Genomic DNA, 49,695 nt, shown 5'->3' with positions numbered 1-49,695 from the left:
CCCCAGCCACACCTGGGTAACAGGTGGGGGGGTTGCTTTTTTCGGGGGGGGTTGGGGGGGGTGTGGGGTTGGGTCCCCGGGGGGCACCCCCCCCCCCGGCGGGGCCGTCAGGAGAAGAGCCGGCGCCAGGTGTCGGGGCCCGGGTAGCCGTCGGCCTCGCCGCCGCGCCAGCCCTGGGCCTGCTGGAAGGCCTGGACGGCGCGGCGGTCGCTCTCCGTCCAGCGCGGGCCGGGGCCGACGCCGTACGAGCCGCCGAAGCCCTTGCGGACCAGCTGTTCGCCGAGCAGACGGACGTGGTCGTTGTTCTGGCCGGGGCCGAAGTACCGCGCACCGGGGAAGGCCGAGCCGCCGGTGGTGGGCGGCGGGGGCGGCAGCGGGGTGCCGCTCCCGCCGCCGATGTCGCGGCCCTTGCCGTTGACCAGGTAGTCCCAGGTGTCCTTGCCGGGGATGCCGTCGGCCTCGTTGCCGCGCCAGCCCTGGGCCTGCTGGAAGGCCTGGGTGGCCCTGCGGTCGGCCTCGCCCCAGCGCGGGCCGGGGCCCTCGGAGTAGAACGCGGCGCCGCCGCGCCGCACCAGCAGTTGGCCGAGCTCGGTGACGTACGCGTTGTTGGCGCCGGGGCCGAACTTGGCGGTGCCGGGGAAGGCGGTCGAGGAGGTGCCGCCGCCGCCGTTGCCGCCGGCGGACAGGCCGGTGTAGCGGTACGGGACGTAGCCGCCGGAGTTGTTCCAGTACGCGTACGGGGTGGAGCGCTTCTTGGTGGCGGGGCCGGTCTGCTCGTAGGCGACGTACTTGGTGCGGGAGGAGTCGGTCCAGCCGCCGAAGATCGTCACGTGCGAGCCGGCCTGGGGGTTGGCCGGGTTGTTGTAGATGAGGACGTCGCCGGGCTGGAGGTCGTTCTTGCCGATCCGCTCGGCGAAGTCGGGCAGTGTCCAGGTGGTCTGACTGCTGCCCAGGCCCCAGGCCATCGAGACGAAGCCGGAGCAGTCCTGGCGGTAGCCGTCCGACCAGTAGCGGCTCATGCTGTACGGCACGCCCTGGTCGACCCAGGTCTGGGCGCGCTGGATGATCTGGGCCCGGGTGAGCGGCGCCGCGGCGGTGCGCGGGGCGGCGAAGGCGCGGGCGCCGGGGGCCTGGCCGTAGAGGCCGCTGACCTCGCCCTGGGGGGTCTGTGACCGGGCGCTGCTGCTGCCGCCCGGGGTGGGGCCGGGCGCGGGGGCCGCGGTGGCGGAGCCGGCGGCGGCCGTTCCGCCGCCTATCGCGGTGCCCACGGCGGCCATCAGGACGGCGGCCCGGCGGCGGACGCTGCGGGCGGCGGCGTGGCCGCCCTCGTGGACCGGCGCGGCGTGCAGCCGTGCGCGTCGGCGGGCGTTGCAGCCCCCGCATATGCAGTCCTCCGCCGGTTCGACGTCGTCGAACTCGATGAGCGGGGACAGGGGGTCGGTCAGGGTCATGCTCCGCCTCTTTCCCGGACTATTCCGCGTGTTATCCGGACCAAAGTCCCAAAGCGGGCGGGATGAGTCACGGTGGGTTAGGCCGAACGGGTGAGACCCGTTCGGCTCCCGGGCGTGGCGTCGATCGGCGGGAGGGCCTAGGGGAGGTGAGGCGCGGTCAGCGCGGGATGGCGGCCGAGTACTCGGGGTCGCTCCAGGTCAGCGGGGTGGCGTCGGCCAGTTCGACGACGCCGGTGACGGTCAGTTCGACCATCCGTTCGGCGCCCGGGACGCCCTGCCGGGCCTCCTCGGACCAGTCGGCGCGGGCCTCGCCGGTCACCAGCAGCGCCCCGCCGGTCTCCCAGTCGGGCAGCAGCAGGCCGGCGCGCGGGTCCAGCTCCAGGTTCCCGAGCGTCAGGAACATGCTGTTGCCCGGGTACTCCGGCCAGCGCAGCCGGTCCGGTGCCACCGGTCGCAGGAAGCCGGGGAGGCCGCCGCGGTGGGAGGCGTCCACGCTGCCGTCCGGGCCGGTGCTGGCGATGAAGAAGGTGTCCGCGGTGGCCGCCGCCAGGCGCTGCGCGGTGGTCAGCGCCGGACCGGTGGCGACCGTGCGGGGCGGGCCGGCGGCCGGGCGGTCCGTCGGGGTGCGGCGCTGGATGTACTTCGGGCAGTTGGCGACCACCTCCTCGGCGTGCACCAGCAGCCCGCCCCGGCCGTCCGGGACGGAACGCCCGTTGAGCCGCATCCGGCGCCGGCCGGCCGGGTCCAGTGCGATGGTGCCGACCCGGGCCGGGCGGTCCAGGGCCCCGGCCAGCGGGTCGGCCCCGGCCGGGAGGGCGGCGACGGCCAGGGTGTGTTCGTCCGGGGCGGAGAGGAAGCCGGCCGGGCCGGCCAGCTGGGTGGCCCAGACCCGGCCGTCCCGGTCGGCGGCGCCGACGACCAGCATCCGGCGCTCGGTCAGGAAGCGGGCGGCGACCGTCGGGACGGTGCGGCGGATCGACCGGCCGGCGTGGTCGGCCCGTCCGGTCCGGTCGGCCCGGGCCTGGACGGTCCGCTCGCCGGGGTGGTACGGCGTGCTGGTGGTCATGGTCGGCTCCCTGGCGGTGGTCGGGGCGCGTTCTAGAAGAAGCCGCAGGTCGGGGCATCGGCGGTGGGGGCTTCGGCCTCGGTGCCGTCCACGCCGGTGCGGGTGTAGACCTCCAGCCGGATGCCGTCCGGGTCGGTGAAGAAGATGCCGCCGGAGGACGAGCCCTCGCTGTGCGGGACGACGCCGTCGTAGGCGAACTCCGCGCCGAGCCCGCGCAGCAGCCGTTCGGTGGCGCGGACCTCGTCGAGGCTCTCGACCTCGAAGGAGAGGTGGTGCAGGCCGGGGCCGGTGGTGGCGAAGGTGCCCGCGCTCTGCTGCCAGAGCGTCACCACCAGGCGGCCGTCGCGGCCGAGCAGGGCGTAGCGGCGTTCGGGGTCGGTGCCTTCGGCGGTGACCTCCAGGCCGAACACGGCGCGGTAGAAGTCGAGCGAGCGGGCCAGGTCGGTGACGTTCAGTCCCACGTGGCCGGTCTGCAGGGTGCGGAGCTGGGTGGTGGCGGACATGCCTGGTCACTCCCGGAGGCTTCGGGGTCCGGCGAGGCTGCTGCCTAACCGGTACTCATGAGAGTAGGAGTTAGGTGATGCAGTGTCAACCAGTGAACGGCGGTGGAACGGTTAGGTTTTGCGGCGGGCGCGCGAAAGCCCCGCCGGGCCTGACGGTCCCGACGGGGCTCGGAGGGAGGGAGGCCCGGCCCCTGGCTAGGCCCACTCCCAGCGGATGCCGATGTGGCCCGGCTGCTGGTCCGGGGCCAGGACGTGGGCGCTCGCCGAGGCACCGATCCACAGCTGTTCGCGGCGGTGGTCGACGTCGGCGCCGGGCTCGCGGTCGTAGCGCTCGCAGTGCGCGGGGACGGCCGCCGGGTCGAAGTGCACCTGGAGCACGTACTCGCGCACCGGGCTGGCGAAGCGGCGGCTGTACTCCATGGTCGGGCCGCCGGGCGGGATCTCCACCTCGTACTCGAAGACCGTGCTGTCGCCGAGGCCGAGCGGGCGGTCCAGCATCAGCTCGGCGACGATCAGCCCGGCCTCGGGGCGGCGGCGCACCCGGCCCAGCCGGCCGTGCCGCACCGAGGTGATCTCCGGACAGCCGGCCGCCTCCTCGTCGGCCATGTGCACCACCAGACAGCGGCCGACGCCGCCGACCGTGGCGCGCACCACCTGGCGCATCCGCAGCAGGTTGCCGCGCCGCTCGGCGTCCACGTAGTAGGAGTCGTGGATGCTCAGCCGCTCCAGCTCGCCGGCCGGCGGGGCGTTCAGCTCGGCGAAGATGTTGGCGATCTCCTGCTCGCCCGGCCAGACGTCCTCCAGTCCGAGGTGGCAGGTGTTGGCCGCGGCGGCCCAGCGGCCGCGCGGGCGCGGCGGGCCGAGCAGGGAGGAGAGCGCGCTGTGCGGCAGGCCGAGCAGTTCCTCCAGCAGGTGGACGGCGCGCAGCGAGCTGGCCCGTTCGGGCTGGCTGCGGCCGCGCCGCCAGTAACTCAGGGTTGTGACACTGACCCTGACACCCCGTCCGGCGAGGGCGGCGCGGATGCGGTCCAGGCTGAGGCCGCTGGCCTCGATGGCCAGGTGCAGGGTGTCCGCGAAGCCGCCGACCGGGGCGAGCCGGCCGGGCGTTGGTGCGGGGGCGCCGGCGGGAGCCGGTCCGGGGCGCTCCGTGTGCGACCCGACCAGCCGCAGTCGCGCGGCGTCCTGTGGTTGCTGTGCGGCCATGCGGTGACCCTCCCCACCAGGTGAGTTCGGCGGGACCGGGCCGGCGCCGGGGCGCGCCGCCAGCGGCTTCACCGAGCTTTGGGGAACCCTATGCACGGTCGAGAGGCTACGTCATCAGTCGTGCGTATGACAGTGGTCACGGCAGGTGGACCGAAGGGTTAGCGATCTTGAAACAGTCCGGAAACACGAGCCGCCGACCTGGGCCCGCACACCGCCGTGGGCGGGCCCGGACGGACACCGCCGGGGCGGGCCATGACGGCTCCGCCCCGGCGGGGGTTCGGTGGTGCTACCGGTCGGTGATCAGCTCACGTTCAGCGCGACGTCGTCGATCACGAAGCTGGTCTGCTGCGACGAGTCCTCGGTGCCGGTGAACTTGATGGTCACGGTCTGGCCGGCGAAGGAGGTCAGGTCCAGGGTGCGCTGGACGTAGCCCGCGGCGGCGTTCGCGTTGGAGTAGGTCGCCAGCGTGGTGCTGTTGGCCTGGACGGTCAGCTTGTCGTACGCGGTGGTGCCGGTCTCCGCGGTGTCGATGTGCAGCCAGAAGGTCAGCTTGGCGGAGGCGCAGCCGGCCGGGATCGAGACGGTCTGCGACATGGTGTCGGTGTGGGCCGAGCCGTAGCCGTTCATCCAGGCCTTCCAGCTGCCCGAGTGGGCCGCCTGGGAGGAGCTGTTGTCGACCACGCCGCTGGAGGTGGTCCAGGGGGAGGCGGTGCCGGTCTCGAAGCCGCCGTTGGTGACGAGCTGGGCGGCGGTGCAGCCGCCGGACGGCGGGGTGGTGCCGCCGCCGAGCAGGGCGGTGGTCAGCGCGTCGGCGACCGGGGAGCCCCAGCCGGTGACCTGGTCGTAGCCGGCCTTCGCGGAGAAGTCCTGGTTGGCGCCGGTGGTCACGTCGTGGAAGGTGCTGCCGTAGGCGCTGCTGTTCGCGACCGAGTACAGCCGCGGGCTCGCCTCGCCCAGGACCGGCTGCCCGGCGGTCTTGGCCTTCTGGTTGAACTGGGCCGCGTAGCCGGACCAGAGCGGCGCGGCGGCGCTGGTGCCGCCGTAGACCTGCCAGCCGCCGGCGGTGTAGATCGCGAAGCCGCTGGCCGGGTCGGCGTTGGAGGAGACGTCCGGGACGGTGCGCATGGTGCCGCTGACACCGGTGCCGGTCTGCCAGCTCGGCTTGGCGAACACGGTGGAGACGCCGCCGCCGGCGGTGCTCCAGGCGCTCTCCGAGGAGTAGGCGTTGCCGCTGGAGACCTTGAGGTTGGTGCCGCCGACGCCGGTCTGGTGCGGGCTGGAGGCCGGGAAGTCGACCGCCTTGACGGAGGAGCCGCTGGTGGAGCGGGTGCAGTCGCGGGAGCCGTCGTCGCCGGAGGCGGAGAAGATCGAGATGCCCTGGGCGGCGGCCTGCTTGAAGGCGTTGTCGACCGCGGTCATCGAGGCGGCGGTGGTGTCCGGCTCGCAGGAGCCCCAGGAGATCGAGACCACCGAGACCTTGTTGTCGGTCACGATCTTGTTGGCCATGTCGATCTCGCCCTGGTCGCTGTTGGGCGCCTCGTAGACCAGCTGGGTGGCCTTGGGCGCCGCGCCGCGGACGATCTCGCTGTCCAGCTCGACCTCGCCCTGGCCCTGGCCGGGGGCGGAGTCGTAGTTGGCGCCGTCCACCGAGACGGTGGAGACGGCCGGGCCGGACAGGCCGTACTGGGAGTCGTAGGTGGTCAGGTTGGTCTTGCTGTAGCCGTCGAACTCCCACAGCGCGACCGTGGTGCCGGTGCCGTCCGCGCCGGTCCTGTTGAGGTTGTACGCGCCGGTGTACTGGGCCGGGGCCATGCCGCTCGGGGTGGCGGTCGCCGCGTTCGGGGTGACCGCGTTCGGCGTGGCGATGCGGTTCTTGCGCACCGCGTGGTTGTCCAGGCCGCTGATGCCCTGGACCACGGCGGCCAGGTCGGAGGGGATCGAGGCCGCGGCGTCGTTGGCGAAGAAGGCGCGCTGCAGCTGCGGGTCCAGGTACGAGCTCTCGTGGGTGCCGAAGGCCTGGGAGACCTGGGCGGCGGTGCCGTGGGCGTTGACCACCTGGCGGTTGGCGCTCACCTCGCCGACGGTCAGGCCCTGCTGGGCCAGGTACGTCCTGACCTGGTCGACGGCGGCCTGGGTCGGGCCGAACCGCGCGGTGAACTGCTCCGGCGTCAGGTAGTGGCCGTACTCCGGGGTGCCCGGGGTGGCGACGGCGGTGAGGAAGCGGTCCAGGGCGTCGCTGTCGCGCAGCTTCAGGCTGACGGACACCGCGATCTGCTGCGCGGCCGGAACGTCACCCTTCTTCTCCGAGTGGGCCACCGCGGGGTTCACGGTGTTCGGCAGGGCGACGCGCGGGGTGGCGTTGGGCGTGGCGGCCTGCGCGGTGGAGACACCGAGCGAGACGGCGGTCAGCGGCAGCACGGCTATCGCCGCGGCGAGGGCAAGGGAGCGGGGACGCAACGGATCCTCCTCTGGCCGGCTGTGGGGGCCGGCAAGGGGCCAGGCGTTCAGGGGGTCGAGAACGCTGGCTCGAACATGACAGAACCCGTGTGCGAATTGGCTCATGGCCGGGCAATTCGTTGCTAAAAAACAGTCAACTGTGGAGAGTGGGAAACTCGGCGGTTCCATACAGTGAATGGATGGGATTCCGGGGCCGGTCCGGCCCGGTTCGGCCGAGGGGGGCGGACGTAGAATCGGACCGAGCCGAGGGAGAGCCATGACCGATGCGCAGCCCGACCCGAGGGACCCGCGACCGCTGATCGGCGAGCCGCTCGCGCTCGACCTGCTCAACACCCGCTGGGCCGGAACGCCCGTCAACGACCTGCTCACCGACGTCGAGGGGTACGCGATCTGGCTCTCCTCCGCCGGGCTGGGCGGACGCTGCGCGGCCGACGAGGCGGGCCTGGCGGCGATCCGGCAGACCCGCGAGGCGATCCTGTCGGCCGCCCGGGACGCCCGCGAGCAAGGCGAGTTGGGCGCCGCGGCGCGGGACGGACTGGACGCGGTGCTGGCGCGCGGACGGATCCGGCGCACGGCGGCACCGGGCGGGGCCGAGGACCGGATCGAGGCCGACGGGCCGCAGTGGCTGGCGCCCTGGCTGGCGGCGGACGGCTTCCTCGCGCTGCTCGGCGAGGGGGCCCACCGGATCAGGCAGTGCGCGCACGAGGCGTGCATCCTGCACTTCTTCGACGCCTCGCAGAACGGCCGCCGGCGGTGGTGCCGGATGGCGGTGTGCGGGAACCGGGCGAAGGCGGCGCGGCACTATGTGAAGGCCCGGGGCTGACGGGCCTGCGGGCTGACGGACTGACGGGCTGACCGGCGGGTCGGCGGGCGGGCCGGAGCAGTGCGGGCGGACGCGCGACTCGGCGCGCGCCCGCCCCCGGGACGGTCAGGCCGGGGTGCCCAGCCAGTCGGTGAGGGCGGTGCGGAGCTCGCCCTGGCCGGGGTCGACGGCGCCCCAGGCGACGTAGCCGTCCGGGCGGATCAGCAGGACGGTGTCGCGCAGCTTGCCGTGCGGGTCGGCGGGGGCGGCGCAGACCAGGCGGTCGGTCCAGGGCTCGGCGGCGGCCAGCTCGTCATTGCTGACCAGGACGAACTTCCCGGCGCGCAGCGCCTCGTAGAGCCGCTCCGGGGCGGCGGGGGCGCCCTCGACGGGCTTGCTCAGGGCGGTCAGCCGCAGGTCCGGGACGCGCTTGCCGACCTGCGGGTGGGCGTCCTTGGGGGCGGGGTAGGAGATGCCGATGCCGGAGACCAGCCTGGCGCCGCGCTCGGTGACCGGGTCGAGGTGGCCGCCCAGCGCGGTCAGCGCCCCGCGCAGGGCGCGGGTGGGGGCGGACTCGGCGAGCGCCAGCCGGATCAGCGCGCCGGAGGTGCGCAGCACCGTCCGGCCGACCGGGTGCCGCTCGGTCTGGTAGGTGTCCAGCAGGGCGTCGGTGGCGTGGCCCCGGAGCGCGGCGGCGAGCTTCCAGGACAGGTTGGCGGCGTCCTGGAGGCCGGTGTTCATGCCCTGGCCGCCGGCCGGGGAGTGGCAGTGCGCGGCGTCGCCGGCCAGGAAGACCCGGCCGGAGCGGTAGTTGGGGGCCTGTCGCTCGTCGCTGTGGAAGGTGGAGCTCCAGCGCACCTCGTGCAGGCCGTGGTCCTCGCCGAGGATGGCCCGGGTGAGGTCGGTGAGCTGCTCGGTGGTGGGGGTGGTGCCGTCCGGGTACCGCTCCTCGCGGTCCCAGGCGATGATCCGGAACCAGCCGTCGCCGAACGGGGCGATGAAGGCGAAGCCGGCCTGGTTGGCGCCGACGGTGATCGCCTGGGCGGGCTCGCGGTCCAGCCGGACGTCGGCCAGCACCACCGAGTCGACCACGGACTCCCCGGGGAACGGGATGCCCAGCAGGTCGCGGACGGTGGAGTGGACGCCGTCGGTGGCGACCGCGTACGCGGCGCGGTGGCTGTGCCCGTCCCGGGTCTCCAGCGTCACGCCCTCGGCGTCCTGGTGCAGCCCGGTGACCTCGGCGCCGCGCAGCACGGTCGCGCCGGCGTGCTCCGCGCGCTCCAGCAGCACCCGCTCGACGTTGTACTGCGGGGTGATCAGGACGAACGGGAAGCGGGTGGGCAGCGAGCCGAGGTCGACGCCGAAGCGGTCGAACATCCTCAGTTCGGCGAGCGGACGGCCGGTGGCGATCAGCTCCTCGGCCAGGCCCCGGGCGTCCAGCAGCTCCAGGCTGCGGGCGTGCACGGCGAAGGCCCGGGTGAGGTTGGACTCGGTGGCCCGCTTCTCCAGCACCGTGACGCCGACCCCGGCGGCGGCGAGGTCGCCGGCCAGCAGCAGTCCGGTCGGTCCGGCACCGACGATCAGGACGTCGGTTTCGGTCGTCGGCTTCACGGCCATGTATTCAGCTCCCGTTCCTCGGAGGGCGGTCGGACGCCGTTCCCGGCGTTCTCCCAGCCTCCATCATCGCGGGCGCCGTCGGGGCTGTGAACCGCCGGGTCCCGGCGGTGGGTGACCGCCGGGATCCGGGTACGGGTCGGACGGCTCAGGCGTGCCGGCGGATCTCCACCGTGCGGAACCGGTTGGCGACGAACGCGCCGTCGCAGTAGGCCGCGTTGGCGGCCGGGTTGGCGCCGGTGCCGTGCAGGTCGGAGAAGGCTGCGGTCTGGTTGGGGTAGACCCCGCCGGTGAGGTTGAGCGAGAGCGAGACGCCGGAGTCCAGCGCGGCCTCGACCAGCAGCGCCTCCACCGCGGGCGAGGTGGTGTAGCCGGAGGCGGTCATGGCGCCCTTCTCGCGGACCGTGGTGCGCAGCAACTCGACGGCGGCGGCGGTGGATTCGACGGCGACGGCGAAGGAGACCGGGCCGAAGCACTCGCTGCGGAAGACCGCGCGGTCGTCCGGCTTGTCGGCGTCCAGCTTGACCAGCGCGGGGGTGCGGACGGTCGCGCCGGGGAAGTCCGGCGAGGTCACCGCGCGCGGGGCGAGGGCGAGTTCGCCGTACTCGCCGCCGGCCGCGGCGGCCGAGCGCTGGAGCACCCCGGGGTTGACCACGGCGCCGAGGATCGCCGCGGCGCGGGCGTCGTCGGACAGCAGGCCCTCGATGGCGCCGGCCAGGTCGGAGACCACCTGGTCGTAGGACTTGTCGCCCTGGTCGGTGGCGATGCCGCCGCGCGGGATCAGCACGTTCTGCGGGGTGGTGCACATCTGGCCGCTGTAGAGCGAGAGCGCGAAGGCCAGGTTGCCCAGCATGCCCTTGTAGTCGTCGGTGGAGTCGATCACCACCGCGTTGACGCCGGCCTTCTCGGTGTACACCTGCGCCTGCTTGGCGTGCTCCTCCAGCCAGTCGCCGAAGGCGGTGGAGCCGGTGTAGTCGATCAGCTTGATCGCCGGGTGGACGGCGAGCGCCTGGGCGACGGTGCCGCCCTCGTGCTCGGCGGCCAGGCAGACCAGATCGGCGTCGAAGCCGGCCTCGGCGAGCACCTCGCGGGCGATCCGCACGGTCAGCGCGAGCGGCAGCACGGCCCGCGGGTGCGGCTTGACCAGCACCGGGTTGCCGGTGGCCAGCGAGGCGAACAGGCCCGGGTAGCCGTTCCAGGTGGGGAAGGTGTTGCAGCCGATCAGCAGCGCGAGGCCGCGCGGGACGACGGTGAACTCCTTGGTCATCACCAGCGGGTCGCGCTTGCCCTGCGGCTTGGTCCAGCCGGCCTGCCGGGGCAGCCGGGTCTGCTCGGCGTAGGCGTAGGCGACGGCCTCCAGGCCGCGGTCCTGGGCGTGCGGGCCGCCGGCCTGGAAGGCCATGCCGTAGGCCTGGCCGGTGGTGTGCATGACGGCCTGGGCGAACTCGTGGGAGCGGGCGTTGATCCGGTGCAGGATCTCCAGGCAGACGGCGGCGCGCTCCAGCGGGGTCGCGGCGGCCCAGCCGGGGCGGGCGGCGGTGAGCGCGGCGATCAGCGCGTCCGGGGCGGCGTGCGGGTAGGTGATGCCCAGCTCGACGCCGTACGGGGAGGCCTCGCCGCCGACCTGGTCGCCGTCGGTGGGGTGGCCGTCGAGGGCGAAGGGCTTGCCGAGCAGGGCGTCGAAGGCGGCCTTGCCGTCCGCCGGGCCGCTCTCGCCGTAGGCCTTCGGGAACTCGGGGTAGGGCGACCAGTAGTCGCGCTCGGTGGCGGCGGTGAGCGCGGCGTCCAGGGTGGCCTGGTGGCGCTCGACCAGCTCGCTGACGAGGGGGTGGGTGACCGCTGCGGACATCTGTGCGCTCCTCGGAGGGCCTCGAAAAGCAGGACGGGACACGTCACAGAGTAACCGAACGATCGGTCGGCTCAAGGGGGTGCAGCGGGGGAATCCGGCGGGAACGCACAGGGGGCGCGTCCATGGCGGACGCGCCCCCGTGGGCTCGGGTGGTCCGGGTCTACGGCACGCCGAGCTCGAAGAGGACGTACCCGGCGTACCAGCCGGAGGCGACCGCGCCGGTCCCCAGGACGGTGGCCAGCACCGGCAGGCTCAGCTTGCGCATCGCCACCGCCAGCGCGATGAACAGCGGGAACACGGGCATCAGGTAGCGCGAGACGTTGCCGAAGATGCCGAGGCTGCCGAGCACCGAGACGATCGTGGCCAGCGTGTAGGCGGTCAGCACCAGCGGCGGGCGCAGCCGGACCAGCAGCACGATCAGCACCGGCAGGCTGAACACGATCAGGGTGGCGAGGAGGTCCGGCACCGGGAAGCCGTAGGGGTAGTCGCTGCGGCCCAGCATCACCCCGCGGATCGCGTGCCAGGTGCCCTGGCCCCAGTCGAAGTAGTGCATCCAGGCGTCCTGCTGGATCCGGAAGTAGCCGCCCCACTCGCCCGTCCGCCAGCCCACCCAGCCGACGTAGCCGAGCAGGCCGACCGGGGCCAGCACCATCGCGGTCAGCGGGCGCAGGACGCCGCTCTCCCGGCGGTACAGCTCGACGATCGCGGCCAGGCCGACGGCACCGATCAGGGCCGCGGAGGTGGGCCGGTTGAGCCCGGCGACCAGGGTGATCACCCCGGCGGCGATCCACTGCTTGGTCATCACGCAGTAGCAGGCCCAGGCGGCCAGCGCGACGAACAGCGAGTCCGAGTAGACGGCCCACTCGGCTCCCGACCCCGGGACGATCGCCCAGATGCCGGCCGCGATCACGCCCGAGCGCGCGTCCGAGGTGAGCTTCTCCACGACGGCGTAGATGCCGGCCGCGGCGAACAGCGAGGACACCACCGAGACGAGCATCCCGGCGCCGTACAGGCCGAGGCCGGTGGTCTCCGAGACCATCCGCATCAGGCCCGGGTAGAGCGGGAAGAAGGCGGCCGAGTTCTGCTCGATGGTGTAGCCGATCGGACCGTTGGGGATCGGTACGAGCGCCGGGTGGTATCCGAACTGCGCCACCTGCTGGTACCACCAGCCGTCCCAGGTGGCCAGCACGTCCCAGGGGTAGGCGCCGCCGCCGAACCGGGCCGGCTTCTTGGCGTAGTCGCCGGCGAAGGAGAGCAGCTTCATGAAGACGGTGAAGCCGATCAGCTTCAGCACCGCGTAGCACCACACGGCCGGTCCGTAGCGGACCACCAGCCGGCGGCCGCGTTCCTGCCAGGTGCGCCCGGTGTCCGCCGGCTCCTCGCTGCGCTGCTCTGGCATGTCGGAGGCGACTGCCGGTATTGCGTTCATCAGCCGTGGACCCCAGTGCTCTGGACGTGGACGGATCGTCCGGAGATTCTAGGGCCTGCCTTTCCGGGCTGGTGTGGACCAGTCGGACCCGATCGCGTAACGCGGGGGGCGGCCGGGGATACTCGGAGGATGGCCGATCACACCACGCGCACCGCCTACACCGTGGAGTCACTGCTCGCGGTGACCGTCGACGTGTTCAACGAGCGCGGCTACGACGGCACCTCCATGGAGGACCTGTCCCGGGCGGCGGGGATCTCCAAGTCCTCCATCTACCACCACGTGCGCGGCAAGGAGGAACTGCTGCGGCTGGCGGTCGGGCGGGCGCTGGACGGGCTGTTCGCGATCCTGGTCGAGCCGGCCGCGGTCCGGGGCCCGGCGGTGGAGCGGCTGGAGCACGTGGTGCGGCGCACCGCCGAGGTGCTGCTGGAGGAACTGCCGTACGTGACGCTGCTGCTGCGGGTGCGCGGCAACACGGCCACCGAGCAGTGGGCGCTGGAGCGCCGGCGGGACTTCGACCACCAGGTGGCCGAGCTGCTGCGGGCGGCGGTCGCGGACGGCGCGCTGCGCGCGGACGTGGAGCCGAGGCTGGCCACCCGGCTGCTGTTCGGGATGATCAACTCGATCGTGGAGTGGTACCGGCCGGGGCTCAAGGCCGCCGACGGGGTCGCGGACGCGGTGGTCCACCTGGCCTTCGACGGGCTGCGGGCGCGCTGACCGGCCCGGCCCGCCGCGGTGGGCCGACCGGTGGGCCGGTCGGTGAGACCGGCGGGCCGACCGGTCGGATCGGCGGCCCGGCCGGTCAGATCGGCGGCACCTGGTCGGTCTCCTCGAAGATCAGCATGGTCCGGGTGCCGAGCACCTGGGGAATGGACTGGATGCTGCCCAGCACCAGCTCCCGCAGGGCCTGGTTGTCGGCGGTGTGCACCAGCAGCAGGACGTCGAAGTCCCCGCCGACCAGCGCGATGTGCGCCACCCCGGGCAGCTCCAGCAGCCGTTCGCGCACCGTCCGCCAGGAGTTCTGGACGATCTTCAGGGTGACGTACGCGGACGCGGTCTGACCTGCCCGTTCGTGGTCCACCCTGGCAGTGAAGCCGCGGATGATGCCGTCCTCGACCATTCTGGAGATCCGGGCGTACGCGTTGGCCCGGGACACGTGCACCCGCTCGGCCACCGAGCGGATGGAGGCGCGACCGTCCTGCTGCAGCAGCCGAAGGATCGACCGGTCGACCTGATCGAGTCTGGACATCTGTTCAGCAGACATGACCCCCCACCCCCACCGATTGGACACACTGCCACCAGTCGACCGCCGAACAGGCCGAATGTCCACCACCTTGTCACGCTTCTGGTCAAGATGAACAGACGACCGAACAATCGGTAGGGAGCCCCCGCCACCCCTGGAGGTGCCCCGAGATGACCGTTCTCGACCACAGACACCACACGAGCGTGCCCGGCTGGCTGCCCGGGGCCACCGCTCCGCGCACCGACCCGGCGCCCCTCCTCCCGGACCCGTCCCCCGTCCGGGCGCTCGGCACCCCGGCCCTGGAGAAGTACGACCCGGCCCTGCTGCGCGAGCTCTACCGCCGGCTGGTCGTCGGCCGCCGCTACAACCAGCAGGCCACCACCCTGACCAAGCAGGGCCGGCTCGCCGTCTACCCGGCGTCCACCGGCCAGGAGGCCTGCCAGGTCGCCGCCGCGCTGGTGCTCGGCGAGCACGACTGGCTCTTCCCCAGCTACCGCGACACCCTCGCGGTGGTCTCCCGGGGCGTCGACCCGCTGGAGGCGCTGACCCTGCTGCGCGGCAACGCCCACACCGGCTACGACCCGCGGGCCAGCCGCACCGCCCCGCTCTGCACCCCGCTCGCCACCCAGGCCCCGCACGCCGTCGGGCTGGCGCACGCCGCCCGGCTGCGCGGCGAGCCGGTGGTCGCGCTGGCGATGCTCGGCGACGGCGGCACCAGCGAGGGCGACTTCCACGAGGCGCTGAACTTCGCGGCCGTGCTCGGCGCCCCGGTGGTCTTCCTGGTGCAGAACAACGGCTACGCGATCTCCGTCCCGCTCAGCGCCCAGTCCGCCGCACCGAGCCTGGCCCACAAGGCCGTCGGCTACGGCATGGCGGGCCGGCTGGTGGACGGCAACGACGCGCCCGCCGTGCACTCGGTGCTGACCGAGGCGGTCGAGCGGGCCCGGGCCGGCGGCGGCCCGACCCTGGTCGAGGCGCTGACCTACCGGATCGACGCCCACACCAACGCCGACGACGCCACCCGCTACCGCACCGAGCCCGAGGTGGCCGCCTGGCGCGAGCACGACCCGATCCTGCTGATGGAGCGCGCGCTGCGCGGGCTCGGCGTGCTGGACGACCGGCTGGTGCGGGAGGCGGCCGACGAGGCCGAGGCGCTGGCGGCCCGGATGCGGGCCGAGTTCCACGCCGACCCGGCCCTGGACCCGATGGCGCTGTTCGCCCACGTCTACGCCGAACCGACCCCACAACTACGGGAGCAGGCAGCCCAGTTGGCCGAAGAGCTGGCCGCCGAGGCGGAGGTGGCGGACCGGTGAGCACCTCCCACCCGTCGCCCGCGCCCACCCTCGGCGGGGCCTCCCCCAGCCTCCGGCCGGGGGGACCCCCATCGCGGCGCCCCTCCGACGCCCGCCCGTCGAGCATGGCCCAGGCGCTCAACTCCGCGCTGCGGGACGCCATGCGCGAGGACCCGGCGGTGCACGTGCTCGGCGAGGACGTCGGCGCGCTCGGCGGCGTCTTCCGGATCACCGACGGGCTCACCGCCGAGTTCGGCCCGGAGCGCTGCCTGGACACCCCGCTGGCCGAGGCCGGCATCCTCGGCACCGCGATCGGCATGGCGATGTACGGGCTGCGCCCGGTCGTCGAGATGCAGTTCGACGCCTTCGCCTACCCGGCGCTGGAGCAGCTGTTCTCGCACGTCGCCAAGATGCGCAACCGCACGGCCGGCAGGATGCCGCTGCCGATCACCGTCCGCATCCCGTACGGCGGCGGCATCGGCGGCGTCGAGCACCACAGCGACGCCTCCGAGGCGTACTACACCAGCACCCCCGGCCTGCACGTGGTCACGCCGGGAACGGTGGCCGACGCGTACGGGCTGCTGCGCGCCTCGATCGCCTCCGACGACCCGGTGGTCTTCCTGGAGCCCAAGCGGCTCTACTGGGGCAGGGCCGACTTCGACCCGGCGACGCCGGTCGAACCGATCGGCCGGGCGGTGCTGCGGCGCACCGGCACCTCCGCCGTGCTGATCACCTACGGCCCCTCGCTGCCGGTCTGCCTGGAGGCGGCCGAGACGGCGAAGGCCGAGGGCTGGGACCTCGCGGTGCTGGACCTGCGCACCCTGGTGCCCTTCGACGACGAGACGGTCTGCCGGGTGGTGCGCTCGCTCGGCCGGGCCGTGGTGGTGCACGAGGCGAGCGGCTTCGGCGGCACCGGCGCGGAGATCGCCGCCCGGGTCACCGAGCGCTGCTTCCACCACCTGGCCGCGCCCGTGCTGCGGGTCACCGGCTTCGACATCCCGTACCCGCCGCCGATGCTGGAGCACCACCACCTGCCCGGGGTGGACCGGATCCTGGACGCGGTCGCCCGGCTCCAGTGGGAGGACCGAGGATGATGCCCGTCGTGCGCGAGTTCCGGCTGCCCGACCTCGGTGAGGGTCTCACCGGGGCGGAGGTGGTGCGCTGGATGGTCGAGGTCGGCGAGGTGATCGCCGTCGACCAGCCGGTGGTGGAGGTGGAGACCGCCAAGGCCGTGGTGGAGGTGCCCTGTCCGTACGGCGGGGTGGTCACCGCGCGGTACGGCGAGGTGGGCGAGGAGATCGCCGTGGGCGCGCCGCTGGTGACGGTCGCGGTGGGGCCGTCGTCGTCGGGGAGCGGTCCGCAGGCTCCGGACGAGCCGGGCGTCGTCGCCGCTCCCGCGGCCTCCGAGGTGGAGCGGCCGCTGGTCGGGTACGGCGTCGCCGAGCCGGGCCGGGGCGGGCGCCGGCGCCGGGTCGGGGGGCCGGCCGCGGTGCCGGCCCCGGTCGTGGCCGGTGGCGGTGCCGCTGCTGGTGCTGGTGCTGCGGCCGGTGCGCCGGCGGGTGCGGTGGCCGTGCGGGCTCCGGCGGTGCCGACCGGGCCCGCGGTGGTGCCGGTGATCTCGCCGCTGGTGCGGCGGCTGGCCCGGGAGCAGGGGGTCGACCTGACCGCGCTCGCCGGGAGCGGGCCGGACGGACTGATCATGCGTGCGGACGTCGAACGGGCGGTCGCGGCCAGGGTGGCCGCTCCGGCGCCCGCCGGGCCGGCCGTGCGGGACGGTGTGGTCCCGCTGCGCGGACTGCGCAAGGCGGTGGCCGAGAAGCTGAGCCGCAGCCACCGGGAGATCCCGGCGGCGACCTGCTGGGTGGATGCGGATGCCACCGAACTCATGGCGCTGCGAAGGCAGTTGAACGCCACGCCGGGGCCGAAGGTGAGCGTGCTGGCACTGCTGGCGCGGATCTGCACCGTCGCGCTGGCGCGCTTCCCGGAGCTCAACTCCTCGGTGACCGAGGATGGTTCGGGCATCGTCCGGCATTCGGCGGTGCACCTGGGCTTCGCCGCGCAGGGCGAGCGCGGGCTGGTCGTCCCGGTGGTCCGGGACGCGCAGAACCGCAGCACCGAACAACTCGGAGAGGAGCTGGCCCGGTTGACCGAGGCGGCGCGCGGCAGTGCGCTCACCCCGGCCGAACTGACCGGCGGGACCTTCACGTTGAACAACTACGGGGTGTTCGGCGTGGACGGTTCCACCCCGATCCTCAACCACCCGGAGGCGGCGATGCTCGGGGTCGGCCGGATCGTGGCCAAACCCTGGGTCCACCAGGGGGAGTTGGCGGTGCGCGAGGTGACCCAGCTGTCGTTCACCTTCGACCACCGGGTCTGCGACGGCGGGACGGCGGGCGGCTTCCTGCGGTTCGTCGCCGACTGCGTGGAGCAGCCGGGGATGCTGCTGCGACAGCTCTGATCCCGGCCGCCGAAAGTGGCGGGAATGGTCGCCCTGGGTGCGCGGAGGGGCACCCAGGGCGACCGTGGACCGGGGAGAGTAGCGCGTCCCCGGCCCGGATGTCCGGGCTTCGCGCGATTCGTCGGAGGAGCGCTCCGGCCGTGCCACGCTGCCCTGGCGCCAGTAGGGACAAGCCGAGTGGTGGCGCAGCCGGCCGGAGGCGAAACGATTCTCTTGGGTACTCGAAACGTAGCGGTGAAGTCCCGCGGGACAGTCCTGGTCCGCACCGGACACGGCTCGGCGGGGGCCGCCTCCGTCCCGGGCCTGCCGACGGGCGCGCCCGGGCGGGCCCCGGCGCGGGAGGTGGCGCGGGAGGTGGCCGTCCGGCCGTCGACGCCGCTGGACCTGCCGCCCCTGCCGCCCCTGGCGGCGGCGGAGGCGCCGACGGCGGTGCTGCCGCCGGTGTCGCTGCTGGAGCCCGTCCGGCCGGTGATCCCGGCCCGGCCGCCGCACCCGCCGGCCGTGCCCGCCGCCGCCACCGGCCCCGGCCCCGGCCCCGGCCCCGCTTCCGGTTCCGGCGCCGTCCTCGCTCCGGACCCCACCCCCTTCCGCCCGCTGTTCGCCGACGCGCCCGGCCTCAACTGGGCCGGGCCGGGCGACCGGTGGACCGAGGCCTGGGGCGTGCGGACCCCCGTCGGGCAGCTCCCGGCCGCACCGCCCGCCGTCGCGCTCCCCGCTGTCGGCCTTCCTGCCGTAGGCCTTCCCGCTGCCGGTCAGGACGGGACCGCCGGCCGACCGCCGCTCACCGGCCGGGAGGTCGCGCTGGTCCGGGCCGGCCTCGCCGCCGTCGGGCCGGACGCCGACCGGGCCACCGCGCACTTCTTCGCGCTGCTCTTCCTGCGCCACCCCGAGCTCCGCCCCTCCTTCCCCGCCGCCATGGACGTCCACCGCGATCGGCTGTTCCGCACCCTGCTGGCCGTCGTGCGCGAGATCGACCAGCCGGTGGCCCTGCGCGCCACGCTGACCGGGCTCGGCCGAGACCACCGTCGGTACGGCACGCTGACCGGGTACGACGCCGCGGTGGAGGAGTGCCTGGTGGCGACGCTGGCCCGGTACGCGGGCGGCCACTGGGACGCCGAGGCCGAATCGGCCTGGCGCCGCGCCTACCGGATGATCTCCTCGGCCGTGATCGAGGCCGCCGAGGAGGACGCCCGGACCTCGCCGCCCTGGTGGCAGGGCGAGATCGTCCGGCACGAGCGCCGCACCCGGGACGTCGCGGCGATCACCGTCCGCCCGGACCAGGCGTACCCGTTCCGGGCCGGGCAGTACGCCGCCCTGGAGACGCCCTGGTGGCCGAGGGTCTGGCGGCAGTACTCCTTCGCCGGGGCGCCCCGTCCGGACGGGCTGCTGACCTTCCACGTCAAGGCCGTCCAGGCGGGCTGGGTGAGCAACGCGCTGGTCCACCGGGCCGCGCCCGGGGACGTGCTGCGGCTCGGTCCGGCGGCCGGCTCGATGACCGTCGACCACGCGGCGGGACCGGACCTGCTCTGCCTCGGCGGGGGCACCGGCATCGCGCCGATCCGTGCCCTGGTCGAGGAGGCGGTCGAGCACGGCGTGCCCGGCCGCCGGGTCGAGGTGTTCTACGGCGCCCGCCGGGCCGAGGAGCTTTACGCGCTGGGCGAGCTGCGCGAACTGGCCGTGCGGAACCGGTGGCTGACGATCCGTCCGGTGCTGTCCGGTGGCGCCCCGGCGGGTGTCCTGCTGCCCGGGGGCCTGCTGCCCGGCGGGCCGCTGACCGGCGAACTGCCCGAGGTGGTGAGCCGGTTCGGCCCGTGGACCGGGCGCGAGGCGGTGCTCAGCGGGCCGGCCGCGATGGTGCGCACGGGCGTCGGGGCACTGCTGCGGGCCGGGGTGCCGGCCGAGCGGATCCGGCACGACCCGGTCGGCGACCCGACCGCGGGTTGATCACCCGAGGTCGGGTGCGAGGAGCGCGCGGATGCCCTCGATGTTGGCCGCCAGGTACGCCCGCAGCCGGGGCGGGACCACGTTGACCGAGGTGACGCCCTCGCGGGTGAACGGCAGCCGGACCACCTCGTACTCGCCGTTGGGGTCGGTCACTTCGGGCCCGTGCCGCCGGCTGAGGTCCATCGAGGCGAGCCGGCAGACGAAGAAGTGCTGCACCTTGACCCCGTGCGGGTGCGGCAGGGTGCCGTCGTCGACGGCGGCACCCCCGGCCGGTGGCTGGGGCATGGTGTGGCTGATGGTGTCGACGAAGGCGGGCACCACGTCCACGACCTTGCCGCCGAGTTCCTCGTCCACCTCGCGGTGCAGCGCCTCGACCACCGTCCGGTCCTCGCGCTCGACCCCGCCGCCGGGGGTGATCCAGTACGGGTGCGGCGAGTCCGGCCGGACCCGCCGGATCAGCACGATCGACGCCGGGCCGTACGGATCGTCCGGGTCGAGCTCCAGCAGGATCGCCCGCGCGGTGCGCTTCACGACGGGGCGCGGTGGCGGCGGAGTGCGGTTCTCGGGGCCCATGGCCACCTCCGGGACTGGCGCGTTGTGCGGGATTCTCCCGCGCCGGGGCGGGGGCGAAACCCGGGGAACAGGGCGAAACACACCGGGAACGGGTCGAAACGCCGACCCGGTCGGGTGCATCCGTTCGGGGCCCCGCTGTGCTGCAATGAGCAGCTATCGGGCAAATCGGAGGTTTCGCTCCGCATGCCCGTTCTGGGCACGGACCTGTACGAGGGACTCGGGCTGGGGGTTGGGTGGCATGGATCGGATCGCACGGCCTTCCGGGAAGACGCAGCCGCTCGGGAAGGCACAGTCCTGCGGGAAGTCGCAGCCGTCCGAGCGGACGCGGCCGTTCGGGACCGCCCGGGAGCCCAGGATCGCGCGGGAGTCCGGGGCGGCCGGGTCGCGGCGGGCGGCCGCGGACCGCGGGCCCACCCTGATCGGCTCCGTCCAGCGGGCGCTGCGGCTGCTGGAGGCGGTCGGCGGCTTCCGGCACGGCGCGACCGCCAAGCAGCTGGCCCGGGCCGCCGGACTGCCCCTCGGCACCGCCTACCACCTGCTGCGGACCCTGGCCCACGAGGGCTACCTGCGGCGCTCCGAGGGGCGCTTCTTCCACGGGGAGGCGCTCGACGGCATAGCCCGCCCCGGCGCGCGGCCCGGCGATCCCGACCTGCGGACGCGGATGCAGTCCCTGCGGGACGAACTCGGTGCCGCCGTCTACTTCGCGCTCTACCGGGACGGCGAGGTCCACGTGGTGGAGGTGGTCGAGGGCCCGAGCCGGCCCGCCGTCGAGCCCTGGGCGGACTTCCGGGCCACCGCCCACGCGCACGCCATCGGCCAGTGCCTGCTCGGCCAACTGCCCGAGGAGGAACGCCGTGACCACCTCGCCCGCCACCCGCCGGCCGGGCTCACCCCGTCCACCCTCACCGGTGAGAGCGCGGTGCTGCGCCGGCTCGCCTCGCTGCGGCCGACCATGCCCGTGCTGGAGCGGCAGGAGTACGTGCTCGGCACGGTCTGCGCGGCCGTCCCGATCACCATAGGCCCGGTGGTCGCCACCATGGCCCTGTCGCTCCCGGTCGACCAGGCCGACCGGCTGGGGCCCGCCGCCCGCCAACTGCGGCGCGGGGTGGGGGCGATGAGCCCGGCGTTCATCTCCTGACACCACTTGGTCTGGACCAGCTCCGGCTCGTTCACCATTTGAAAAAGCACACCTTGTCCGCTACATCCCCAAACGGGACGATGATGATCGAACGTGGATTGGTTGCATAAACCGTCACAAAAACCGTCGAAAACATGTCCGGCCGCCATCGGGCCAGCAGACCGACGGCGCGGGCAGAACGAGAGGTACTGGCGCCATGCAGCACAGCACAGTCCAGGGTCACCTGGTGATGAACCTCGTGGTCTCGCACGAGCTCTCCTTCCGCCTCCCGGTGGACCTGGCGTACGAGGCCGACGATCCGTACGCCGTCCGGCTCACCTTCCACCTCCCCGGAGACGCCCCGGTCACCTGGTACTTCGCGCGGGAGCTGCTGCTCGACGGGATCAGCGGGCCGGCGGGCGAGGGCGACGTGCACATCCGCCCGGTCGGCGACGAGCTCTCGGAGGTCCGCATCGTGCTGCGCTCCCCCGACGGCGACGCCCTGCTGTGCGCCTCGTCCGCGCCGCTGATCGCCTTCCTGGCGCGCACCGACCGGCTGGTGCCGATGGGACAGGAGTTCACCGGGCGGGACATCGACGCCCAGCTCGCCGACCTGCTCAAGGGGCGCGAGAACGCGGGGTGAGCGGTCCGGCGCCGACAGGCCGCGCGGCGAGAACGGCGAAGGGGCCCGTACCCGGTGGAACACCCGGGTGCGGGCCCCTTTCGGCTGTCCGCGCGGCGCCGGTCAGTCGTCGTCCAGGGCCAGGTGCAGGCCCCACGAGACCAGGCTGATGATCAGCGAACCGACCAGCGCGGAAACGAAGTTGGTCACGTGGAAGTCCAGGCTCAGCTTCCCGGAGGCCCAGGAGGTGAGCAGGAGCATCAGGGCGTTGATCACGAAGGTGATCAGACCCAGCGTGAGGATGAACAGGGGGAGCGAGAACAGCTTGACCACCGGCTTGATCAGCCAGTTCACCACGCCGAACACGACGGCGACGCCGAGCACCGTCAGCGCCTTGTGCTGCCAGTCCGCGTTGCCCTCGGCGAGTTGGATGCCGCTGACGATCCAGGCGGCGACCCAGATGGCCGCCGCGTTGATCAGTGTCTTGATGACGAAACCCTTCATGCCGCCCAAGCCTGACAGGTACCCCCGTCCCGGCGGAACCACCGGACGGCGGGGTGGTGTTGAATGCCCCTGGTCCGGGAGGTGGACGGACGGGCCCGAGAACGAGGGAGGACGGCGGCGGTGAAGCTCTTCCGGCTGGACGGACTGGACGCCGAACGGGCGGCCAACGACGGTGCGTACCTGCGGTTCCTGCGCGAACCGCGGATGTCCGCCGGGCTGTACGCGCTCGCCCCCGGCGACACCGACACCCAGACCGCGCACGACCAGGACGAGATCTACCAGGTGATCAGCGGCCGGGCCGAGCTGACCGTCGGCGCCGAGACCGCCACGGTCGGCCGCGGCACCGTGGTGTACGTGCCGGCCGGCACCCCGCACCGGTTCCACCACATCACCGAGGAGCTGCGCGTCCTGGTGGTGTTCTCCCCGCCGGAGGACTGAGCGCCCCGCCGGTTAGGGTCGGCGTCATGAGCACCAAGACGCTGACCGAAGAACTCTGGGCGGCCATCGAGCCGGTGTACGCCGAGATCCTCGCCCACCCCTTCCTGGCCGGGCTCACCGACGGCACCCTGCCGCGCGCGGCCTTCCGCCACTTCGTCGTCCAGGACTCGCACTACCTGCGCGACTACGCCCGCGCGCTCGCCGTCTGCGCCGCCAAGGCGCCCGGCGAGCAGGACGTCCGGGCCTTCGCCGACGACGCGGTCGGCGCGCTCGCCGCCGAGCAGGGCATGCACGCCGAGTTCCTGACCGCCTTCGGCGGCAGCGCCGAGGAGGCCGCCGCCGAGCCCGTGCTGCCCACCACCCGGGCCTACACCAGCTACCTGCTGGCCACCGTCTACGGCGGCTCCTTCGCCGAGGCGGTCGGCGCGGTGCTGCCCTGCTACTGGATCTACGCCCGGGTCGGCGAGGCGCTGCTCGCCCAGGGCTCGCCCGACCCGCTGTACAGCAAGTGGATCGCCACCTACGGCGACGAGGCCTTCCAGTCGGTGGTCCGCCGGGTGCTGGCGCTCACCGACCGTCTCGGTGAGGAGCTGTCCGCGGCCGAGCGCCGCAAGGTGGTCGAGCACTTCGTGACCACCTCGCGCTACGAGTGGATGTTCTGGGACGCGGCCTGGCGCGGAGAGCGCTGGCCGGTCTGAAGCCGCGCGGGTGCGTCCGCCGGTCGTCCGCCCGCCGTCCAGGTGCCGTACGGACGACGGGCGGGCGCCTGCCGGGACGACGGGCGGTGCCGGGTCAGCCGGTGACGAAGTAGCCGGTCAGGTCGGCGACGACGTTCACCGGGCCGCCGTGGTTGAAGACCGAGTAGGTGCCCCCGCCGGTGACCCCGGTGGTCACCGAGTTGGCGACGGTCTGCCCGGGTTCGACGTTCACGGTGGAGGTGTTCGGCGGCTGGCCCCCGCCCGGGAACACCGTGAGGTGGCCGGAGTCGGTCACGTCGGTGATCGTGACGTTGGCCTCGACACCCAGCACGTTCGGGACGGAGCCGTCCGCGGGCACGGCCTGGACGGCCGTGGTCGCCCCCTGCTGGAGCTTGCCGCCGGTGATCCGGGTGTCGAGGTTGCGGACCGGCGTCGTGAGCGCGCTGAACAGGCCCCTTCCGGACGGCCCGTAGTAGCCGACGACGTCGACGATCACGTGCACCCAGCCGGCGCGGTTGTAGACGTCGATCCGCCCGTCCGCGCCGACCGGCACCACGACCTGGTTCGCGACCGTCGATCCCACCGGGAAGTTGACGTTCGAGCCGTAGGCGGGCCGCTGCGTCCCGCTCGGGTACGCGGTCAGGAAGCTGTCCCAGGAGCCGTCCGTGGTGGTGACGTTGAGGACCACCGAGGTGGCGTCCGCGGTCCCCAGCTCGGGGCGGGCGACCTGGTAGCTGCGCACCGCGTCGCCGCCGAGCCGCCCGGTGCCGTCGCTGCGGCTGTCGGCGATCCGGGTCGGGGTCAGCGGGCCGTACTTGTCGGGCGCCGCGGTCCGGTAGTACCCGACCACGTCGAGCACGACATGGGCGGTGCCCGCGTTGTTGTAGACGTTGATCCACGGGGCGCCCCGGCCGACCGGACCGACCGCGATCGTGACCAGGTTGGAGATGGTCTGGCCGGCCTTGAAGTTGATGCTGGAGGTGGCGGGCTTGGTGCCGGCCGGGCCGGCCTTGGCGGCGAGCGTGACGAAGCCGTCGGCGGTCGGGTCGGTCACGGTGAGGTTGACCACCACGGCCGTGGCGTCGGTCGGCACGGCGGAGCCGCAGTACATCGGCGGGTGGCTGCCGCAGCGCTGCGACACCGGGGTGCTGTAGTACTCGCCTTCCTTGAGCGGTCCGAAGTGGTCGTGCGACGGGGTCTGGTCGTAGGAGCGGGTGTCCAGGATCCGGGTCGGGGACATCCCGACGAACCCGGCCGGTGCGGTCACGTCGGCGGCAGCGGTCACGGCCGCCGGTGCCGCGGTCGCCGGGACCGCGGCGAGCGCCGCCACGGTCAGGTTGAGCGCCGCGAGAGCGGCTGTGGACACGGCTGTTCTGGCCCGCATGATCAGGTTCCCCCCTGGTCGATGGCACCGGACGGGCGTTCTTCCGGCACTGGTTGGACGCTTGGGAACGCCGGGGGTTGTACGCCGCCGGACGAATTCTCGGGGGTCACCCGGGGGGTCGGGCTCGGGGTGATCTCGGGGTTCTCTCCGGGCCGTTGGGCCTCGTTCCGGCACTCGCGCCACCGTACGATCGAAGTACCGAAAGCAAGCGGGATGCGGCACCGGACGGCGGCCGACCCGAGGGGAGAAGAGGAACCGACATGGCTGAGCTCTGGAAGTCGCTGCCCTCCTGGGTGCGCAACATCGTCATCCCGGTGCTGGTCCTGGTGCTGGCCTGGAACATCGTCGCCTTCGTGTTCGGCGTCGTCGGCGCCCTGCTCTCGATCGTGATCAAGCTGCTGGTGGTGGTCGGCATCGCCGCCGCCGTGGTGGTCCTGGTGAAGAAGGCCGCCAAGAGCTGACCCACCACCCCGTAACGCCGCCCTGAGGCCCGGCCCCCCACGAGAGGGGGGACCGGGCCTCGGCCGTTCTCCGGTATCCGATCGGCTACTGGTTGCGGTAGTAGCCGAAGAGGTCGACGACGACATCGGTCGTGCCGGCGCGGCCGACCGGGCGGGGTGGGGCGCTCTGGACCTGCGGCGATCGGCTCGCTACGGTGTTGGGCGTCGTGTGCAGGCAACACCGCCTGCGACGCGGGAGCTCGGAGCACCGGGCTGAGAGGACGCTGACCGGGACGTCGACGGACGGACCGACGGCTGCGTCGACCGCAGGAACCTGACCGGGTAATGCCGGCGTAGGGAGTAGAGGTCAGATGACCACGTTCGAAGCACAGCCGCAGTCTGCCCAGGGCGCCCCCAGCAGCGAGCGCACCGGCTACCCGACCCCGGCCTGGCGCAAGTCCTACCGCGAGGGGTCGCGCCCCGACCTGCGCGTTCCGTACCGCGAGGTGCGGCTCACCAACGGCGGGTCCGTCCCGCTGTACGACACCTCCGGCCCATACACCGACCCGTCCTTCGAGCCCGACGTGCGGCGCGGCCTGCCCGCCCTGCGGGACGCCTGGATCCGCCAGCGCGGCGACGTCGAGGAGTACGACGGCCGCGAGCCGCGCCCCGAGGACGACGGGATCAAGCACACCTCGCCGCGCGGCGGGAACCTGCGCAACCTGGACGCGGTCTTCCCCGGCCGGCCGCGTCGCCCGCTGCGCGGTCGCGGTGGCGCCGCCGTCACCCAACTCGCCTACGCCAAGCGGGGCTTGGTGACGCCGGAGATGGAGTTCGTGGCGCTGCGCGAGGGCCTGGCGCCGGAGTACGTGCGCGCCGAGGTGGCCCGCGGCCGGGCCGTCATCCCGGTCAACGTGAACCACCCGGAGGTGGAGCCGGCCGTCATCGGCACCAACTTCCTGGTGAAGATCAACGCCAACATCGGCAACTCCGCCGTCACCTCCTCGATCGAGGAGGAGGTGGAGAAGATGACCTGGGCCACCCGCTGGGGCGCGGACACCGTCATGGACCTCTCCACCGGCCGCAACATCCACACCACCCGCGAGTGGATCCTGCGCAACTCCCCGGTGCCGATCGGCACCGTGCCGCTCTACCAGGCCCTGGAGAAGGTGGACGGCAGGGCCGAGGAGCTGAGCTGGGAGGTCTACCGGGACACGATCGTCGAGCAGTGCGAGCAGGGCGTCGACTACATGACCGTCCACGCCGGCGTGCTGCTGCGCTACGTCCCGCTCACCGCGCGCCGCAAGACCGGCATCGTCTCGCGCGGCGGCTCGATCATGGCGGCCTGGTGTCTGGCCCACCACCAGGAGAACTTCCTCTACACCAACTTCGAGGAACTCTGCTCCATCCTGGCCTCCTACGACGTCACCTTCTCGCTCGGCGACGGCCTGCGCCCGGGCTCGATCGCGGACGCCAACGACGAGGCGCAGTTCGCCGAGCTGAAGACCCTCGGCGAGCTCGGCCGGATCGCCCGCGAGCACGACGTCCAGGTGATGATCGAGGGCCCGGGCCACGTCCCGATGAACAAGATCAAGGAGAACATGGATCTCCAGAAGGAGATCTGCGACGAGGCGCCGTTCTACACCCTCGGCCCGCTGACCACGGACGTCGCCCCCGGCTACGACCACATCACCTCGGGCATCGGCGCCGCGATGATCGCCTGGTGGGGCACCGCGATGCTCTGCTACGTGACCCCCAAGGAGCACCTGGGCCTGCCCAACCGGGACGACGTCAAGACCGGTGTGATCACCTACAAGATCGCCGCCCACGCCGCCGACCTGGCCAAGGGCCACCCCGGCGCCCAGGCCTGGGACGACGCCCTCTCCGACGCCCGCTTCGAGTTCCGCTGGGAGGACCAGTTCAACCTGGCCCTCGACCCGGAGACCGCCCGCGCCTTCCACGACGAGACCCTCCCCGCCGAGCCCGCCAAGACCGCGCACTTCTGCTCGATGTGCGGCCCGAAGTTCTGCTCGATGAAGATCTCCCAGAAGATCCGCGACGAGCACGGCGACGGTTCCACCGCCGTGGACACCGAGTTCGACGCCGAGGCCCTGGCGGGCATGGCCGAGAAGTCCGCCGAGTTCGCGGCCCAGGGCAACAAGGTCTACCTGCCCCTGGTCGACTGACCCGGGACGCCTGAGCGCCGCCCCGATCACCTCGGGGCGGCGCTTCGCCGTCCTCGCCGTCCTCGGCTACATCTCGGCGTCGCCGAAGACCATGCGGTGTCCGCGCGCGGTGTCCATGTACTCACGGACGCGGTGGATCAGCCCGTCACGGAGTTCGAAGACCAGGCAGTAGTCATTGGCGTAGTGATTGCCGTTGGCGAGCGTCGCGGTCATGGTCTCCTCCACGATCACGCGCTCGCCGTCGGCGTGGAAACCGTGGAAGGTGACGTCGACGTCCCTGACGAACAGGCGGGAGAAGTCCTCGGCGAGGAAACGCGTGATCATTTCCCTGCCGACCATGTGACTGGGGCGGTCCAGCGCGGTGGCCGTCGCGTTTCCCGGAGGTGCCAGCCACTCGGCGTCCTCGGTGAAGACCGCGGAGATCTGGTCGGCGTCGTGGCCGGCGAACGCCTTCCAGGCGGCCCGGACGATGTCGTGGCTGCTCACCGGGGTTCGGTCGGGACGGGTGCCGGTCCGGGCGCGGCCGATGAAGCGGCCTCCAGCGTGCGGCGGATCACCGCCGAACCGTGCTCGACGGACTCGGCGATCGGTGCGGCCAGCGCGTCGGGCAGGACATCGGTGTGCCACACGAATCTCGTCCGGCCGCCGGCCTCCGGAAGGGCCTGCATGGACGCGTGGTGGTGGGACGGATGGAGGCTGCCGCCGACGACCGTGTAGGCGACCCGTATCGCCTCGTGGTCGAGGTCGACGAGCCGTTCGAACACGATCGTGCCGTCGGCGAAGGTGACGGTGCGCGTGTCCGAGCTCAGCCGGGTGTCGGTGACGAACCCGGGCGCCAGCCGCTCGTGCACCGCGCCGTAGTCGCTGAGCACCGACCACACCGCCTCGGGGCGGGCATCGATGACGATTTCCTTGTGGATCGAGGCCATGGGTGATCGACTCCTCGTCAGGCCGAAGCGATGCAGAACGGGTGGCCCTCGGGGTCGGCGAGAACGGTCCACTCGCCTTCGCCGGGCTGGAACTCCGGCTTGGTCGCCCCCGCCGAGAGCAGCTCCTTCACCGTGATCTCGGGATCGGCCACCGTGAAGTCGAGATGGGCGTGCTTCGCGGCGTCGGGCCAGCCGGGCCCCCGGTAGCCGGCGACCCGCTGGAAGGCCAACCGGACCGGCCCCCTGCCGAGTTGGACGAAGTCGTCGTCGCCCTGCCCGAGGTCCCAGCCGGTGACCTTGCGGTAGAACTCGGCGAGGGCCCGGGGATCGGCGCAGTCGATGGTGATCGCGGTGAGCTCCGCGTGAACGGCCATGGATGGCTCCCTTCGTGTCATCACGTGAGCCCCAGCATCCGGGGCAATGGCGCCGGAGGTCTTGAAGATCCTTGCGGGCCGTTCTGTCGTACCCGGCGGATACCGTTCGCGGCATGCTGTCCGCATCGACCCTCGCCGCCCGGCCGGAGTTCACCGTGGCCGTGGTGGGGTGCCGCTCCGACCACGCCCGGTGGTCGCAGCCGGAGACCCGCGACGACCACCGCCTGGTGCTGGTGCGACGCGGCAGGTTCCGACGGTCGGCCGACGGCGCCGACATCGATCTGGACCGGACCACGGCCTACTTGGGCGCGCCCGGCGAACAGGAGCGCTTCGCCCATCCGGCCGGCGGCGACGTCTGCACGTCGGTCAGCTTCGAGCCCTCCCTCCTCGGGCGCCCGCCCGCCGCGACGACGGTGTATGTCGACGCGCGCGTCGATCTCGCCCACCGCCGTCTGGTGGCCGCCGCGGCCACCGGCGACATCGACTACGCGCTGGCGGAGGAACTGCTCCGCCTCGTCGCGGCCGCGGCCGGTGAGCCGACCTTCCGCTCCCGGCCGGCCGACCGGGCGCTGGCCGCCGCGGCGCGCGGGGCGATCATCGAAGAGGCCCCGGAGGCCGGAGGGCTCTGCGCACTGGCCGCGCTGCTGGAGGTGTCGCCCTACCGACTGAGCCGGGTGTTCTCCAGGGAGACGGGCGTCTCGCTGACCCGCTACCGCAACCGCGTGCGCGTCACCCGGGCCATGGACCGGATCGCCGAGGGCGAACCCAGCCTCGCCGCCCTGGCAGCACAGCTCGGCTTCGCCGACCAGGCGCACCTGACCCGCATCGTCCGCGAGCACGTGGGACACACACCGACGGTGCTGCGTCGGCTGCTTGCCCCGGTTCGCGCCCGCCATGGGCCGACGGGCCGATGAACATGCCGCCGTGGGTCACGCGGGCTCGGCGGCGAGCAGGTCGGTGGTGCGGTCCGCGGTGAGCACGCCGAGGATGTAGCCGTCCTCGTCGACGACGGGCCAGACCGCCAGGTGCTTGATCCGCATGGCGATCGCGGCCAGGGTCAGGCCCATGGTCGGCCAGGCGAACGGGCCGCGCTGGTGGGTGGTGGCGCTGATGGCGGTCCGCTCGGTGTACCAGGAGCGGGTGAGGAACGGGTGGAGTCCGGTGCGGGTGACCAGCCCTTCGCACCGGCCGTCGTGGCCGCGGACGAGGAGGTAGTCCAGGTGGGCGCCGCGGAGGATGTCGTCGGCCCGGTCGACGGTGCTGTCGTCGGCTATCTGGTAGTCGCAGGGTTCCATGGCGTCGGCGACCGTGAGGCCGTGGCCGGGCCGGGCGGGCTGGGGCGAGTGAGTGGTCACGGGCGAGTGAGTGGTCACGGCGTTCACCGTTCCCGTCTCCGGCCGCCCGCCGGGGCGGGGTCTGCCGGGCTGTCCTGCACCCAGAACGAAGCCGGAACGGGGACCGGGATACGTGATGCCCTGGATGTCTCCGAGGCTACTCCTGCGGTGGTCGGCCCGGCGGAGGCTACGGCGGAGTAGCGTGGGGAGCAACCGAGGACATTTCGGACACCGGCATCAGCGTCGACGTCGCCCTGGGTCATGACGGGTCCCTCGTGGACCGGACGGGCGGCCTCAGATGATGCCGATCCCCCTTCCCATTCCTTCCTCCCCCGGGCCGTGGACGGTGCCCGGTGCCCCGCTGCTGCCGCGCTTGGAGCTGGAGCCGACGATGTCGCGGGAGGGTGTCTTCGACGGGGCCTGGTGGCCGCGTTCGAACGAGGTCCTCGCCGAACTGCCGGACCTGATCACCGCGCTCGGCGCCCACTTCGGGCGGATCCTGCGGGTCGGCCTCGACACCGAGGCCTGGGACGGTGTGCCCCGGTCCGTCGCCGCGAACGGCCTGATGGTCAGGATCAACTGGTTCGCCGGCAGCGACGGGACGATCAGCGTCACCCGGGGCCTCCAGGACCACTTCCTCCTGCTGGTGGTGCCGCCCGGCACCGACGCGACGACGGCCGCCTCGGCGATGGCCGGAGCCTCCGCGACGGGGAACCACACCCCGGCGGCGGAACTGCTGCTCGGCCGGCCGGTGGTCGTCGTCGCGCCCGGCCGGGTTCACGGCTGAAGCCGTTCTCCATCGATGGAGAACACCGGTGGGAGAAGTCGTCGATGGAGAACACCGGTGGGATGAAGTCGTCGAAGAATCTTCGCGGGGAGCGATGAGTTTCCGGGACGCCCGGGGTCTACCCCTGTGCAAGCGACGGACGTGACCACGGAGGAGATCCCGAGATGACCGAGAACCTGGGCGAGCTGACCATCACCCGCGAGCTGCCGGGCGCCCCGGCCGCCGCGTTCGAGGCGTACTTCGAGCCGGAGCAGTTCGTCCGCTTCTGGGGTCCGGTCGGCACCCACGTGCCGCTGGAGACCGTGACCGTCGAGGCGAAGGAGGGCGGTCGCTACGACAGCACCATGGTGATCGACGCGACCGGCGACCGGTACCCGCTGAAGGCCGAGATCACCGAGATCCGGGTCGGCGAGTCCTTCGCGATGGTGGAGGAGGGCTCGGGCATGCGCTCCACCCTCACCTTCACCGGGCTCGACGGGGGCGGCACCCGGGTGGTGCTGCACCAGACCGGGGTGCCGGAGATGTTCCGCGGCCCGGAGGCCGAGGCGGGGCTCAACTCCAGTTTCGACCGGCTGGTCGAGCACCTCGCCGGCCGGAACTGACGGGCGCGGCGCTTCCGGCGTGCCCGCCCCGGGCCACCCCCGTGGGCCCGGGGCGGGGGCGCGGTCCGTTGGCCGCGCTGGGGGTGGACGGTCAGTTGGCCGCGTCCTGGGGGTACCAGCGGAGCTCGACGGTGTTGCCGTCCGGGTCCTGGACGTAGACGGAGGTGGCGGTGCCGCGGGCGCCGTAGCGGGGGACGGGGCCCTCCAGGACGGTGAAGGTGCCCGCGTCGATGACCTCCTGCCAGTCGAGGGGCTCGACGGTGAGGCAGAAGTGGTCGACGTTGGACTCGTGCCGGGGGCCGTGGGCCAGGTCGATGATGGTTTCGGCGCTGACCCGGATCGACGGGAAGGACACCTTGCCGGCGCGCCATTCGTCGACGCGGACGGGCTCCAGGCCCAGGAAGCCGGCGTAGAAGGCCAGCGAACGCTCGACGTCGGCGACGTTGAGGACCAGGTGGTCGAAGGCTACGACGCGCATGGGTGATCGGCTCCGCTCGGGTGGGGCTGTCGGGGACGGGTTCAACGATCCTCTCGGCCGGGCGGGTGATCAATGCGTGATCGCCGTAGGATCGTTGAGCCGGATTCAACGATCGAGGGGCGGGGCGGGATGCTGGAGCGGTTGGAGATCGAGGTCTTCCTCGCGCTCGCCGGGGAGCTGCACTTCGGCCGGACCGCGGAGCGGCTGCACCTGACCACCGGGCGGGTCAGCCAGGTGGTGAAGAAGCTGGAGCGCCGGATCGGCGGGCAGTTGTTCGACCGCACCAGCCGGTCGGTCCGACTCACCCCGGTGGGGCGGCAGTTGGCGGACGACCTGGTCCCGGTGGTGGCGGCGATGGAGGCGGCGCTGCGCCGGGCGGAGGACGCGAACCGGGGCGTCACCGGGGAGCTGCGGGTGGCGTTCCTCGGCGAGTGGACGGCGCCGGTGCTGCTCAAGGCGGTCGCGCTGTTCGGCGAGCGGCACCCGGACTGCCGGGTGGACGTGCGGGAGGTGCAGCTCTCCAACTCCCGGGCGAGCCTGGTGGACGGTTCGATCGACGTCCTGATCGCCTCCTACCCGTTCGACGGCATGGCCCGCGGGCCGGTGCTGCTGACCGAGCGCCGGGTCCTGGCGGTGGCGGCCGGGCACCCCTTGGCCGGCGAGCGGTCGGTGTCGCTGGAGGTGCTCGCGGACCATCCGGTGGTGCAGTACCCGGAGGTCACCTCGGCGGGCTTCAAGCGCGACCGCACCCCCGGCCGGACCCCGTCCGGCCGCCCGGTGCCCAAGGGGCCGTCCGGCGGCACCTTCTCCGAGATGCTCAGCCTGGTCGCGATGGGCCGCGGCGTCCTCCCGGTCGGCGAACACTCCCGCCGCTACTACCCGCGCCCGGACGTCGCGTACGTGCCGATCCACGACGCGCCCCCGATCGAGCGCGGCCCGGTCTGGCTGGAGAGCAACACCACCGCCCGGGTCCGCGCCTTCGTCCGGGCGGCCACGGACGCCGTCTCGGAGTCGGCAGGCCGGGCGGCGCCGTTGTGCGTGCCGGCGGAGTGACCGCGGCAGGCGGAGTGACCGGTGCCGGCGGGGTGGCCGGTGGGGGTTTCAGGAGATCGCGCGCAGCCGGGGCCGCTCCGGGGCGAGCAGGCGGTCGAGGTGGGCGGCGGTGTCGTCGTCGGCGGGGAGCAGGACGAGGAGCTGCTGGGCGTCGTCGGTGAGGTCCAGGGTCTCGCGGTGGAGCCGGAGTTCGGGGCCGGACGGGTGGCGGAGGCGGAGCGGGCCCCGGCGGGGGACGAGGTGGTTGCCGATCCGGCGGGTGAACTCGGGGCCGGCGAGCGGGGCGAGTTCGGTGCTGAGCCATTCGGCGGACTCGACCGAGGGCCCGAGCCAGATGTCGAAGGCCTGTTCGTCGGCGATGTCGTCCCAGTCGGCGAACAGGGTGCGGGCGCGCGGGTCGGTGAAGACGTAGCGGGTGAGGTTCGGGGCCGGGGCGTCGAGCAGTCCGGCCGCGCCGAGGACGGCCGCGTAGCCGCTGGTGTGGGCGAGGACGTCGCCGAGGCGGTTGGTGACGGCGGCGATGCCCGGTTCGAGCAGGCGCAGGGTCTCGCGGACGGTGGGGCGCAGCTCGCGCGGGGCGGGGGCGGGTCTGGCGTGGCCGGTGCACGCGCCGCCGGTGATCTTGGTGAGGTAGCGGATGTGGTTGCGTTCGGCGGGGTCGAGACTGAGGGCGTCGGCGAGCGCGTTGACCACGGCGGTGGAGGGGTTGCGGTCGCGGCCCTGCTCCAGCCGGGTCAGGTACTCGACGCTGATTCCGGCCCGGACGGCCAGGTCGGAGCGGCGCAGGCCGGGCGAGCGGCGGCGGCCGTGGTCGGGCAGGCCCAGCGTCTCCGGCTGGATGCTGTCGCGCTTGGCGCGGATGAAGTCCCCCAGTGGTGTGCCCATGTGGCGAGCGTACGGTTGATCGTCGCGCGGAGGGTGGCCCTGCGGGGGCCAGCCTGGGCACGGCCTGGTTGCGGCCGCTCGGCGGGCGGAGAGTGGTCGCCATGGAGACGAACACGCACAAGCTGGTGATCATCCTCGGCAGCGTCCGGGAGGGCCGGTTCGGCCCGGTGGTGTCCTCGTGGGTGGCCGAGCAGGCCGCCTCCCACGGCGGCTTCGAGGTCGAGACGGTGGACCTCGCCGAGGTCGATCTGCCGCTCGAACTTCCCGCCGCCTCACCGAAGTTCGCGGGTGACGGTTATCCGCGTCCGGCCGGGATGGCGAAGCTGACCGAGGCTCTGGAGGGCGCCGACGCCTTCGTCGTCGTCACGCCGGAGTACAACCACAGCTACCCGGCCTCGCTGAAGGCCGCGATCGACTGGCACTTCACCCAGTGGACGGCCAAGCCGGTCGCCTTCGTCAGCTACGGCGGCGCGGCCGGCGGCCGGCACGCCGTGCTGCACCTGGAGAACGTGCTGACCGAGCTGCACGCGGTGACCATCCGGGACGGCCTGGCCTTCCCGAACTACTTCACCGCCTGGGCGGACGGCCGCCCGAACGACCCGCAGGCGCCCGGCTACGCCAAGGTCCTGCTCGACCAGCTGTCCTGGTGGGCGGGCGCGTTGAAGAACGCGCGGGCCGCCGCGCCGTACCCGGCATGACCGGAACGGAGAAGGGGCCGGAACGGGGAAGGAGGCGGAACGGGGAAAGGTAGCAAGGAAGGTGCCGGAGCGGGGAAGGAGCCTCAACCCGTCGTGCGCCGACGGTAGTAGTGCACGGTGAGCACGGCGAGCAGCGGTCCCCAGGCGGCCAGCGGAAGGTAGCCGGCCCAGAACACGACCGTCTGCCAGCCGTGCGTGATGATCCCGTCCTTGTCGCCCCGGATGGTCAGGCCGAGCGAGAACATCACCATCGCGTACGGGAAGACCATCAGCGCCGCCGAGCCCAGCCCGGCCGGGACCACGGCGGCGAGCACCGGGACCGGGCGGCCGCCGAGGACGGGGATCCAGCGCGGCCACACCTCGCCCCAGCGGGCGACCAGTCCGAAGCAGAGGAGCGCCAGTGCCTCGCTGACCACGCTGAGCGCGAGGATGTACGCCCAGCCGCCGTCGAACGAGGCCGGGTCCTGCTCCGGGGGCGTCGGGCCGTGGTCGAGCAGCGGCAGCCCGAGGATGAAGCCGCCGATCCGCCAGAGGCAGGAGGGCAGGACCGCCAGGGTGATCGCGTAGCCGGTCCGGACCGCCCAGCGGGGTACGCCCGGTGCCGGTGTGCCGTGCAGTCGTGCCGCGATCGTCCGTGCGCCCATGGTTCCGCCTCCGGCCCGGGCGGACGCCGTCCGTCCGCCACCGGCTCCGACCCTCCCGGAGTGCGCGGGCGGTGGCGTCCTCACCCGGGCTGAAACCGGGCGGGCCCGCTCCCCCGGGCGGGGGAGCGGGCGGTCGCCGCGGTGGGAGGCCACGGGGGCAGGAGGTCGCCGCGGTCAGGGGGCCACGGCGGTAGGAGGCCACCGCGGTGACGGGTCAGGGCAGCAGCAGCCCCCAGGACAGGGCCCAGGGCAGGAAGACCACCCCGGCCAGCAGCAGGGCGCCCAGCCGGACCCGGTCGGCCGCCGGGGCGGCGGCCAGGGCGGCCCGCTCCCGCCGGGCGCCGGCCGCGGCGACGGCGGCCGACCCGAGCGCGAACAGCGCGAGCAACTGGACGGCCAGCCAGACCACCGGGCGGCCGAACAGGACCGGGCCGGGGAACATCGCGGCGGTGACCGTCAGGAGGAGCAGGTACCCGAGGGCGCCCAGGAGGGCGGCCGTCCCGGTGAGGGCGGCCCGGCGGGCGGCCCGGGGCAGGACGGCGGGGCGCGGCCGGCGGCGCAGGCGGCGGGCGGCGCCGGTCAGCGCGTAGCCCGCGAAGCCGGTCAGGCACAGCAGGGTGGCGACGGCCTCGACCCAGGTGGACTCGTACCAGGGGAGCGGATCGAGCGCGCGGCTGCGGGTGTCCTGCTGCGGGGCCGGGTCGGCGGAGGCGGTGGGCAGGCCGGTGGCGAGCCGCTGGATCCAGGCGGACTCGGCCTCGGCGTAGTCCGCCGGGAGCCGGTCGGGCCGGTCGTAGCCGTCGTCCGCGGTGAGGTGCAGGTTGTGCCGGACGTCGGGGACGGTCCGCAGCGTGTAGTGGGTGTTGCCGCCGCGGTCGAGGGCCCGGCGGATGATCGTCGCGCTCTCCTCGGGGGCGGCCTCGCGGTCGAGGGTGCCCCACTCGGCCAGGACCGGCTGCCGGACCCGCTCCCACGCCGGCACCGGATCGTAGTCGGCCTGCGGGAAGAGTCCGGCGGCGGTGAGCTGCCGGACGGAGGTGTCCGAGAGCGCGTCGATCAGCGAGCCGTGGACGCCCGCGTGGCGCAGGTAGCCCCGGTAAGCCCAGGCCTGTTGGCGAGCGGGGGTGAGGCCGACCGCGCCGACGGCGACCAGGTACGTCGCCTCGGTGGAGCGGGTGGCGGCGAGCGAGGCCACCCAGGCGCCCTCGGACAGGCCCCACAGGCCGACCCGGTCCGGCGCGACCTCCGGCCGGGCGCGCAGCAGCCGGACGGCGGCCAGGGCGTCCTCGGCCAGCTGCCCGTAGTCCCGGTGGGTCATCGAGTAGCCGTCGGTGCGCTTGTCGAAGACCAGCGTGGTGACGCCGTGCCGGGCGTACGCCTCGGCAGCGGCCCGCAGTTCGGCCAGCGGGCCCGGCCCGGCCCCGGGGACCATGACCAGCCCGGGGCCGCGGGTGCCGGCCGTCGCGGCGGGGGCGGCCAGCAGCAGGCCGTGCAGGACGGTGCCGCCGGCGCCGGTGAAGTCGACCGGGCTGGCGACCGGATCGCCCGTCGCCGACGTGGCGTTCGCCGACGTGGTGTTCGCGGGCGTGGTGTTCGCGGGTGTGGCTCTCGCGGGTGTGGTGCTCCCTGCCGTGCCGCTCACGGCCGCGGCGCCCGCCGGTCCGCCGGTGAGGAGCAGCCCCGGCAGGGCCGCGAGCAAGGCGGTGAGCAGCAGCGCCGCTCCGGTGCGTGCTGGTCGGACGGGTCCGGTGCTCATCGCCGCTCTCCCCCGGTCGTTCTCCTCTTGTGGGTTCCAGCCTGGCGGGCGGCGGAGCCCGGGGCGATGGTGGTCGCACCCGGACCGGGGGTGGGGATGTCCCCCGGAAGCGACCCTGGAATCCCGGGCACCCCGGGCAGCCGGGGCGTCGCGGAGGGCTCAGCGGACCTCGTCGGGCCCGGTGAAGTCGGGCGGTGTGTACCCGGGGCCGGTGAAGTCGGGCGGGGTGAAGGCGGCCGGGCGGGTCGTGCGGCCCCGGGGGTCGGTCAGCCCCTCGGGGCCGGGGCTGGTGAACGCGGGCGAGGTGTAGCCGGGGCTGCTGAAGTCGGGGCCCTCGTAGCCCGGGTCGTCGTGGTCGGGGTCGTCGTGGTCGGGGTCGTCGTGGTCGGGCCGGGTCGCCGGGCCGGGCACCGGCGGCAGCGCGTCGAGCAGGTACGGGAGGATTCCGCGCTCGCGCAGCGCGCCGCGCCACTCGCGGTGGGCGTCGCCGAGTTCGGCGGCGAGCTCCGGGTCGGTGCCGGCCGGGGCGGTCGCGGCGCCTTCGCGCAGGGCGGTGAGCAGCAGCCCGATGACGCCGATGGCCATCGCGGCGACCCCGGCGGCGAGGGCCACCCACCCGGCCGTGACCAGGGAGCGGGCGAGGGCGGGGTTCGGACCGGAGGCGCGCAGCAGGTAGCCGATCAGCAGCAGGAACAGGGCGGCGGCCCAGGCCAGGATCGGGGTGAGCACGGTGAGGACGGGGAACAGTCCGGCGCCGCCGCCCCCGGAGCGCAGCTGGCTGAGCAGCCCGGGGGCGGCCGGTTCGCTGCCGGGCGGCGGCGGGGGCGTGCTGTGCAGGCTCTCGCGCAGCCGGGTGTAGTGGGTGTACTCGGTGGCGGCCGCGGCGTTGACGCGGTCGGCGTCGCGCAGGGCGCGGATGCGCAGCTGGTCGGTGGTGAGCGCGCCGGGTGCGCGCAGGGCGGTGAGGACGGTGCGGTCGCGCAGGGCTTCCGTGAGGAGGCGCTCGTACTCCGGGCGGTCCTCGGCGAGCAGTGGCGGGGGGTTGGACATGGGGACCCCGTTCGTGCGGACCCCGTTCGCTCCGCCCCGGGGGCGCGCGGCCCTCAGGACGCCGAAACGGGCGCGGAGGCGGGCCGCCGGACGGGCGGCCGGGTGTGGTGTGCCTCATGGTAGGGGCGGGCGCGCCCGGGCTGACAGTCGGTTTCCGGAATTTCGCGCCCCGGGACGCGCGCGTGCGACCGCCCGAGCGCCGGGAACAACTGTTCTACGGCGATGGTCGGTTGACGATCGGTCGGCAGCCGGAGGGCGATCCGGCCGGCGGCCTGCGAGCGCTCCGTGCGAGCGCTCCGTGCGAGCGCTCCGTGCGAGCGCTCCGTGCGAGCGCTCCGGCCGAGGGAGCGGCCGCGCGCCTCAGCCGATGGGCAGCCGGGCGACCAGCAGCCGCCCCTCCATGGTGACGCCGCCGTCCATCGCCACCGCGAGGTCGTCCGCGTACACGTACGGCCCGGGGATGTGCGGCGGCTGGCCGTCGTCGTTGTGCACCGCGCCGGTGAGGTACGGGATGGGGCTGTGCCCGTGCACGATCCGGCTGCCGCCGTAGGTGTCCAGCAGCTCGTGGACGGCCATCGGGCCGGCGTCGCCGCGGAAGGCGAACCGCTTGGTGAAGCGGCGGAAGCAGTCCCACCACTCGTCCACGCTGCCGTCGGCGAGCAGGCCGTGCACCGCGTCGTTGACGTCGGGGATGGACTCGCCGTACTCCAGGTACGCGGTGGTGTCGGAGTGCAGCAGCAGGTGGCCGTCCTCGACCGCCATGGCGGGCAGCCGGGAGAGCCAGCTGATGTGGTGCGCCTCCAGCCGGTCCAGGTCGCTCTGCTGGCCGCCGTTGAGCCGCCAGGCGGCGAGGAAGGAGGCGGTGCCGGCGGTGGACTGGACGGGCTCGTCGCCGTACTTGGCGGCGCCGAGGAAGAGCAGTTCGTGGTTGCCCATCAGGGCGCGGCAGTAGCCGCCGGCCGCGGCGGCCTCGGCGGCCAGCTGCATGACCAGGTCGATGACGCCGATGCCGTCGGGGCCGCGGTCGGTGAAGTCGCCGAGGAACCAGATCCGGGCGCGGCCGGCCGACCAGTGGCCGTCGGCGTCGATCAGGCCCTGGCCGTGCAGCGCGGCGCGCAGCTCCTCCAGGTAGCCGTGCACGTCGCCGACGACGTAGACCGGGCCGGGGGGCTCGCCGGGGCCGGGGGCCGGGTACGGGTAGGTGGGCGCGGCGGGGTCGGGCAGCGGCGGGCCGAGTTCGATGGTCGGCGGGTCGTCGCGGCCGTCGAGCCCGAGTGCGGGGGAGGGCTGGTCGGGCAGGGTGGGTTCGTAGCCGGCCTGGTCCCGGCCGTCGTAGCCGCCCGGCTCGCGCGCGTCGTAGCCGGTCCGGTCCTGGCCGTCGTAGCCGGCCTGCTCCCGGCTCTCGTAGCCGCCTTGCTCCCCGCCCGTGTAGCCCGTGCGCTCCTCGTACCCGGGGCCGTCCTCGTAGCCGCCCTGCCCCTGGTGTCCCTGGTGTCCCTGGTGCTCCTGCTGTCCCTGGTGTTCCTGCTGTCCCTGCTGCCCCTGGTGCGAGAAGGCCGGGGCCTGGTCCATGCCGATGCCCTGGGCGTGCACGGTGTGGCCCTGGCCGTCGGCGGGCCAGTGCTGCTCCAGGTAGCGGGCTCCGCCGTAGCCGCTGTAGGTCTCCCCGTCGTGGCCCTCCCCCTCGTAGGGTGCGGCGGGGTAGCCGGTGGCGGCGTCGGGTTCGTAATAGGTGCCGTACGGCAGCACGTCGAGGTCCGGCTGGTGGCGGGGGACCGAGTGGGGGTGCTCGGGCCCGGGGAAGCGGTCCTCGGGTGTCATTCGCCCATCATAGGAAGACCACTCTCCCGGCGTCGTCACCTGGTGGGTATCCAATCCTCCGGAGCGTCAGCCGGGCGGTCCCGCAAGGTCCGTTTTGTCCCGGCTCGGCATGGTCTCGTCAGCTGTGGCGGAGCCGCGCGGCCCGGCCTCGGGGCCGCTGCGGCGTGGTGGTCTATACCTCGCCCGGGGCCCGGGGCGGGCTGACGGTGGTGCGCGGACTCCGGCGCTGGGAGGACGCGCGGACGATCAGCTCGGTCGGCATCAGGGTGCCGGGCGGCGGCCCGGTGCCGGCGGTGCGGAACCGCGGCGGGAAGAGCCGGGCGATGTCGACGCCCGTCCCGGAGTCCACGCCCTCGATCGCGTCGATGAGCAGGTTGACCACCGTGGTGCCGATCTTGCGCGGTTTGAGCGAGAGCGTGGTGATCGGCGGCTCGGTGGTCGCGTAGACGTCGCTCTCGCTGCAGCAGACCAGCAGCAGGTCGTCCGGCACCCGCAGGCCGTAGCGGCGCGCGGCGGCCAGCAGGTCGGTGCCGTTGGGGTCGAACAGTCCGTAGACGGCGTCCGGCCGGTCGGGGCGGGCGAGCAGCCGGTCGGCGGCGACGGCGCCGGCGGCCGGGTCGTGCGCCGGGTAGGTCTCGTACACCGGCTCCTGCCCGACCTTGGCGCACCAGCCGAGGTAGGCCTCGGTGGAGAGCCGGGTGTAGGTGTCGGTGCTGGTGCCGGTGAGCAGGCCGATCCGGCGGGCGCCGGCCTCGGACAGGTGGTCGAGGATGCCGAGCACGGCGGCCTCGTGGTCGTTGTCGACCCAGGCGGTGACCGGGCAGTTGCCGGGCTTGCCGTCGCTGACCACCGGCACGCCGGACCGGTACAGCTCGCTCACCAGGGGGTCCTGGTCGGGCGGGTCGATCACCACGGTGCCGTCCAGGGCGATGTTGCCCCAGACGTCGTGGCGGGAGGAGGCGGGCAGCACCACCAGCGCGTAGCCGCGGCCCAGGGCGGCGCTGGTGGCGGCCCGGGCCATCTCGGCGAAGTACGCGAACTCGGTGAAGGTGAACGGCTCTTCACCGTAGGTCGTGACGGTCAGGCCGATCAGGCCGGACCGTCCCGTGCGCAGGGTGCGGGCGGCCGCGGAGGGGCGGTAGCCGAGGCGCTCGGCTACCTCGCGCACCCGGCTGCGGGTCTCGTCGGGCAGGCGGCCCTTTCCGTTCAGCGCATCGGAGACAGTGGTGATCGACACTCCGGCGGCTGCTGCCACATCCCGGATGCCGGCCCGCTCCAGACGCCGTGAGGTGGTGGGACGCCGACCGCTCTGGTTGGCTGCTGCTGTCATGGCGGACCGATCGTATGGCTCCTGACAAGGGTCTGTGACCGGCGCATCGGAAGCCCCCGGAGATACGTTTCTCCAAGAGTGAGCCGGGGTGCGCCCCTTCGATACCCGCCTGAAACCAGGCCTCTTACCTCTGACATGTGCCAAAGGAACCGGGCAGAATGGCTGATCTGCGCCTGTAACCCGACCGGGCATCTCACTCCTACGGGTGAGGGCGGTCGGTATCGTGCAAAGCACCCGACCGGGGAGTCCGGGCGCGTCACGAGGTCCGGGCACGGAGGCGACCCCGTCCGTGGCGGGCGAGCGCACCGGAGAGTTCCGCAACTGGAAACGGAGTACGACCGTGAGCAGTGGTACGTCAGCGCAGGGCCCGCGGCTGCGGCCGACCCTCGACGGCATCCCCACGTACAAGCCCGGCAAGCCGGCCGGCGCCGACGCCTACAAGCTGTCCTCGAACGAGAACCCCTACGAGCCGCTGCCCGGTGTCCTGGAGACCGCGGTCAAGGCGGCCGGTTCGCTCAACCGCTACCCCGACATGGGGGTCACCGAGCTGACCTCGGTGCTGGCCGAGCGCTTCGGGGTGCCCGCCGAGCACATCGCCACCGGCACCGGCTCGGTCGGCATCGCCCAGTCGCTGGTGCTCGCCACGGCCGGCCCGGGCGACGAGGTGGTCTTCGCCTGGCGCTCCTTCGAGGCGTACCCGATCGTCGCCACGGTCTCCGGGGCGACGCCCGTCCCGGTGCCGCTCAAGGCGAACGGCGACCACGACCTGGACGCGATGCTCGCCGCGGTCACTCCGAACACCCGGCTGATCTTCGTCTGCAACCCCAACAACCCCACCGGCAACGTGATCCACCGCGCCGAGCTGGAGCGCTTCCTGGACGCCGTCCCCGGCGACGTCCTGGTCGTGGTGGACGAGGCCTACATCGAGTTCATCCGCGACCCCGAGGTGCCCAACGGCATCGACCTCTACCGGGACCGCCCGAACGTGTGCGTCCTGCGCACCTTCTCCAAGGCGTACGGCCTGGCGGGCCTGCGGGTCGGCTTCGCCATCGCGCACGAGCCGGTGGCGGCCGCGCTGCGCAAGGTCGCCACCCCCTTCGGCGTGAGCCGGATCGCCCAGGACGCCGCCATCGCCTCGCTGCGCGCCGAGGAGGCGCTGCTGGAGCGGGTCGAGGCGCTGGTCGAGGAGCGCACCCGGGTGGTGGCCGGACTGCGCGCCCAGGGCTGGGAGATCCCGGACTCGCAGGCCAACTTCGTCTGGCTCTGGCTCGGCGAGCGTTCGCCGGAGTTCGCCGCCGCGTGCGCCGAGGCCGGCGTGATCGTGCGGCCGTTCCCGGAGGGCGTGCGGGTGTCGATCGGCGAGGCCGAGGGCAACTCGATCTTCCTGTCGGTGGCGGAGGCCTTCCGCAAGTCGCTCTGACGTCCTGTCGGTGATCGCAGGGGCGTGCCGGTTCTCCGGTGCGCCCCTGCGGCGTTCCGCGCCCTTGGGGTGCCCCGTCCCCCGGGGGTGCCCCGTCCCCCCGGGGTGCCCCGTGCCCTCGGCGTGTCCCGGGCCGTGCGGCGTTCCGCGTCGGTGGCCGCGTTCCGCACGGCTGCCGCAGGCCCGGCCCGACTCCGTGAGAACGCCCTCAGAACGTCCTGCCGGATGCCTGGAGGTCGCTGGGAGCCCGCTGGGAGTTCCGCCAACGGCCGCCCACGGGGCGGCCAAGGCGCCCGCACGGGAGGGACGCTCTGTCCGCAATGCCCGGATCCGGCCGGTCAGGCTTCTCCCAGTCGGCGTCCAGGACGCCGCAAGAGGGCCCCGGGAAGCTGTCCCGCATGAAGGTGCTCCCACGGCGGCGAGGCGCCGTCCTCGTCAATTCCGCGCTCGGCGTGGCCCTGCTGGGCGGTGCCGCCCTGGTGTACGCCACGGTCAGCGGCAGTTCCGGCCCGGCTTCCGCGAAGCCCGTGGCCCGCACCGCGACGGTGTCCAAGGGCACCGTCCTGGCCACCGTGTCCGGATCCGGCACCCTGGTCTCACCGACCGACGCGGCCCAGGACTTCACCACCGGTGGCAGGCTCACCGCGGTCGAGGTCGCGGTCGGGGACGCCGTGAAGAAGGGCCAGGTGCTCGCCACCGTCGACACCACGGCGGCCCAGCAGCAGGTGGACGCGGCCCGGTCCGCGCTCACCACGGCCCAGGCCAACCTCACCAAGGCCCAGGCCGGGGTCACCACCACGACCACCGAGCAACTGCCGGGCGCCACCTCCGCCGCCTCTCCGGGCGCCGGGGCCGGCAGCGGTGGCCACGGGGCGGGCGGGAGCAGTACGCCCGCCCCGCAGACCACCACCATCACCACCACCAAGGTCGACGACGCGGCCGTGGCCCAGGCCCAGCAGCAGGTCGCCACCGCGCAGACCAACCTCGCCAACGCCCAGGCGGCGCTGACCGGCACCACCCTGACCGCCTCGGTGGACGGCACGGTCGCCTCGGTCTCCGGCAAGGTCGGCGACACCGTCGGGGCCACCGGCTCCGGCTCCTCGTCCTCCTCCACCAAGTCCACGGGCGGCGGCGCGAGTTCGACGTCCGCTCCGAGCGGCTTCATCGTGCTCACCAACCCGGCCGGGATGCAGGTCACCGCGAACTTCTCCGAGCTCGACTCGCTCAAGCTGAAGAAGGGCGAGGCGGCCACCGTCACCCTGAACGCCCAGTCCGACACCAAGCTCAACGCGACCGTCCTGTCGGTCAGTTCGCTGCCCACCGGCAGCGGCTCCGGCGGCGCGGCCGGCTCCGCGGCCGTCCAGTACGCGGCCACGCTCCAGATCACCGGCGACACCAGCACGCTGCGCACCGGCCTGAGCGCCACCGTCCAGGTGATCACCGGCGAGGCCGACAACGCGCTCTCGCTGCCCACCTCCGCCCTGTCCGGCACCGGAACGTCGCGCACCGCGACCCTGGTGCAGCCGGACGGCGCCTCCGAGCGGGTCACCGTCGGCGTCGGGGTCGAGGGCGACAGCACCGTGCAGGTGGTCTCCGGGCTGAAGGAGGGCGACAAGGTCGAACTCCCCACCACCAGCGGCGGCAACGGCTTCCCGAACGCCTCCTTCCCGGGCCTCGGCGGCAACCGGGGCGGGGCCGGCGGAGCCGCGGGCGGCGGGGTCTTCCCGGGCGGTGGCTCCGGCGGCGGTGGCGCCGGCGGCGGGGCCGGTCGCGGCGGCAAGGGCTGAGACCGATCATGCGTCACGTCATCGACAAGCGCGTCCCCGCGCATCCCGTCCCGGTGATCCGGATCCGCCGGCTCACCAAGGCGTACGGGCACGGCGACGCCACCGTGCACGCGCTGCGCGGCCCCGCCGACCCGCAGACCGGCGAGCCGCAGGGCGTCGACCTGGACATCGAGCAGGGCGACTTCGTCGCCGTGATGGGCAGCTCCGGCTCCGGCAAGTCCACCCTGATGAACATCCTCGGCTGCCTGGACGTCCCGACCGCCGGCCGCTACCTGCTGGACGGCACCGACGTCGGACACCTCGACGAGCAGCAGCTCGCACTGGTGCGCAACCGCAAGATCGGCTTCGTCTTCCAGTCCTTCAACCTGGTGCCCCGCACCACCGCCCTCGCCCAGGTCGAGCTGCCGCTCGCCTACGCGGGCGTCCGCACCGCCGAACGGCGCCGCCGGGCGATGGCCGCGCTGTCGCTGGTCGGGCTCGCCGAGCGGGCCGGGCACAAGCCCAACGAGCTCTCCGGCGGCCAGCAGCAGCGCGTCGCGGTGGCGCGGGCGCTGGTGACGGCGCCCGCGATGCTGCTCGCCGACGAGCCGACCGGCAACCTCGACAGCCGCTCGACGGAGGAGGTGCTCGCCCTGATCGACGGGCTCAACGCCACCGGCCGCACGGTCGTGTTGATCACCCACGAGGACGAGGTCGCCCGGCACGCCAAGCGGGTGCTGCGGCTGGTCGACGGGCAGATCGTGAGCGACCTGAGGCAGGCGCCCGTGGAGGGGCCGCCGCCCTTCCTGGACGCGGCGTTCGCGCAGGCCGCGGTCGCGGAGGTGTCGGCGTGATCCTCTGGCAGACGCTCCGCTTCGCGGTCGGCGGCCTGGCCGCCAACAAGGTGCGCTCGGCGCTCACCATGCTCGGGGTGCTGATCGGCGTGGCCTCGGTGATCCTGCTGCTGGCGGTCGGCAACGGCTCGTCCGTGGCGGTCAAGGACTCGATCACCTCGCTCGGCACCAACTCGCTGACGGTCAGCTCCGGTTCGGCGAACGGCGGCTCCCGGGCCACCTCCGCGGTCAAGAAGCTCACGGTCGCCGACGCCAGGGCGCTGGCGAGCGACGGCGACTCGGGCGCCATCAAGTCGGTCGCCCCGGTGGTCACCACCAGCGGGACGGCGCTGTACGGGAACATCTCGTACAGCCCCGGCTCGATCGTCGGCACCTACCCGTCGTACTTCGAGACCGCCAACCAGAAGGTCGCCCACGGCGAGTACTTCACCGACGACGACGTGCTCGCCTCGCGCAAGGTCGCGGTGCTCGGCGCGACGACCGCCAAGCAGCTGTTCGACACCGAGAACCCGGTCGGCAGGTCCGTCGTCCTCGGCGGCACGCCGTTCACCGTGGTCGGCGTGCTCCAGGCCAAGGGCGGCAGCGGCTTCACCGACCCGGACGACGTGGTCGTCGCCCCGCTCCCGACGGTGCAGAACGCCTTCACCGGCTTCGGCCCGGTCAACCAGATCCTGGTGCAAGCCTCGAACGCCGACAGCACCACGGCGGCCCAGTCCGAGATCACCCGGGTACTGCTCGGCACGCACGCCATCGCCGACCCCGCCAAGGCGGACTTCCGGATCACCAGCCAGGCCTCGCTGCTCACGGCGCGGGAGAGCACCACCAAGACCTTCACCGTGCTGCTCGGCGCGGTGGCGGCGATCTCGCTGCTGGTCGGCGGGATCGGCATCACCAACATCATGCTGGTGACGGTCACCGAGCGGACGCGCGAGATCGGCATCCGCAAGGCGCTCGGCGCGCCGCGCGCGGTCATCCTCGGGCAGTTCCTCACCGAGTCGACGCTGCTGTCGGTGATCGGCGCGGGGTTGGGCGTGGCGGCCGGGATCGCCGGCTCGCACTTCAGCATCGTCGGCATCAAGCCGGTGGTGATCCCCGAATCGGTGCTCGGCGCGTTCGCCATCGCCGTCGCCATCGGGCTGTTCTTCGGCAGCTACCCCGCCAACCGGGCCGCGTCGCTGCGGCCGATCGACGCCCTCCGGCACGAGTAGGACTCCACTGTCATGAGCAAAGAGATCGCCACGGTCAGCCCGGACACCGGCACTCCCGCCGAGCAGCTCGCCCTGCTCGCCACCCCGCCGGACGCCCGCGACGTGAGCGCCGAACTGGCCGCGCCGCCCCGGCGGAAGCTGCCCTGGCTCAGCCTGCTGCTGGCGGGCGGCGTGATCGCCACCGGGGCCTTCGCGGGCGGGGTCTGGTACCAGCAGAACAACGGGACTCCGGGCGGCGGGAAGTCCTCCGCCCGGCCGGCCGCCGCCGCGGCGGCTCCGGGAGGCGGCTCCGGGCAGGGGCAGAACGGCTCCCGGCGTGGCGGGCAGGGGCAGGGCGCCGGGCAGGGGGCGGGCCAAGGGGCAGGCCAGGGCGGTCAGGGCAAGGGCGGGCAGGCCGGCTTCGCCCGGGGCACGGTCAAGGCCGTCGACGGCAACACGGTGTACCTGACCGACACCAACGGCAACACCATCAAGGTCACCACCGGCGACGCGACGAAGGTCCAGCTCAACAAGGAGGGCAAGGTCGGAGACCTGCAGCCCGGCCAGAGCGTGACCGTCGTCGGCACCCCCGACGCCAACGGTGGCTACACGGCCAGCCAGCTCGTCGAAGGCGCCGCCGGAGCGGGCGGCTTCGGCGGTAGCGGTAGCGGTGGTGGCGGTGGCGGCTTCGGCGGTGGTGCCGGGGCCGGTGGCGGTGCTCCCAGGAACCCGTCCGGCGGCTGACCCGGAGCCGACGGACGACCGCGAGGCCCTCGCCCCTTCGGTGGGCGGGGGCCTTCGCATGTGCTCAGCGCGGTTCGAGGCGCCTCACCGGTTCCACACCGATTCCCGGTCCAGGTCCCGGAGCAGGTGGAGGAGGTTGAGGAGAGTGCTGACGGGCGCGTTGCCGAAGTCCACCAGGAGACGCCCGTCGAGGATGGTCTCGCCGGCCGAGGCCGAACCCCAGAGCAGCCCGTACGGGAGACCGCGCCGGTGCAACTCCCCGAGCAGCACGGTGATGTGTGCGGCGGTGAAGTCCCGCATCCGGGGGTCGTCCGGCGCGACCGGTTCGCGGGTCACGCGACGGAGTCCAGCTCGTACCAGACCGTCTTGCCGCGCTTCTGGGGGTCGACGCCCCAGCGGTGGGTGAGCCCGGACACGAGCCGGAGGCTCCGGCCGGTCTCGGCGAGGAGGGGGAGGTCCTTCCCGTGGGGGAGGGTGGTGCTCTCGTCCGCGACGCAGACCCGGAGGGTGCGGTCGTCAAGGGAGAAGTAGACGACGGGCGAGGCGGTGTGAGCGTGCCGCCACGCGTTGACGATGAGTTCGCCGAGGGCGAGTTCGGCGTTGAAGATGGTCTCGGTGTCCCAGGCGGCGCGGGTCAGGACGTCCCGCAGGGCCTGCCGGGTGAGGGTGAGGGAGGGGGTGTTCAGGGTGCACACAGGAACCTCCGAGAGGCATGAGTGTGGAGGGGGAAGCCGTGAGCCAGGCCAGGGGGTGGTTGCTCTTCGGCGGGCGGGCAGCAGGCGCCTACTGCGCTGAACCAAAGCGTGTCTGACGATCCATCGGATCGTTCTGAGGATGACGATAGCGCGCATCGCCACAGATTTGTGGCGATCCGCGAGAAGTTCCCCCGAACGGGGCTGGCAGACTGGTCCCATGGCCCTTCGATCGAACCCAACACTCCGCCAGTTGAGGTTGGGTGCCGAACTTCGCAGGATGCGGGAACAGGCCGGCCTCGGCGGCAGCCAACTCGCCCGCGCACTGGGCATCAATCCCGCCCACGTGACCCAGATGGAGAGCGGCAGGACCGGTATCAGCGTCGAACGCCTGCGCACGATCGCCGCGTTGTGCATGTGCGTCAACGAGCCCTTGATCGACGCGCTGGCGGACATCATCACGGACCGGGACAAGGGCGGTTGGTGGGAGGAGTACCGCGGAAACCTCTCGCCCGACTTTCTTGAGGTTGCAGAGATCGAGGGGCGGGCGAGAGGGCTCTCTACCTACACGATGGCCTTCATCCCGGGCTTGCTCCAGACCAACGCCTATGCATCGGCCGTCTTCGCGCGAAACTTCCCGCCTCTCCCGTGCCACGAGGTCGATCTGCGGACATCCTTTCGGATGCAGCGGCAGAGGGTCGTTCGATCCGGCGAAACGCCGTACTTGGCATACATCCATGAGGCAGCGCTGCGTATGCAGTTCAGTGGACCAAAGGTTCAAGCCGAGCAGCTCGGAAGTCTCATCGAGGCTTCCGAGCTGCCGACCATCTCTGTTCGAGTTGTGCTGTTCGAGGTCGACACGCTGCCGCTCACGCACGAGAACTTCACCTATGCCGAAGGGCCGATTCCTGAGCTCGACACAGCGCAGATGGACTCGGGGCTCGGCAACGTGCTCTTTGACGCGCCAGCCCACATGACCCGGTTCCGCACCCTGCTCGCTCGGATCGACTCGGCGGCCCTCTCGGAAGGTGAATCCCGGGAGTTCATTCGATCCATCAAGAAGGATATGGAAAGCAAGTATGCCTAACTCTCCGTGGCAGAAGTCCAGTTACTCTGGCGCGAACTCCGAATGCGTAGAGGTGCGGGCCATCGCTGGTGTGATCGAACTCCGCGAGTCCGACGAGGGCGACGTCATCGTCCGCACCACTGCCCCCAACTTCGCGGCCCTCCTCCAGGGCGCGAAGGCGGGCGAGTTCGACTGCCTGGCCACCTCCCGCGCCTAGCGAACCGTTCCGGCGGCCCCTTGCTCCTCCGCAAGGGGCCGCCGGAAAATCGATGGCCGGTTCGGCGGCACCCGATGAAGATCGCTGGATGCATCCCTTCCTGCAGACCGAGCGTCTCCTCCTGCGGCCGTTCACCGACACCGACGTCGACGACCTCTTCGCGCTGGACAACGACCCCGAGGTCATGCGCTTCATCAACGGCGGCAAGCCGGCGGACCGCGAGGCGATCCGCACGCGGACCCTGCCCCGCCTCCTCCACGTCCACCCGTGTTCGGGCACCCGGGGCTTCTGGGCGGCCCAGGAGAAGACCACCGGCACGTTTCTGGGCTGGTTCGAGCTCCGTCCGCTCGACGACCACGATCCGGCCGTGGTCGAACTCGGCTACCGACTGAACCGGTCGGCCTGGGGCAGAGGTTGTGCCACGGAGGGTTCGCTGGCCCTGATCGACAAGGGGTTCGCCGACCTCGGGGTGGAGCGGGTCACCGCGAACACCATGGCGGTGAACACGGGGTCCCGGCGGGTGATGGAGAAGTCGGGACTGTCGTTCCTCCGCAGCTATTTCGGGGACTGGCCGGAGTCGATCCCGGGGTCCGAGCACGGCGAAGTCGAGTACGAGCTCCTCAAGGAGACCTGGGAAGCGGGGGGGGGGGGGAGGGGCGAACCCCCCCCCCCGCCGTACGCGTGCTTTTTCGTGGTGCCTGTCGTCCCCCGGAAGAGCTCCCACCAGATCGAAACGGG

Annotated in this window: 49 protein-coding genes, 1 pseudogene and 1 riboswitch; of the genes and pseudogenes, 25 read left to right on the top strand and 25 right to left on the bottom strand. The window is 73.2% G+C overall.

Going from position 1 to position 49,695, the window contains the following annotated elements:
* Nucleotides 1-107: 107 nt before the first annotated feature.
* From ACFVGO_RS25260 to ACFVGO_RS25240, 5 genes are all read right to left on the bottom strand, one after another.
* Nucleotides 108-1,451 carry a peptidoglycan-binding protein gene (locus ACFVGO_RS25260; protein ID WP_380353966.1) on the bottom strand — a complete coding sequence of 448 codons (1,344 nt, stop codon included), beginning with the start codon at nucleotides 1,449-1,451 and terminating at the stop codon, nucleotides 108-110.
* Between the two features lie 157 nt (nucleotides 1,452-1,608).
* Nucleotides 1,609-2,517: a pyridoxamine 5'-phosphate oxidase family protein gene (locus ACFVGO_RS25255; RefSeq protein ID WP_380353963.1), complete on the bottom strand. Its 909-nt coding sequence runs from the start codon at nucleotides 2,515-2,517 to the stop codon at nucleotides 1,609-1,611.
* Nucleotides 2,518-2,549: 32 nt separating this feature from the next.
* Nucleotides 2,550-3,020 carry a VOC family protein gene (locus ACFVGO_RS25250; RefSeq protein WP_359905227.1) on the bottom strand — a complete coding sequence of 157 codons (471 nt, stop codon included), beginning with the start codon at nucleotides 3,018-3,020 and terminating at the stop codon, nucleotides 2,550-2,552.
* Between the two features lie 195 nt (nucleotides 3,021-3,215).
* Nucleotides 3,216-4,223, bottom strand: a complete 1,008-nt coding sequence (locus ACFVGO_RS25245; RefSeq protein WP_359905225.1) for an XRE family transcriptional regulator — start codon at nucleotides 4,221-4,223, stop codon at nucleotides 3,216-3,218.
* A gap of 300 nt (nucleotides 4,224-4,523) precedes the next feature.
* Nucleotides 4,524-6,680, bottom strand: coding sequence for a protease pro-enzyme activation domain-containing protein (locus tag ACFVGO_RS25240; RefSeq protein WP_380353960.1), 2,157 nt, complete (start codon nucleotides 6,678-6,680; stop codon nucleotides 4,524-4,526).
* Nucleotides 6,681-6,936: 256 nt separating this feature from the next.
* On the opposite strand from ACFVGO_RS25240, the gene ACFVGO_RS25235 reads away from it, so the two are divergent.
* Nucleotides 6,937-7,503 carry a CGNR zinc finger domain-containing protein gene (locus ACFVGO_RS25235; RefSeq protein WP_359905219.1) on the top strand — a complete coding sequence of 189 codons (567 nt, stop codon included), beginning with the start codon at nucleotides 6,937-6,939 and terminating at the stop codon, nucleotides 7,501-7,503.
* Nucleotides 7,504-7,608: 105 nt separating this feature from the next.
* On the opposite strand, the gene ACFVGO_RS25230 is transcribed toward ACFVGO_RS25235, so the two are convergent.
* The 3 genes from ACFVGO_RS25230 to ACFVGO_RS25220 all read right to left on the bottom strand — a co-directional run bounded on the left by ACFVGO_RS25230 (nucleotide 7,609) and on the right by ACFVGO_RS25220 (nucleotide 12,344).
* A complete protein-coding gene (locus ACFVGO_RS25230) occupies nucleotides 7,609-9,099 on the bottom strand; it encodes an FAD-dependent monooxygenase (RefSeq protein ID WP_380634183.1) in 1,491 nt (496 codons plus the stop codon).
* Nucleotides 9,100-9,244: 145 nt separating this feature from the next.
* Nucleotides 9,245-10,945, bottom strand: coding sequence for a phenylacetic acid degradation protein PaaN (paaN, locus tag ACFVGO_RS25225; protein ID WP_380634180.1), 1,701 nt, complete (start codon nucleotides 10,943-10,945; stop codon nucleotides 9,245-9,247).
* Nucleotides 10,946-11,105: 160 nt separating this feature from the next.
* The gene (locus ACFVGO_RS25220) at nucleotides 11,106-12,344 is read right to left on the bottom strand and encodes a hypothetical protein (RefSeq protein WP_380634177.1); all 1,239 of its coding nucleotides are present in this window, start codon (nucleotides 12,342-12,344) and stop codon (nucleotides 11,106-11,108) included.
* A 159-nt stretch (nucleotides 12,345-12,503) separates the two neighbouring features.
* Between ACFVGO_RS25220 and ACFVGO_RS25215 the strand changes: the two genes are divergently transcribed.
* Nucleotides 12,504-13,088: a TetR/AcrR family transcriptional regulator gene (locus tag ACFVGO_RS25215; RefSeq protein WP_359905207.1), complete on the top strand. Its 585-nt coding sequence runs from the start codon at nucleotides 12,504-12,506 to the stop codon at nucleotides 13,086-13,088.
* A gap of 85 nt (nucleotides 13,089-13,173) precedes the next feature.
* Here ACFVGO_RS25215 and ACFVGO_RS25210 read toward each other — a convergent pair whose 3' ends face one another.
* Nucleotides 13,174-13,620, bottom strand: coding sequence for an Lrp/AsnC family transcriptional regulator (locus ACFVGO_RS25210; protein WP_380634174.1), 447 nt, complete (start codon nucleotides 13,618-13,620; stop codon nucleotides 13,174-13,176).
* A gap of 164 nt (nucleotides 13,621-13,784) precedes the next feature.
* On the opposite strand from ACFVGO_RS25210, the gene ACFVGO_RS25205 reads away from it, so the two are divergent.
* The 4 genes from ACFVGO_RS25205 (at nucleotide 13,785) to ACFVGO_RS25190 (ending at nucleotide 19,308) form a co-directional block, all read left to right on the top strand.
* Nucleotides 13,785-14,927 carry a thiamine pyrophosphate-dependent dehydrogenase E1 component subunit alpha gene (locus tag ACFVGO_RS25205; RefSeq protein WP_359905202.1) on the top strand — a complete coding sequence of 381 codons (1,143 nt, stop codon included), beginning with the start codon at nucleotides 13,785-13,787 and terminating at the stop codon, nucleotides 14,925-14,927.
* A gap of 104 nt (nucleotides 14,928-15,031) precedes the next feature.
* Entirely contained in the window at nucleotides 15,032-16,000 is a 969-nt protein-coding gene (locus tag ACFVGO_RS25200) for an alpha-ketoacid dehydrogenase subunit beta (protein WP_359905247.1), read from the top strand.
* Nucleotides 16,000-17,364, top strand: a complete 1,365-nt coding sequence (locus ACFVGO_RS25195) for a dihydrolipoamide acetyltransferase family protein (protein WP_380634197.1) — start codon at nucleotides 16,000-16,002, stop codon at nucleotides 17,362-17,364. Before ACFVGO_RS25200 ends, ACFVGO_RS25195 begins: the two co-directional genes overlap by 1 nt.
* 234 nt (nucleotides 17,365-17,598) lie before the next feature.
* Nucleotides 17,599-19,308: a globin domain-containing protein gene (locus ACFVGO_RS25190; protein WP_380634171.1), complete on the top strand. Its 1,710-nt coding sequence runs from the start codon at nucleotides 17,599-17,601 to the stop codon at nucleotides 19,306-19,308.
* On the opposite strand, the gene ACFVGO_RS25185 is transcribed toward ACFVGO_RS25190, so the two are convergent.
* On the bottom strand, nucleotides 19,309-19,881 hold the full coding sequence (locus ACFVGO_RS25185; RefSeq protein WP_359905196.1) for an NUDIX domain-containing protein: 573 nt from the start codon (nucleotides 19,879-19,881) through the stop codon (nucleotides 19,309-19,311). It abuts the gene before it with no gap.
* A 238-nt stretch (nucleotides 19,882-20,119) separates the two neighbouring features.
* On the opposite strand from ACFVGO_RS25185, the gene ACFVGO_RS25180 reads away from it, so the two are divergent.
* Nucleotides 20,120-21,019 (top strand): helix-turn-helix domain-containing protein, encoded by a 900-nt coding sequence (locus tag ACFVGO_RS25180; RefSeq protein ID WP_359905193.1) that lies wholly within the window; start codon nucleotides 20,120-20,122, stop codon nucleotides 21,017-21,019.
* A gap of 196 nt (nucleotides 21,020-21,215) precedes the next feature.
* On the top strand, nucleotides 21,216-21,641 hold the full coding sequence (locus ACFVGO_RS25175; RefSeq protein ID WP_359905190.1) for an SsgA family sporulation/cell division regulator: 426 nt from the start codon (nucleotides 21,216-21,218) through the stop codon (nucleotides 21,639-21,641).
* 102 nt (nucleotides 21,642-21,743) lie between these two features.
* Here the strand turns inward: ACFVGO_RS25175 and ACFVGO_RS25170 are convergent, their stop codons facing one another.
* The gene (locus ACFVGO_RS25170; RefSeq protein ID WP_359905187.1) at nucleotides 21,744-22,124 is read right to left on the bottom strand and encodes a phage holin family protein; all 381 of its coding nucleotides are present in this window, start codon (nucleotides 22,122-22,124) and stop codon (nucleotides 21,744-21,746) included.
* A gap of 120 nt (nucleotides 22,125-22,244) precedes the next feature.
* Between ACFVGO_RS25170 and ACFVGO_RS25165 the strand changes: the two genes are divergently transcribed.
* The gene (locus ACFVGO_RS25165) at nucleotides 22,245-22,562 is read left to right on the top strand and encodes a cupin domain-containing protein (protein WP_359905184.1); all 318 of its coding nucleotides are present in this window, start codon (nucleotides 22,245-22,247) and stop codon (nucleotides 22,560-22,562) included.
* 26 nt (nucleotides 22,563-22,588) lie between these two features.
* Nucleotides 22,589-23,260, top strand: coding sequence for a thiaminase II (gene tenA / locus ACFVGO_RS25160; protein WP_359905181.1), 672 nt, complete (start codon nucleotides 22,589-22,591; stop codon nucleotides 23,258-23,260).
* A 94-nt stretch (nucleotides 23,261-23,354) separates the two neighbouring features.
* On the opposite strand, the gene ACFVGO_RS25155 is transcribed toward tenA, so the two are convergent.
* Nucleotides 23,355-24,626 carry a hypothetical protein gene (locus tag ACFVGO_RS25155; protein WP_380634165.1) on the bottom strand — a complete coding sequence of 424 codons (1,272 nt, stop codon included), beginning with the start codon at nucleotides 24,624-24,626 and terminating at the stop codon, nucleotides 23,355-23,357.
* A gap of 278 nt (nucleotides 24,627-24,904) precedes the next feature.
* On the opposite strand from ACFVGO_RS25155, the gene ACFVGO_RS25150 reads away from it, so the two are divergent.
* Both ACFVGO_RS25150 and thiC read left to right on the top strand, forming a co-directional pair.
* Nucleotides 24,905-25,105 carry a DUF5326 family protein gene (locus ACFVGO_RS25150; RefSeq protein ID WP_049653234.1) on the top strand — a complete coding sequence of 67 codons (201 nt, stop codon included), beginning with the start codon at nucleotides 24,905-24,907 and terminating at the stop codon, nucleotides 25,103-25,105.
* Between the two features lie 221 nt (nucleotides 25,106-25,326).
* Nucleotides 25,327-25,461: riboswitch (TPP riboswitch) on the top strand.
* Nucleotides 25,456-27,270, top strand: a complete 1,815-nt coding sequence (thiC, locus tag ACFVGO_RS25145) for a phosphomethylpyrimidine synthase ThiC (RefSeq protein WP_380634162.1) — start codon at nucleotides 25,456-25,458, stop codon at nucleotides 27,268-27,270. Its footprint overlaps the riboswitch before it by 6 nt.
* 66 nt (nucleotides 27,271-27,336) lie before the next feature.
* Here the strand turns inward: thiC and ACFVGO_RS25140 are convergent, their stop codons facing one another.
* Genes ACFVGO_RS25140 through ACFVGO_RS25130 form a run of 3 tightly spaced genes read right to left on the bottom strand, consistent with a single transcriptional unit; the run spans nucleotide 27,337 to nucleotide 28,573 of the window.
* Nucleotides 27,337-27,756 carry a nuclear transport factor 2 family protein gene (locus tag ACFVGO_RS25140; RefSeq protein WP_380634159.1) on the bottom strand — a complete coding sequence of 140 codons (420 nt, stop codon included), beginning with the start codon at nucleotides 27,754-27,756 and terminating at the stop codon, nucleotides 27,337-27,339.
* On the bottom strand, nucleotides 27,753-28,199 hold the full coding sequence (locus tag ACFVGO_RS25135) for an SRPBCC family protein (protein ID WP_380634156.1): 447 nt from the start codon (nucleotides 28,197-28,199) through the stop codon (nucleotides 27,753-27,755). Before ACFVGO_RS25135 ends, ACFVGO_RS25140 begins: the two co-directional genes overlap by 4 nt.
* 17 nt (nucleotides 28,200-28,216) lie before the next feature.
* Entirely contained in the window at nucleotides 28,217-28,573 is a 357-nt protein-coding gene (locus tag ACFVGO_RS25130; protein ID WP_380634154.1) for a VOC family protein, read from the bottom strand.
* A 113-nt stretch (nucleotides 28,574-28,686) separates the two neighbouring features.
* Here ACFVGO_RS25130 and ACFVGO_RS25125 point away from each other — a divergent pair, with 113 nt between their 5' ends.
* Nucleotides 28,687-29,487, top strand: a complete 801-nt coding sequence (locus ACFVGO_RS25125; RefSeq protein ID WP_380634151.1) for a helix-turn-helix transcriptional regulator — start codon at nucleotides 28,687-28,689, stop codon at nucleotides 29,485-29,487.
* Between the two features lie 15 nt (nucleotides 29,488-29,502).
* On the opposite strand, the gene ACFVGO_RS25120 is transcribed toward ACFVGO_RS25125, so the two are convergent.
* Complete coding sequence (locus ACFVGO_RS25120) at nucleotides 29,503-29,928, bottom strand: CBS domain-containing protein (protein ID WP_359905161.1); 426 nt, start codon at nucleotides 29,926-29,928, stop codon at nucleotides 29,503-29,505.
* A gap of 277 nt (nucleotides 29,929-30,205) precedes the next feature.
* Between ACFVGO_RS25120 and ACFVGO_RS25115 the strand changes: the two genes are divergently transcribed.
* Together ACFVGO_RS25115 and ACFVGO_RS25110 are read left to right on the top strand one after the other, a co-directional pair.
* Nucleotides 30,206-30,694: a DUF5994 family protein gene (locus ACFVGO_RS25115; RefSeq protein WP_380634149.1), complete on the top strand. Its 489-nt coding sequence runs from the start codon at nucleotides 30,206-30,208 to the stop codon at nucleotides 30,692-30,694.
* A 164-nt stretch (nucleotides 30,695-30,858) separates the two neighbouring features.
* A complete protein-coding gene (locus tag ACFVGO_RS25110) occupies nucleotides 30,859-31,296 on the top strand; it encodes an SRPBCC domain-containing protein (protein WP_380634147.1) in 438 nt (145 codons plus the stop codon).
* Nucleotides 31,297-31,387: 91 nt separating this feature from the next.
* On the opposite strand, the gene ACFVGO_RS25105 is transcribed toward ACFVGO_RS25110, so the two are convergent.
* Nucleotides 31,388-31,774, bottom strand: a complete 387-nt coding sequence (locus tag ACFVGO_RS25105) for a VOC family protein (RefSeq protein WP_380634145.1) — start codon at nucleotides 31,772-31,774, stop codon at nucleotides 31,388-31,390.
* A 129-nt stretch (nucleotides 31,775-31,903) separates the two neighbouring features.
* On the opposite strand from ACFVGO_RS25105, the gene ACFVGO_RS25100 reads away from it, so the two are divergent.
* Nucleotides 31,904-32,827 (top strand): LysR family transcriptional regulator, encoded by a 924-nt coding sequence (locus ACFVGO_RS25100; RefSeq protein WP_380634143.1) that lies wholly within the window; start codon nucleotides 31,904-31,906, stop codon nucleotides 32,825-32,827.
* A 48-nt stretch (nucleotides 32,828-32,875) separates the two neighbouring features.
* Here the strand turns inward: ACFVGO_RS25100 and ACFVGO_RS25095 are convergent, their stop codons facing one another.
* Nucleotides 32,876-33,712, bottom strand: coding sequence for a helix-turn-helix transcriptional regulator (locus tag ACFVGO_RS25095; protein WP_359905148.1), 837 nt, complete (start codon nucleotides 33,710-33,712; stop codon nucleotides 32,876-32,878).
* A gap of 101 nt (nucleotides 33,713-33,813) precedes the next feature.
* Between ACFVGO_RS25095 and ACFVGO_RS25090 the strand changes: the two genes are divergently transcribed.
* On the top strand, nucleotides 33,814-34,410 hold the full coding sequence (locus tag ACFVGO_RS25090; RefSeq protein WP_359905145.1) for an NAD(P)H-dependent oxidoreductase: 597 nt from the start codon (nucleotides 33,814-33,816) through the stop codon (nucleotides 34,408-34,410).
* 83 nt (nucleotides 34,411-34,493) lie between these two features.
* Here ACFVGO_RS25090 and ACFVGO_RS25085 read toward each other — a convergent pair whose 3' ends face one another.
* The 5 genes from ACFVGO_RS25085 to ACFVGO_RS25065 all read right to left on the bottom strand — a co-directional run bounded on the left by ACFVGO_RS25085 (nucleotide 34,494) and on the right by ACFVGO_RS25065 (nucleotide 41,011).
* Nucleotides 34,494-35,054: a hypothetical protein gene (locus ACFVGO_RS25085; protein WP_380634139.1), complete on the bottom strand. Its 561-nt coding sequence runs from the start codon at nucleotides 35,052-35,054 to the stop codon at nucleotides 34,494-34,496.
* Between the two features lie 214 nt (nucleotides 35,055-35,268).
* Entirely contained in the window at nucleotides 35,269-36,810 is a 1,542-nt protein-coding gene (locus ACFVGO_RS25080; protein WP_380634136.1) for an alpha/beta hydrolase family protein, read from the bottom strand.
* Nucleotides 36,811-36,969: 159 nt separating this feature from the next.
* Nucleotides 36,970-37,860, bottom strand: a complete 891-nt coding sequence (locus tag ACFVGO_RS25075) for a hypothetical protein (RefSeq protein WP_380634134.1) — start codon at nucleotides 37,858-37,860, stop codon at nucleotides 36,970-36,972.
* Nucleotides 37,861-38,220: 360 nt separating this feature from the next.
* Nucleotides 38,221-39,681: a metallophosphoesterase gene (locus tag ACFVGO_RS25070; protein WP_380634131.1), complete on the bottom strand. Its 1,461-nt coding sequence runs from the start codon at nucleotides 39,679-39,681 to the stop codon at nucleotides 38,221-38,223.
* Between the two features lie 172 nt (nucleotides 39,682-39,853).
* Nucleotides 39,854-41,011 (bottom strand): LacI family DNA-binding transcriptional regulator, encoded by a 1,158-nt coding sequence (locus ACFVGO_RS25065; protein ID WP_359905133.1) that lies wholly within the window; start codon nucleotides 41,009-41,011, stop codon nucleotides 39,854-39,856.
* A 340-nt stretch (nucleotides 41,012-41,351) separates the two neighbouring features.
* On the opposite strand from ACFVGO_RS25065, the gene hisC reads away from it, so the two are divergent.
* From hisC to ACFVGO_RS25040, 5 genes are all read left to right on the top strand, one after another.
* On the top strand, nucleotides 41,352-42,431 hold the full coding sequence (gene hisC / locus ACFVGO_RS25060) for a histidinol-phosphate transaminase (RefSeq protein ID WP_359905131.1): 1,080 nt from the start codon (nucleotides 41,352-41,354) through the stop codon (nucleotides 42,429-42,431).
* 398 nt (nucleotides 42,432-42,829) lie between these two features.
* The gene (locus ACFVGO_RS25055; RefSeq protein ID WP_380634127.1) at nucleotides 42,830-44,218 is read left to right on the top strand and encodes an efflux RND transporter periplasmic adaptor subunit; all 1,389 of its coding nucleotides are present in this window, start codon (nucleotides 42,830-42,832) and stop codon (nucleotides 44,216-44,218) included.
* 8 nt (nucleotides 44,219-44,226) lie between these two features.
* Nucleotides 44,227-45,051, top strand: a complete 825-nt coding sequence (locus ACFVGO_RS25050; protein WP_359905125.1) for an ABC transporter ATP-binding protein — start codon at nucleotides 44,227-44,229, stop codon at nucleotides 45,049-45,051.
* Nucleotides 45,048-46,259 (top strand): ABC transporter permease, encoded by a 1,212-nt coding sequence (locus tag ACFVGO_RS25045; protein ID WP_380353914.1) that lies wholly within the window; start codon nucleotides 45,048-45,050, stop codon nucleotides 46,257-46,259. Before ACFVGO_RS25050 ends, ACFVGO_RS25045 begins: the two co-directional genes overlap by 4 nt.
* Before the next feature lie 12 nt (nucleotides 46,260-46,271).
* A complete protein-coding gene (locus ACFVGO_RS25040; protein WP_380353911.1) occupies nucleotides 46,272-46,982 on the top strand; it encodes a DUF5666 domain-containing protein in 711 nt (236 codons plus the stop codon).
* An 84-nt stretch (nucleotides 46,983-47,066) separates the two neighbouring features.
* Here ACFVGO_RS25040 and ACFVGO_RS25035 read toward each other — a convergent pair whose 3' ends face one another.
* Nucleotides 47,067-47,318: a hypothetical protein gene (locus ACFVGO_RS25035; RefSeq protein ID WP_380353909.1), complete on the bottom strand. Its 252-nt coding sequence runs from the start codon at nucleotides 47,316-47,318 to the stop codon at nucleotides 47,067-47,069.
* Nucleotides 47,315-47,677, bottom strand: a complete 363-nt coding sequence (locus ACFVGO_RS25030; protein ID WP_380353907.1) for an ATP-binding protein — start codon at nucleotides 47,675-47,677, stop codon at nucleotides 47,315-47,317. Before ACFVGO_RS25030 ends, ACFVGO_RS25035 begins: the two co-directional genes overlap by 4 nt.
* A gap of 217 nt (nucleotides 47,678-47,894) precedes the next feature.
* On the opposite strand from ACFVGO_RS25030, the gene ACFVGO_RS25025 reads away from it, so the two are divergent.
* The 3 genes and pseudogenes from ACFVGO_RS25025 to ACFVGO_RS25015 all read left to right on the top strand — a co-directional run.
* Complete coding sequence (locus ACFVGO_RS25025; RefSeq protein ID WP_380353905.1) at nucleotides 47,895-48,761, top strand: helix-turn-helix domain-containing protein; 867 nt, start codon at nucleotides 47,895-47,897, stop codon at nucleotides 48,759-48,761.
* Complete coding sequence (locus ACFVGO_RS25020; RefSeq protein ID WP_380634121.1) at nucleotides 48,754-48,957, top strand: DUF397 domain-containing protein; 204 nt, start codon at nucleotides 48,754-48,756, stop codon at nucleotides 48,955-48,957. The genes ACFVGO_RS25025 and ACFVGO_RS25020 overlap by 8 nt, the downstream gene beginning before the upstream one ends.
* Nucleotides 48,958-49,045: 88 nt before the next feature.
* Nucleotides 49,046-49,594: pseudogene (locus tag ACFVGO_RS25015) on the top strand (GNAT family N-acetyltransferase); the annotation flags it as partial.
* Nucleotides 49,595-49,695: the final 101 nt, after the last annotated feature.

The organism is Kitasatospora sp. NPDC057738 (assembly GCF_042798815.1).
GTDB classification, from domain to species: domain Bacteria; phylum Actinomycetota; class Actinomycetes; order Streptomycetales; family Streptomycetaceae; genus Kitasatospora; species Kitasatospora lactacystinica.
The sequence above is the reverse complement of the archived record's forward strand: the minus strand, read 5'-3'. Positions and strand labels throughout refer to the sequence as shown.

What these genes read in the sequence shown, in the direction of transcription:
- ACFVGO_RS25230 (WP_380634183.1), bottom strand. Translation starts at nt 9,099, where the DNA reads ATGGCCGTGAAGCCGACGACCGAAACCGACGTCCTGATCGTCGGTGCC.
- ACFVGO_RS25090 (WP_359905145.1), top strand. Translation starts at nt 33,814, where the DNA reads ATGGAGACGAACACGCACAAGCTGGTGATCATCCTCGGCAGCGTCCGG.
- ACFVGO_RS25040 (WP_380353911.1), top strand. Translation starts at nt 46,272, where the DNA reads ATGAGCAAAGAGATCGCCACGGTCAGCCCGGACACCGGCACTCCCGCC.
- ACFVGO_RS25220 (WP_380634177.1), bottom strand. Translation starts at nt 12,344, where the DNA reads ATGCCAGAGCAGCGCAGCGAGGAGCCGGCGGACACCGGGCGCACCTGG.
- ACFVGO_RS25205 (WP_359905202.1), top strand. Translation starts at nt 13,785, where the DNA reads ATGACCGTTCTCGACCACAGACACCACACGAGCGTGCCCGGCTGGCTG.
- ACFVGO_RS25080 (WP_380634136.1), bottom strand. Translation starts at nt 36,810, where the DNA reads ATGAGCACCGGACCCGTCCGACCAGCACGCACCGGAGCGGCGCTGCTG.
- ACFVGO_RS25210 (WP_380634174.1), bottom strand. Translation starts at nt 13,620, where the DNA reads ATGTCCAGACTCGATCAGGTCGACCGGTCGATCCTTCGGCTGCTGCAG.
- ACFVGO_RS25255 (WP_380353963.1), bottom strand. Translation starts at nt 2,517, where the DNA reads ATGACCACCAGCACGCCGTACCACCCCGGCGAGCGGACCGTCCAGGCC.
- ACFVGO_RS25215 (WP_359905207.1), top strand. Translation starts at nt 12,504, where the DNA reads ATGGCCGATCACACCACGCGCACCGCCTACACCGTGGAGTCACTGCTC.
- ACFVGO_RS25050 (WP_359905125.1), top strand. Translation starts at nt 44,227, where the DNA reads ATGCGTCACGTCATCGACAAGCGCGTCCCCGCGCATCCCGTCCCGGTG.
- ACFVGO_RS25195 (WP_380634197.1), top strand. Translation starts at nt 16,000, where the DNA reads ATGCCCGTCGTGCGCGAGTTCCGGCTGCCCGACCTCGGTGAGGGTCTC.
- ACFVGO_RS25055 (WP_380634127.1), top strand. Translation starts at nt 42,830, where the DNA reads ATGAAGGTGCTCCCACGGCGGCGAGGCGCCGTCCTCGTCAATTCCGCG.
- paaN (WP_380634180.1), bottom strand. Translation starts at nt 10,945, where the DNA reads ATGTCCGCAGCGGTCACCCACCCCCTCGTCAGCGAGCTGGTCGAGCGC.
- ACFVGO_RS25105 (WP_380634145.1), bottom strand. Translation starts at nt 31,774, where the DNA reads ATGCGCGTCGTAGCCTTCGACCACCTGGTCCTCAACGTCGCCGACGTC.
- ACFVGO_RS25065 (WP_359905133.1), bottom strand. Translation starts at nt 41,011, where the DNA reads ATGACAGCAGCAGCCAACCAGAGCGGTCGGCGTCCCACCACCTCACGG.
- ACFVGO_RS25150 (WP_049653234.1), top strand. Translation starts at nt 24,905, where the DNA reads ATGGCTGAGCTCTGGAAGTCGCTGCCCTCCTGGGTGCGCAACATCGTC.
- ACFVGO_RS25100 (WP_380634143.1), top strand. Translation starts at nt 31,904, where the DNA reads ATGCTGGAGCGGTTGGAGATCGAGGTCTTCCTCGCGCTCGCCGGGGAG.
- ACFVGO_RS25070 (WP_380634131.1), bottom strand. Translation starts at nt 39,681, where the DNA reads ATGACACCCGAGGACCGCTTCCCCGGGCCCGAGCACCCCCACTCGGTC.
- ACFVGO_RS25200 (WP_359905247.1), top strand. Translation starts at nt 15,032, where the DNA reads ATGGCCCAGGCGCTCAACTCCGCGCTGCGGGACGCCATGCGCGAGGAC.
- thiC (WP_380634162.1), top strand. Translation starts at nt 25,456, where the DNA reads ATGACCACGTTCGAAGCACAGCCGCAGTCTGCCCAGGGCGCCCCCAGC.
- ACFVGO_RS25025 (WP_380353905.1), top strand. Translation starts at nt 47,895, where the DNA reads ATGGCCCTTCGATCGAACCCAACACTCCGCCAGTTGAGGTTGGGTGCC.
- ACFVGO_RS25085 (WP_380634139.1), bottom strand. Translation starts at nt 35,054, where the DNA reads ATGGGCGCACGGACGATCGCGGCACGACTGCACGGCACACCGGCACCG.
- ACFVGO_RS25135 (WP_380634156.1), bottom strand. Translation starts at nt 28,199, where the DNA reads ATGGCCTCGATCCACAAGGAAATCGTCATCGATGCCCGCCCCGAGGCG.
- ACFVGO_RS25130 (WP_380634154.1), bottom strand. Translation starts at nt 28,573, where the DNA reads ATGGCCGTTCACGCGGAGCTCACCGCGATCACCATCGACTGCGCCGAT.
- ACFVGO_RS25175 (WP_359905190.1), top strand. Translation starts at nt 21,216, where the DNA reads ATGCAGCACAGCACAGTCCAGGGTCACCTGGTGATGAACCTCGTGGTC.
- ACFVGO_RS25020 (WP_380634121.1), top strand. Translation starts at nt 48,754, where the DNA reads ATGCCTAACTCTCCGTGGCAGAAGTCCAGTTACTCTGGCGCGAACTCC.
- ACFVGO_RS25075 (WP_380634134.1), bottom strand. Translation starts at nt 37,860, where the DNA reads ATGTCCAACCCCCCGCCACTGCTCGCCGAGGACCGCCCGGAGTACGAG.
- ACFVGO_RS25250 (WP_359905227.1), bottom strand. Translation starts at nt 3,020, where the DNA reads ATGTCCGCCACCACCCAGCTCCGCACCCTGCAGACCGGCCACGTGGGA.
- ACFVGO_RS25170 (WP_359905187.1), bottom strand. Translation starts at nt 22,124, where the DNA reads ATGAAGGGTTTCGTCATCAAGACACTGATCAACGCGGCGGCCATCTGG.
- ACFVGO_RS25095 (WP_359905148.1), bottom strand. Translation starts at nt 33,712, where the DNA reads ATGGGCACACCACTGGGGGACTTCATCCGCGCCAAGCGCGACAGCATC.
- ACFVGO_RS25245 (WP_359905225.1), bottom strand. Translation starts at nt 4,223, where the DNA reads ATGGCCGCACAGCAACCACAGGACGCCGCGCGACTGCGGCTGGTCGGG.
- ACFVGO_RS25110 (WP_380634147.1), top strand. Translation starts at nt 30,859, where the DNA reads ATGACCGAGAACCTGGGCGAGCTGACCATCACCCGCGAGCTGCCGGGC.
- tenA (WP_359905181.1), top strand. Translation starts at nt 22,589, where the DNA reads ATGAGCACCAAGACGCTGACCGAAGAACTCTGGGCGGCCATCGAGCCG.
- ACFVGO_RS25125 (WP_380634151.1), top strand. Translation starts at nt 28,687, where the DNA reads ATGCTGTCCGCATCGACCCTCGCCGCCCGGCCGGAGTTCACCGTGGCC.
- ACFVGO_RS25185 (WP_359905196.1), bottom strand. Translation starts at nt 19,881, where the DNA reads ATGGGCCCCGAGAACCGCACTCCGCCGCCACCGCGCCCCGTCGTGAAG.
- ACFVGO_RS25180 (WP_359905193.1), top strand. Translation starts at nt 20,120, where the DNA reads ATGGATCGGATCGCACGGCCTTCCGGGAAGACGCAGCCGCTCGGGAAG.
- ACFVGO_RS25260 (WP_380353966.1), bottom strand. Translation starts at nt 1,451, where the DNA reads ATGACCCTGACCGACCCCCTGTCCCCGCTCATCGAGTTCGACGACGTC.
- ACFVGO_RS25115 (WP_380634149.1), top strand. Translation starts at nt 30,206, where the DNA reads ATGATGCCGATCCCCCTTCCCATTCCTTCCTCCCCCGGGCCGTGGACG.
- ACFVGO_RS25235 (WP_359905219.1), top strand. Translation starts at nt 6,937, where the DNA reads ATGACCGATGCGCAGCCCGACCCGAGGGACCCGCGACCGCTGATCGGC.